49 protein-coding genes (1 of these 49 running past the window's edge) are annotated in these 57,671 nt (G+C 72.6%); 22 read left to right on the top strand and 27 right to left on the bottom strand.

The genetic code is table 11. From position 1 onward, the window contains the following. The 3 genes from V6V16_RS20045 to V6V16_RS20035 form a co-directional block, all read right to left on the bottom strand. Positions 1-70, bottom strand: the start of a protein-coding gene (locus tag V6V16_RS20045) for a bifunctional cytidylyltransferase/SDR family oxidoreductase (RefSeq protein ID WP_334564211.1). It extends 1,433 nt beyond the left edge of the window; 70 of the gene's 1,503 nt are visible here — the first part of the coding sequence; its start codon is at positions 68-70; the stop codon falls past the left edge of the window. Between the two features lie 142 nt (positions 71-212). After that, a complete protein-coding gene (locus tag V6V16_RS20040) occupies positions 213-1,031 on the bottom strand; it encodes an ABC transporter ATP-binding protein (protein ID WP_334564210.1) in 819 nt (272 codons plus the stop codon). Beyond that, a complete protein-coding gene (locus V6V16_RS20035; protein ID WP_334564207.1) occupies positions 1,024-1,920 on the bottom strand; it encodes an ABC transporter permease in 897 nt (298 codons plus the stop codon). Before V6V16_RS20035 ends, V6V16_RS20040 begins: the two co-directional genes overlap by 8 nt. Positions 1,921-2,125: 205 nt before the next feature. Here V6V16_RS20035 and V6V16_RS20030 point away from each other — a divergent pair, with 205 nt between their 5' ends. Next, positions 2,126-2,734 (top strand): TetR/AcrR family transcriptional regulator, encoded by a 609-nt coding sequence (locus tag V6V16_RS20030; protein WP_334564220.1) that lies wholly within the window; start codon positions 2,126-2,128, stop codon positions 2,732-2,734. Between the two features lie 65 nt (positions 2,735-2,799). On the opposite strand, the gene lhgO is transcribed toward V6V16_RS20030, so the two are convergent. Beyond that, positions 2,800-3,996 carry an L-2-hydroxyglutarate oxidase gene (lhgO, locus tag V6V16_RS20025; RefSeq protein WP_334564205.1) on the bottom strand — a complete coding sequence of 399 codons (1,197 nt, stop codon included), beginning with the start codon at positions 3,994-3,996 and terminating at the stop codon, positions 2,800-2,802. Between the two features lie 118 nt (positions 3,997-4,114). Between lhgO and V6V16_RS20020 the strand changes: the two genes are divergently transcribed. From V6V16_RS20020 to V6V16_RS20005, 4 genes are read left to right on the top strand one after another with little or no spacing between them, the layout of a single operon-like run. After that, positions 4,115-5,254 carry a DegT/DnrJ/EryC1/StrS family aminotransferase gene (locus tag V6V16_RS20020; protein WP_334564203.1) on the top strand — a complete coding sequence of 380 codons (1,140 nt, stop codon included), beginning with the start codon at positions 4,115-4,117 and terminating at the stop codon, positions 5,252-5,254. A gap of 25 nt (positions 5,255-5,279) precedes the next feature. Continuing rightward, a complete protein-coding gene (locus V6V16_RS20015) occupies positions 5,280-6,212 on the top strand; it encodes an NAD-dependent epimerase/dehydratase family protein (RefSeq protein WP_334564201.1) in 933 nt (310 codons plus the stop codon). Further along, on the top strand, positions 6,209-6,676 hold the full coding sequence (locus V6V16_RS20010; protein ID WP_334564199.1) for an acyltransferase: 468 nt from the start codon (positions 6,209-6,211) through the stop codon (positions 6,674-6,676). The genes V6V16_RS20015 and V6V16_RS20010 overlap by 4 nt, the downstream gene beginning before the upstream one ends. Before the next feature lie 13 nt (positions 6,677-6,689). Further along, positions 6,690-7,877: a glycosyltransferase family 4 protein gene (locus V6V16_RS20005; protein WP_334564196.1), complete on the top strand. Its 1,188-nt coding sequence runs from the start codon at positions 6,690-6,692 to the stop codon at positions 7,875-7,877. Positions 7,878-7,950: 73 nt separating this feature from the next. On the opposite strand, the gene V6V16_RS20000 is transcribed toward V6V16_RS20005, so the two are convergent. Then, complete coding sequence (locus V6V16_RS20000; protein ID WP_334564194.1) at positions 7,951-9,084, bottom strand: lysylphosphatidylglycerol synthase transmembrane domain-containing protein; 1,134 nt, start codon at positions 9,082-9,084, stop codon at positions 7,951-7,953. Between the two features lie 206 nt (positions 9,085-9,290). On the opposite strand from V6V16_RS20000, the gene V6V16_RS19995 reads away from it, so the two are divergent. From V6V16_RS19995 to V6V16_RS19980, 4 genes are all read left to right on the top strand, one after another. Then, on the top strand, positions 9,291-10,391 hold the full coding sequence (locus tag V6V16_RS19995) for a DegT/DnrJ/EryC1/StrS family aminotransferase (RefSeq protein WP_334564192.1): 1,101 nt from the start codon (positions 9,291-9,293) through the stop codon (positions 10,389-10,391). After that, a complete protein-coding gene (locus V6V16_RS19990; protein WP_334564190.1) occupies positions 10,388-11,353 on the top strand; it encodes a Gfo/Idh/MocA family protein in 966 nt (321 codons plus the stop codon). The genes V6V16_RS19995 and V6V16_RS19990 overlap by 4 nt, the downstream gene beginning before the upstream one ends. Before the next feature lie 39 nt (positions 11,354-11,392). Next, positions 11,393-13,462 carry a DUF6077 domain-containing protein gene (locus V6V16_RS19985; protein ID WP_334564188.1) on the top strand — a complete coding sequence of 690 codons (2,070 nt, stop codon included), beginning with the start codon at positions 11,393-11,395 and terminating at the stop codon, positions 13,460-13,462. Positions 13,463-13,722: 260 nt separating this feature from the next. Continuing rightward, entirely contained in the window at positions 13,723-15,480 is a 1,758-nt protein-coding gene (locus V6V16_RS19980) for a CDP-glycerol glycerophosphotransferase family protein (RefSeq protein ID WP_334564186.1), read from the top strand. A gap of 64 nt (positions 15,481-15,544) precedes the next feature. Here V6V16_RS19980 and V6V16_RS19975 read toward each other — a convergent pair whose 3' ends face one another. Next, positions 15,545-16,087 carry an acyltransferase gene (locus V6V16_RS19975; RefSeq protein ID WP_334564184.1) on the bottom strand — a complete coding sequence of 181 codons (543 nt, stop codon included), beginning with the start codon at positions 16,085-16,087 and terminating at the stop codon, positions 15,545-15,547. A gap of 164 nt (positions 16,088-16,251) precedes the next feature. After that, the gene (locus V6V16_RS19970) at positions 16,252-16,590 is read right to left on the bottom strand and encodes a DUF952 domain-containing protein (protein ID WP_334564182.1); all 339 of its coding nucleotides are present in this window, start codon (positions 16,588-16,590) and stop codon (positions 16,252-16,254) included. A gap of 107 nt (positions 16,591-16,697) precedes the next feature. Between V6V16_RS19970 and V6V16_RS19965 the strand changes: the two genes are divergently transcribed. The 3 genes from V6V16_RS19965 (at position 16,698) to V6V16_RS19955 (ending at position 19,268) form a co-directional block, all read left to right on the top strand. Then, entirely contained in the window at positions 16,698-17,009 is a 312-nt protein-coding gene (locus V6V16_RS19965) for a hypothetical protein (protein WP_334564180.1), read from the top strand. A gap of 107 nt (positions 17,010-17,116) precedes the next feature. After that, positions 17,117-17,773 carry a response regulator transcription factor gene (locus V6V16_RS19960; RefSeq protein ID WP_334564178.1) on the top strand — a complete coding sequence of 219 codons (657 nt, stop codon included), beginning with the start codon at positions 17,117-17,119 and terminating at the stop codon, positions 17,771-17,773. Positions 17,774-17,783: 10 nt separating this feature from the next. Then, a complete protein-coding gene (locus V6V16_RS19955) occupies positions 17,784-19,268 on the top strand; it encodes a sensor histidine kinase (RefSeq protein ID WP_334564176.1) in 1,485 nt (494 codons plus the stop codon). Between the two features lie 61 nt (positions 19,269-19,329). Here the strand turns inward: V6V16_RS19955 and V6V16_RS19950 are convergent, their stop codons facing one another. The 4 genes from V6V16_RS19950 to V6V16_RS19935 form a co-directional block, all read right to left on the bottom strand. After that, a complete protein-coding gene (locus V6V16_RS19950) occupies positions 19,330-20,295 on the bottom strand; it encodes a TAXI family TRAP transporter solute-binding subunit (RefSeq protein ID WP_334564175.1) in 966 nt (321 codons plus the stop codon). Positions 20,296-20,412: 117 nt separating this feature from the next. Then, on the bottom strand, positions 20,413-21,087 hold the full coding sequence (locus V6V16_RS19945; RefSeq protein WP_334564174.1) for a hypothetical protein: 675 nt from the start codon (positions 21,085-21,087) through the stop codon (positions 20,413-20,415). 101 nt (positions 21,088-21,188) lie between these two features. Continuing rightward, entirely contained in the window at positions 21,189-21,986 is a 798-nt protein-coding gene (gene yaaA, locus V6V16_RS19940) for a peroxide stress protein YaaA (RefSeq protein WP_334564172.1), read from the bottom strand. A 62-nt stretch (positions 21,987-22,048) separates the two neighbouring features. Further along, entirely contained in the window at positions 22,049-23,668 is a 1,620-nt protein-coding gene (locus V6V16_RS19935) for a hypothetical protein (RefSeq protein WP_334564170.1), read from the bottom strand. 135 nt (positions 23,669-23,803) lie between these two features. Here V6V16_RS19935 and V6V16_RS19930 point away from each other — a divergent pair, with 135 nt between their 5' ends. Both V6V16_RS19930 and V6V16_RS19925 read left to right on the top strand, forming a co-directional pair. Then, positions 23,804-24,844 carry an App1 family protein gene (locus V6V16_RS19930; RefSeq protein WP_334564169.1) on the top strand — a complete coding sequence of 347 codons (1,041 nt, stop codon included), beginning with the start codon at positions 23,804-23,806 and terminating at the stop codon, positions 24,842-24,844. A 556-nt stretch (positions 24,845-25,400) separates the two neighbouring features. Further along, entirely contained in the window at positions 25,401-27,425 is a 2,025-nt protein-coding gene (locus tag V6V16_RS19925) for a family 10 glycosylhydrolase (RefSeq protein ID WP_442934112.1), read from the top strand. 70 nt (positions 27,426-27,495) lie between these two features. On the opposite strand, the gene glgB is transcribed toward V6V16_RS19925, so the two are convergent. From glgB to V6V16_RS19910, 3 genes are all read right to left on the bottom strand, one after another. After that, positions 27,496-29,598 (bottom strand): 1,4-alpha-glucan branching protein GlgB, encoded by a 2,103-nt coding sequence (gene glgB / locus V6V16_RS19920; protein ID WP_334564168.1) that lies wholly within the window; start codon positions 29,596-29,598, stop codon positions 27,496-27,498. Beyond that, a complete protein-coding gene (locus V6V16_RS19915) occupies positions 29,586-31,682 on the bottom strand; it encodes an alpha-1,4-glucan--maltose-1-phosphate maltosyltransferase (protein WP_334564167.1) in 2,097 nt (698 codons plus the stop codon). Before V6V16_RS19915 ends, glgB begins: the two co-directional genes overlap by 13 nt. A 96-nt stretch (positions 31,683-31,778) precedes the next feature. After that, on the bottom strand, positions 31,779-32,753 hold the full coding sequence (locus tag V6V16_RS19910; RefSeq protein ID WP_334564166.1) for an ArsR/SmtB family transcription factor: 975 nt from the start codon (positions 32,751-32,753) through the stop codon (positions 31,779-31,781). A gap of 194 nt (positions 32,754-32,947) precedes the next feature. Between V6V16_RS19910 and V6V16_RS19905 the strand changes: the two genes are divergently transcribed. Next, positions 32,948-33,397 (top strand): hypothetical protein, encoded by a 450-nt coding sequence (locus V6V16_RS19905; RefSeq protein ID WP_334564165.1) that lies wholly within the window; start codon positions 32,948-32,950, stop codon positions 33,395-33,397. Between the two features lie 143 nt (positions 33,398-33,540). On the opposite strand, the gene glgA is transcribed toward V6V16_RS19905, so the two are convergent. Beyond that, positions 33,541-34,743 (bottom strand): glycogen synthase, encoded by a 1,203-nt coding sequence (gene glgA / locus V6V16_RS19900; RefSeq protein WP_334564164.1) that lies wholly within the window; start codon positions 34,741-34,743, stop codon positions 33,541-33,543. A gap of 71 nt (positions 34,744-34,814) precedes the next feature. Between glgA and glgC the strand changes: the two genes are divergently transcribed. After that, complete coding sequence (gene glgC / locus V6V16_RS19895) at positions 34,815-36,047, top strand: glucose-1-phosphate adenylyltransferase (RefSeq protein WP_334564163.1); 1,233 nt, start codon at positions 34,815-34,817, stop codon at positions 36,045-36,047. Then, complete coding sequence (gene pgm, locus V6V16_RS19890) at positions 36,044-37,690, top strand: phosphoglucomutase (alpha-D-glucose-1,6-bisphosphate-dependent) (RefSeq protein WP_334564162.1); 1,647 nt, start codon at positions 36,044-36,046, stop codon at positions 37,688-37,690. Before glgC ends, pgm begins: the two co-directional genes overlap by 4 nt. Positions 37,691-37,862: 172 nt before the next feature. On the opposite strand, the gene V6V16_RS19885 is transcribed toward pgm, so the two are convergent. Next, complete coding sequence (locus tag V6V16_RS19885) at positions 37,863-38,792, bottom strand: NAD(+)/NADH kinase (protein WP_334564161.1); 930 nt, start codon at positions 38,790-38,792, stop codon at positions 37,863-37,865. 323 nt (positions 38,793-39,115) lie between these two features. Here V6V16_RS19885 and V6V16_RS19880 point away from each other — a divergent pair, with 323 nt between their 5' ends. Both V6V16_RS19880 and V6V16_RS19875 read left to right on the top strand, forming a co-directional pair. Further along, positions 39,116-40,294, top strand: a complete 1,179-nt coding sequence (locus tag V6V16_RS19880) for a hypothetical protein (RefSeq protein WP_334564159.1) — start codon at positions 39,116-39,118, stop codon at positions 40,292-40,294. Next, a complete protein-coding gene (locus tag V6V16_RS19875) occupies positions 40,294-41,547 on the top strand; it encodes a hypothetical protein (protein WP_334564157.1) in 1,254 nt (417 codons plus the stop codon). The genes V6V16_RS19880 and V6V16_RS19875 overlap by 1 nt, the downstream gene beginning before the upstream one ends. 37 nt (positions 41,548-41,584) lie before the next feature. On the opposite strand, the gene V6V16_RS19870 is transcribed toward V6V16_RS19875, so the two are convergent. The 3 genes from V6V16_RS19870 to gmd are packed head-to-tail and all read right to left on the bottom strand — an operon-like array spanning position 41,585 to position 44,936. Continuing rightward, positions 41,585-42,727, bottom strand: coding sequence for a DegT/DnrJ/EryC1/StrS family aminotransferase (locus V6V16_RS19870; protein WP_334564156.1), 1,143 nt, complete (start codon positions 42,725-42,727; stop codon positions 41,585-41,587). Next, positions 42,724-43,926, bottom strand: a complete 1,203-nt coding sequence (locus tag V6V16_RS19865) for a glycosyltransferase (RefSeq protein ID WP_334564155.1) — start codon at positions 43,924-43,926, stop codon at positions 42,724-42,726. The genes V6V16_RS19870 and V6V16_RS19865 overlap by 4 nt, the downstream gene beginning before the upstream one ends. Continuing rightward, positions 43,923-44,936, bottom strand: a complete 1,014-nt coding sequence (gmd, locus tag V6V16_RS19860) for a GDP-mannose 4,6-dehydratase (protein WP_334564153.1) — start codon at positions 44,934-44,936, stop codon at positions 43,923-43,925. The genes V6V16_RS19865 and gmd overlap by 4 nt, the downstream gene beginning before the upstream one ends. A gap of 217 nt (positions 44,937-45,153) precedes the next feature. On the opposite strand from gmd, the gene V6V16_RS19855 reads away from it, so the two are divergent. Continuing rightward, on the top strand, positions 45,154-46,362 hold the full coding sequence (locus V6V16_RS19855) for a glycosyltransferase (RefSeq protein WP_334564151.1): 1,209 nt from the start codon (positions 45,154-45,156) through the stop codon (positions 46,360-46,362). 88 nt (positions 46,363-46,450) lie between these two features. Here V6V16_RS19855 and V6V16_RS19850 read toward each other — a convergent pair whose 3' ends face one another. From V6V16_RS19850 to V6V16_RS19840, 3 genes are read right to left on the bottom strand one after another with little or no spacing between them, the layout of a single operon-like run. Then, positions 46,451-47,353, bottom strand: coding sequence for a dTDP-4-dehydrorhamnose reductase family protein (locus V6V16_RS19850; protein ID WP_334564150.1), 903 nt, complete (start codon positions 47,351-47,353; stop codon positions 46,451-46,453). 8 nt (positions 47,354-47,361) lie between these two features. Beyond that, the gene (locus V6V16_RS19845) at positions 47,362-48,669 is read right to left on the bottom strand and encodes a glycosyltransferase family 4 protein (RefSeq protein ID WP_334564149.1); all 1,308 of its coding nucleotides are present in this window, start codon (positions 48,667-48,669) and stop codon (positions 47,362-47,364) included. A 26-nt stretch (positions 48,670-48,695) separates the two neighbouring features. Continuing rightward, positions 48,696-49,745: an SDR family NAD(P)-dependent oxidoreductase gene (locus V6V16_RS19840; RefSeq protein ID WP_334564148.1), complete on the bottom strand. Its 1,050-nt coding sequence runs from the start codon at positions 49,743-49,745 to the stop codon at positions 48,696-48,698. 232 nt (positions 49,746-49,977) lie between these two features. Between V6V16_RS19840 and wecB the strand changes: the two genes are divergently transcribed. Next, on the top strand, positions 49,978-51,102 hold the full coding sequence (gene wecB / locus V6V16_RS19835) for a non-hydrolyzing UDP-N-acetylglucosamine 2-epimerase (protein WP_334564147.1): 1,125 nt from the start codon (positions 49,978-49,980) through the stop codon (positions 51,100-51,102). A 34-nt stretch (positions 51,103-51,136) separates the two neighbouring features. On the opposite strand, the gene V6V16_RS19830 is transcribed toward wecB, so the two are convergent. The 5 genes from V6V16_RS19830 to V6V16_RS19810 all read right to left on the bottom strand — a co-directional run bounded on the left by V6V16_RS19830 (position 51,137) and on the right by V6V16_RS19810 (position 56,474). After that, on the bottom strand, positions 51,137-51,784 hold the full coding sequence (locus V6V16_RS19830) for an acetyltransferase (RefSeq protein ID WP_334564146.1): 648 nt from the start codon (positions 51,782-51,784) through the stop codon (positions 51,137-51,139). Between the two features lie 148 nt (positions 51,785-51,932). After that, positions 51,933-53,804, bottom strand: a complete 1,872-nt coding sequence (locus V6V16_RS19825; protein ID WP_334564145.1) for a polysaccharide biosynthesis protein — start codon at positions 53,802-53,804, stop codon at positions 51,933-51,935. 146 nt (positions 53,805-53,950) lie between these two features. Next, positions 53,951-54,595 carry an acetyltransferase gene (locus V6V16_RS19820; protein WP_334564143.1) on the bottom strand — a complete coding sequence of 215 codons (645 nt, stop codon included), beginning with the start codon at positions 54,593-54,595 and terminating at the stop codon, positions 53,951-53,953. Then, complete coding sequence (locus V6V16_RS19815) at positions 54,592-55,740, bottom strand: DegT/DnrJ/EryC1/StrS family aminotransferase (protein ID WP_334564142.1); 1,149 nt, start codon at positions 55,738-55,740, stop codon at positions 54,592-54,594. The genes V6V16_RS19820 and V6V16_RS19815 overlap by 4 nt, the downstream gene beginning before the upstream one ends. Then, the gene (locus V6V16_RS19810) at positions 55,737-56,474 is read right to left on the bottom strand and encodes a sugar transferase (protein WP_334564140.1); all 738 of its coding nucleotides are present in this window, start codon (positions 56,472-56,474) and stop codon (positions 55,737-55,739) included. Before V6V16_RS19810 ends, V6V16_RS19815 begins: the two co-directional genes overlap by 4 nt. Before the next feature lie 187 nt (positions 56,475-56,661). Between V6V16_RS19810 and V6V16_RS19805 the strand changes: the two genes are divergently transcribed. Beyond that, a partial coding sequence (locus V6V16_RS19805) for a DUF389 domain-containing protein (protein ID WP_334564138.1) occupies positions 56,662-57,671 on the top strand: 1,010 nt, incomplete at its 3' end.

Raw genomic sequence — 57,671 nt, 5'->3', positions numbered from 1 at the left:
TCCGCGAGGGCCGCCACGGCGCCGGGGTCTCCGGTGTGGCGTCCGGGCCAGTGGTGTGGTCCTGCGTCATTGCCGAATCCTCACTCTCGGGGTGCCTGAACAGAGGGTCGATCCGCCCGCGCGGCGGCCGGATGAACCTTAACGCGCGGACCGCGTCGCCCCAACGGGACGACGCGGCCGGCGCGGTGTCGATGCCGGCGTCGGCCGGCACTCTACTTGCCGTTGGCGAAGGCCTCGTAGGCCCGCAGCACCTCGTCGGTGGGACCGTCCATGCGCAGGACGCCCGACTCCAGCCAGATCGTCCGCTCGCAGGTGTCCCGGATCGAGGAGAGCTGGTGGCTGACGAGGAACACCGTGCCGGCGCTCTCCCGCAGCTCCCGCACCCGCTGCTCGCTGCGCTTGCGGAAGCCCTTGTCGCCGGTGGCGAGGGCCTCGTCGATCAGCAGCACGTCGTGCTTCTTGGCCGCCGCGATGGAGAAGCGCAGCCGGGCCGACATGCCGGAGGAGTAGGTGCGCATCGGCAGCGAGGCGAAGTCGCCCCGCTGGTTGATCCCGGAGAACTCGATGATCTCCGGGGTCTGCCGCTGCACCTCGGCCGGCCGCATCCCCATGGCCAGGCAGCCCAGCACCACGTTGCGCTCGCCGGAGAGGTCGTTGAGCAGGGCCGCGTTGACCCCGAGCAGCGAGGGCTGCCCCTGCGTGTAGACCGCGCCGCGGTTGACCGGCAGCAGCCCGGCGATCGCCCGCAGCATGGTCGACTTGCCCGAGCCGTTGCTGCCGATCAGCCCGATCGCCTCGCCCCGGTACGCGGTGAAGCTGACGCCCTTGACCGCGTGCACCTCCCGGATGTTCGGCGCCGAGCTGCGGCTGACGATCCGCTTGAGCGCGCCGACCGGGCCACCGCCCCCGCCCGCGCCCTTGTGCACCCGGTAGATCACGTGCGCGTCGTCCACCACCACGGTGGGGATCCGCTCCTGGATCCGGGGCAGCGTCACGGTCACGTCGTTGGACGACTCGAACTGCTCAACCACGGCCGTACTCCTGTTCGCCCCGCCAGAAGTAGATGAAACCCCCGACGCCCATCACGATCGCCCAGCCCGCCGCCGCCAGCCAGAGCTGGAGCAGGGAGGAGCTGAGCAGCGGCGCCTGCTCCAGCAGCGCCACCCGGGCCAGCTCGATGTAGACCAGGGCCGGGTTGAACTCGACCAGCCGGGAGGCCCAGGCCGGCAACTGCTCCTCGAAGAGCGCCACGCTGTAGAGCACCCCGGAGCCGTACATCCAGGTGCGCAGCACGAAGGGCATGACCTGCTTGAGGTCGGCCAGCTTCGCGCCCATCCGGGCCACCGTCATGGTGAGCCCGGCGTTGAAGACCGTCTGGAGCAGGATCGCCGGCAGCAGCAGCAGCCAGGCCGGGGTGATCGGCTCCCCGGTCGCCAGCACGATCGCGACGAGCACCACCATCGAGCCGAGCAACTGCTGGAACTGGGTGACCGTGACGGCCAGCGGCAGGCAGGCCCGGGGGAAGTGCAGCGCCCGGATCAGACCCAGGTTGCCCGTGATGGACTGGGTGCCGTTCTGCACCGCCGTCTGGGTGAAGTTGAAGATGAACAGCCCGGTGCAGAGGTAGGCGATGAAGTTCGGGATGCTGTCCTGCTTCAGCACCACGCCGAAGATGAGGTAGTAGACCGCCGCGTTGGTCAGCGGGGTGAGCACCTGCCACAGCTGCCCGAGCCGGGCGTTGCTGAACGACGCGACCAGCTTGGCGTTGGCGTACGCGGCGATGAAGTGCCGGTAGCGCCAGAGCCGCCGGGTGTACTCGCCCAGGGACGGCCGTTCGCCGGCGAACCGTAGCCCGTACCGGGCGGCCAGCTGCGCCTGGGAGAGGCCGGAGTCGGGGTCGGCCAGCGCGGTGTTGGCCATGGGATGGGCGCTCCGATCTTTCGTGACGACGGATGGGGCGCGACGATGGAACCAAGCGTGGAGCGCCGCCTCGCCGCTGCGTGGACAGTAGTCCGAAACACGTCGGGACGCAACCGTACCGTCGTTGCGCTACATTGTTCCTCGTGACAGCCGAGACGAGCTCCAGGTGACGACCGGAAAGAGGCGGGCGCCGGCCGGCGCGGCGGTGCTGCGCGACGACATCACCACGGCCATCCGCCGGGCGCTGATGCAGGAACTCGCGGCGGTCGGCTACGGCCGGCTCTCCATCGAGGCGGTGGCCCGGCGGGCCGGGGTCAGCAAGACCGCCATCTACCGGCGCTGGAACTCGAAGCTCGACCTGGTGCTGGAGATCGTCGCCGCGGCGGCGACGGGCAAGCTGCCCGCGCTGGACACCGGGACGCTCCGCGGCGACCTCGAACTGCTCTTCCAGGCCGTGGCGCACGCGCTGCGGCACCCGCTGGCCTCGCAGATCATCCCCGACCTGCTCGCCGAGGCCGCCCGCAACCCGACCATCGACCAGACGCTGCAGAAGGTGCTGCGTGCCCGGCAGCAGGAGATCGGCGGCCGGCTGATCGGCCGCGCCGTGCAGCGCGGCGAGCTGCCGCCCGGCACCGATGCCGACGCGGCCGTCGACCTGATCGTCGGCCCGCTCTACTGGCGGCTGGCGATCGCCCGGACCCCGCTCACCGACGCCTACCTCGACACGCTGGTGGAGGCGGTGGCCACCGGGCTGGGCGTGGGCGGCGGCGTGCCCCGGCCCCGCGACGCGGCGGTGCGGCCCCGACCCGCCTGACCGCTCCGGCCCCGACACCGGTGCGGCCGCGCCACCCGCGCGGTCGGCAGGCCCGCCCGGTCGGCTCAGCGCGGGGCGTCGACCGGCAGCCGGGAGACGATGTGCCGGGCGATCTCCAGCGAGCTGGTCGCGGCGGGGGAGGGCGCGTTGAGCACGTGCACCTGCCGCTCCGCCTCGACGATCAGGAAGTCGTCCACCAGGCCGCCGTCGGGCAGGATCGCCTGCGCGCGTACGCCGGCGCCCGCCCGGACGATGTCCGCCGGGGTCAGCTCCGGCACCAGCCGGGCCAGGCTGGCCGCGAACCGCTTCTTCGACAGCGACCGGCTCACCTCGGTCAGCCCGTACCGGTAGTGCCGGCGCCCCAGCGCCCACAGCCCCCGGTAGGTCAGCTCGTCCCAGACGTCGCGGGGGCTGAACCGGCCCCAGGAGTAGCCCTCCCGGGCGGTCGCCAGCACCGCGTTCGGGCCGGCGTGCACGCTGCCGTCGATCATCTTGGTGAGGTGCACCCCGAGGAACGGGAACTGCGGGTCCGGCACCGGGTAGATGAGCCCCCGCACCAGGCCCTGCCGCTGCGGCACCAGCTCGTAGTACTCGCCCCGGAACGGCACGATCCGCACCGGCGTGGGCACGCCGGCCAGCCGGGAGATCCGGTCGGCGTGCAGGCCGGCGCAGTTGATCAGGACGTCCGCGACCACCTCGCCCCTGGTGGTGCCGACCAGCACCCCGTCCGGCCGGTTCGTCACGCCGGTGACCTCGGTACCGGTGCGCAGCTCCGCCCCGCCCGCGGCGAGCAGTTCGGCGAGCTTGCGGCAGACCGCCCCGAAGTCGACGATGCCGGTCGAGGCGACGTGCAGCGCGCCGACGGCGGCCACGTGCGGCTCGTGCTCGGCCGCCTCGGCGCCATCGATCAACCGCACCGGCAGGCCGTTGGCCAGCGCGCGCTGGTGCAGGTCGTGCAGCCTCGGCAGCTCCGCGGCGTCGGTGGCCACGATCAGCTTCCCGCAGATGTCGTACGCGAGCCCGTGCCGCTCGCAGAACTCGACCATGGAGGCGCTGCCGGCCCGGCACAGGGTCGCCTTCAGGCTGCCCGGCTTGTAGTAGACGCCGGCGTGGATGACGCCCGAGTTGTGGCCCGTCTGGTGGGCCGCCCAACCGGCCTCCTTCTCCAGCACGGTGACCTGGTCTGCGGGTCGGTCGGTCATCAGACGGTGGGCCACCGCGAGCCCGACGATGCCGCCACCCACCACTACGAACCTGGTCATCTCATCTCCCCTGCCGACGCCGCGACCGATGGTAACCAAGCCCACCCGGCGTGCCCGAGTCGCGGAAGGCCCCTCCGGTTGGCCTAGACTGCTCCGGGTCCATCTCTCTGGGAGTCTCATGTCTGAGGTCATCGCGCTCGGTCAGCCCACGGTCGGCGAGGCGGAGCTCGCCGCGATCGCCGAGGTCTTCGCCTCCGGCTGGCTCGCTGGTTCCGGGCCCACCTGTCGTCGTTTCGAGGAGCGCTTCGCCGTCGTCACCGGCACCGGGCACGCGCTCGCCACCAGCAACTGCGGGTCCGCCCTGCACCTCGCGCTGCTCACCCTGGGCGTCAAGCCGGGCGACGAGGTGATCGTCGGTGACTACACCTTCCCCGCCACGGGGCACTCGGTGATGTGGACCGGCGCCAAGCCGGTCTTCGCCGACGTGCGGCCGGACACCTGGACCGTCGACCCGGCCGCCGTGGAGGCCGCCGTCACCCCCCGTACCGTCGGCATCATCGCCGTCGACGCGTTCGGGCAGCCGGCGGACTACGACGAGCTGCGGGCCGTCGCCGACCGGCACGGGCTGTTCCTGGTCGAGGACGCCGCCTGCTCCGCCGGCGCCACCTACAAGGGCCGGCCCGCCGGCAGCCTGGCCGACGTCGCCACCTTCAGCTTCCACGGCCGCAAGGGCATCACCGCCGGCGAGGGCGGCGCCTACGTCACCAACCGCGAGGACCTCGCCGCGCACGCCCGCAAGCTGCACACTTACGGGGTGGAGGGGGCGCTCACCCGCGCCGAGCTGTCGCACCTGCCGATCCCGACCTTCACCGAGCTGGGCTACAACTACCGGCTCTCGGACATCTCCGCGGCGATCATGCTCGCCCAGCTCGACCGGCTGCCGGAGCTGCTGGCCGCCAAGCGCCGCACCGCGGCCCGCTACGGCGAGCTGCTCAAGGACCACGAGCTGATCACCACCCCGTACGAGGCGCCCGACCGCGAGCACCCCTGGCAGTCGTACGTCGTCACGCTCGCCCCGTCGGTCGACCGGGGCGCGGTGGCGCTGGCGCTGCGCCAGCGCGGGGTGCAGTGCACGTTCGGCACGTACGCCTCGCACGTCCAGCCGCTCTACGGCCAGAGCGCGCCCTGCCCGGTCTCGGCGGACCTGTTCGCCCGGCACCTGGCCATCCCGATGCACGCCAACCTCACCGACGACCAGGTCGAGACCGTCGCGGCCGCGCTGATCGACGTCGTCGCCACCGCGGCCTCCGGCCGCTGATCCCCCAGGAAGGACACGCTCCGCCATGTCGAAGCAGACCGTCTTCATCACCGGAGGCGCGGGTTTCATCGGCCTGCACGTGGTGCCGATGCTGTTGGAGAAGGGCTACCGCGTCCGCATCTTCGACAACATGTTCCGCGGTGACCGGGACCGCGTCGCGGAGCTGGTGGCGACCGGCGACGTCGAGCTGATCGACCAGGACGTCCGCTACGGCGGCGCCGTGCACGCGGCCATGAAGGGCTGCGAGTACGTGATCCACCTCGCCGCGGTCTCGATCAACAAGAGCCAGGCCGACCCGTACGAGTCGATCGACATCAACATGGTCGGCAACCACAACGTCTTCGCCGCCGCCGCCGACCACGGCGTCAAGCGGCTGGTCTTCGCGTCGTCGGCCTCGGTCTACGGCGACCCGGAGAAGCTGCCGATGCACGAGGACGACCGGCTCGACCCGCTGACCCCGTACTGCATCTCCAAGCGGGCCGGCGAGGACCTGCTCGGCTTCTACCAGCGCAGCAAGGGCCTCGACTGGATCGCGCTGCGGTTCTTCAACGTCTACGGCCCGGGCCAGAAGCCGACCGCCTACTACACGTCCGTGATCAACCACTTCGTCAAGCGGTTGAAGAACGGCGAGCCGCCGGTCATCGACGGCAAGGGCGAGCAGTCGATGGACTTCATCCACGTGCACGACATCGCCCGCTCCGTGGTCGCCGCGATGGAGGCCGAGCAGGGCAACGTGCCGGTCAACATCGGCACCGGCATCGACACCTCGATCGCCACCCTCGCCGAGATCCTGATCAAGGCGGTCGGCGTGGACGTGCAGCCGCAGTTCAACCCGCGCGAGGTGCTGGTGAGCCGGCGTGCCGCCGACGTCACCAGGGCCCGCGAGGTGCTCGGCTGGGAACCCACCATCGCCGTCGAGGACGGGATGACCGACCTCATCAAGACCGAGGTCGCGTGACCCAGGCGCCGTCCGCCGGGGGCCCGTCGTCGCACGGGCTCCCGGCGAACCCGTACAACCCGCACGCGTGGGTGATCGGCGAGCCGGTCGTCGGCGCCGGCACCTGGATCGGCGCGTTCACCGTCATCGACGGCTCCGGCGGGCTGACCATCGGCGCCGGCTGCGACATCAGCTGCGGCGCGCAGATCTACACCCACTCCACCGCGCGGCGTTGCGTGTCGGGGCGTGCCTATGCTTCGGTGGACCGGGCGCCGGTGGTGATCGGCGACCGGGTGTTCATCGGAGCGAACGCGACCGTGATGATGGGCGTGAGCATCGGTGACGGCGCGGTCGTCGGCGCGGGCGCCGTGGTCACCAGGGACGTGCCACCGGGGGCGGTCGTGACGGGGGTCCCGGCCCGGGTGGTCTCCACAGTCGAGTTGGACGGCGGCGATGTCCGGTTCGTCCCCGTAGCGGAGAGCTAGGAGCACCCCTCCAGTGCGTATCGCAGTCGTCAACAACTTCTTCCCGCCGCGCGCGGGCGGAAGCTCGCACCTGTCCGAGTCGCTGGCCAAGGGCTACGCCGCCGAGGGACACGAGGTGCTGGTGCTCACGGCCGCCTACCAGGACGCCCCGGAGGTCGAGCAGCGCGACGGCCTCCGGATCGTCCGGCTGCCGGCGTGGATGCTGCCGCAGACCCGGCTGGCCGTGAGTTTCGACATCTCGTTCACCAGCCGGCCCACCCTGCTGCGGCGGGTCCGCAAGCTGCTCGACGAGTTCCGGCCGGACGCCATCCACCAGCACGGCCAGTTCTTCGACCTGACCTGGGCGACCGCGCTCTACGCGCGCAAGCGCGGCGTACCGGCGCTGCTCTCCATCCACACCCGGCTGGAGAACCCGCAGGCCCGCTACGCGAAGGTGTTCCGCGGGCTGGACGCCACCATGGTCAAGCCGTTCATGTGGCGGTCCAAGCCACGGCTCGTGGTGATGGACGTGCTCATGCAGGAGTACATCGAGTCCCGCTACCGGGGCGCGCACTCCGGCCTGGTGCCGATCCCGGTCGGCGTCGACCCGGACTGGGTGGTCGGCGGCAACGGCCAGCGGGTCCGCGAGCGGCACGACCTGGGCACCTCGCCGGTGATCCTCTCCGTCGGGCACGTGATCCCGCTGCGCGACCGCGTGGCGCTGGTCGAGGCGCTGCCCGAGGTGCTGGCCCGGGTGCCGGACGCGAAGCTGCTCGTCTGCGGTCAGATCTACTACGGGGTGTTCGCCGAGCGCGCCCGCGCGCTCGGCGTCGAGCACGCCGTCGTCACGGCCGGCAAGGTGCCCAAGAGCGAGATCCCCGACTACCTGGCCGCCGCCACCGTGGAGTCGCACGAGCAGGGGCTCGGCCTCGGCACGGCGACCCTGGAGGCGATGGCGGCGGGGGTGCCGGTGGTGGCGCCGGCGCGGGCCGACAACTTCCCCGGCATCTCGCTGCGCGACGGCGAGAACGTGCTGCTCTGCCGCCCGGGCGACGTCCGGGGCCTGGCCGAGCGACTGATCGCCGCGCTGACCGACCCGGCCCTGGCCAAGCAGATCGGGGTCAACGGCCAGGCGCTGATCCGGGAGCGGTTCAGCCTCGACCGGGTGCTGCACCGGCACCTGGAGGTGCTCACCGAGATGGTGGCCGCCCGCCGCCGCTGACCGTACGCGATGACGCCGGTGCCCCCGACCAGAACTGGTCGGGGGCACCGGCGTACGTGCGGTTGCGGCGCCCTCAGCGGGTGGTCGCCGCCGCGGGGGAGGGCTCGGTGGCGGAGCGCGGCGCGGGCACCTGCTCGGCGGCCACCGGCGCCGCGGGCGTCGCGTCGGCGGCGGGGGTCCCACCCGACCGGCGCAGCTGACGCACCCCGGACAGGGCGGCGATGCCGGCGGCGAGCAGGTCCGCCACCGTGAAGATCAGCCGGGAGGCCAGCGCGATCCCCGTCGCCGCCCCCAGGCCACCGGCGTCCGCGAGGAAGGGCGCCATGGTGGCGACCAGCACGGCCTCGCGCACACCGAGCCCGGAGGGGGAGAGGAAGGCGAACATCCCCACGGTCATCGCGATGGCGAACGAGCCGATGCTGCGCAGCAGGCCGCCGAGCCCGGGGGCGGCCTGGGCGTTGGCCAGCAGCCACAGGTGCACGCCGAACAGGGTGTAGCCGAGGGCACTCCAGCCGACCACGCGCAGCACGCCGGAGAGCGTCAGCCGGTGCTGCAGCGGCGGCCGGCGCAGCACCTTGAGCACGAGCTGGATCAGCCGGGTCAGCACCGCCGGGATCGCGCAGACCAGGGCGATCGGGAACAGCACGGCGACGATGTAGAGCGCCACCCGCACCGACTCGGCGTACTCGGCCCCGGTCTCGGCGGTCGCGTCCAGCAGCGAGGGCAGGCTGAGCAGGCCCACGCCGAGCGCGGCGACCACGCCGAGACCCAGCGCGACGAGCGTGGCCAGGAAGGCCCGCGCGCGGGGCAGGCCGGCCCGCCGGGCCAGCTCCATCTGCAGGACGTACGCCCACACGCTGCCGGGAATGTACTTGCCGAGCTGCCCGACCATGCAGATCCGCAGGGCGGCGGGGACGGACACCCGGTGTTCCAGGTCCGTCGCGGCGGCCCGCCACGCCATCGAGTTGGCGAACATCCCGGCGAGCACCGCCAGCACGGCGAGCACCACCGAGGGCCACGCGAGGTCGAGCCAGGTCTGCCGGACGTCCGGCCACTGACTGACCACGCTCCAGGTCATGCCCGCCGCGATCGCCGCGATCACCAGGACGCGTACGCCCAGCGAGAGCCATCGGGTCGGCCCCTTCGCGGCACCGGCCTCCCCGGCCGGTGCGGTCACCGTCTCGACCTGCGTCGCGGTCTCTGCCACGGCCGTCCTGCCTCTGCGTCGCCCCGGACCCCGTCGGGGTCGCCTGCACAATTCGCCGAGACTAGCGCAGCGTGGCGTTTACCACGAACCCACCCGGACGGCGAGTCGGGCGTGTGCCGACTCTCGGGGCGGCGGTCCAGATGTGCCTCGTCACTGCCGCGCTGCTACGGTCTGCAACGCTGCCCCAAACCCCAAGGAGAGCTCCTGTGATCCCGATTTCCGTCGTCAAGCTGGACGAGGCGGCCGAACGGTTGGCGGTCGAGGTGATCCGTTCGGGCGTCATCGCGCAGGGACCGATGGTGGCCCGCCTGGAGCGCGAGTTCGCCGATCTGGTCGGCGTCGAGCACGCGGTGGCCGTCAACAACGGCACGACCGCGCTCGTGGCCGCGCTCCAGGTGCTCGACCTTGAGCCGGGCGACGAGGTCGTGACCAGCCCCTTCACCTTCGTCGCGACGCTGAACGCGATCCTGGAGGCCGGCGCGACGGCCCGGTTCGCCGACATCCGCGAGGACGACTTCTGCGTCGACCCGGAGGCGCTCGCCGCCGCCGTCGGCCCGCGCACCCGGGTGCTCATGCCGGTCCACCTCTACGGCCAGCCCGCCGACATGGACGCCATCGCCCCGCTGGCGCAGCGGCACGGCCTCGGCCTGGTCGAGGACACCGCGCAGTCCCTGGGGGCGACGGTCTCCGGGCGCGGCGCCGGCAGCTTCGGGCTCGGCACCTTCTCCCTCTACGCGACGAAGAACCTCACCACCGGTGAGGGCGGCATGATCACCACCAACGACGCCGGCCTCGCCGACCGCCTGCGCGTGCTGCGCAACCAGGGCATGCGGCAGCGCTACCAGTACGAGGTGGCCGGGCACAACTACCGGCTCACCGACCTGCAGGCCGCGCTCGGCATCCCGCAGATCGCCGCGTACGGCGAGAACGTCAAGCGCCGCAAGGACAACGCCGCCCGGCTCTCCGCCGGCCTGGCCGACGTCCCGGGGCTGCGCCTGCCGGTCGAGCTGCCCGGCCGCTCGCACGTCTGGCACCAGTACACGGTGCTGGTCACCGACGAGGCCCCGGTGGGTCGGGACGAGGTGATCGCCCGGCTGACCGAGCGCGGGGTGGGCTGCGGCATCTACTACCCGAAGACGGTCTACGACTACGACTGCTACCGGGACCACCCCCGGGTCGTCGCCGACCCGGCGCCGGTGGCCGAGCGCGTCGTGCGGCAGTGCGTCTCGCTGCCGGTGCACCACCACCTCGGCGACAGTGACCTCGACCAGGTGGTCGAGGCCGTCCGGGCGGCGGTGGGCGCGTGACCGCCAAGCTGCGTTTCGCCCTGGTCGGCACCGGGGTGATGGGCTCGCTGCACGCCCGCGTGATCGCCCAGTCCGACCGGGCCGAGCTGGCCCGGGTGATCGAGCCCCGGCGCTCCGTCGGCCAGCAGATCGCCGAGCGGTACGGCGCGGCCTGGGCCCCGGACGCCGAGGACCTCTCCGACGTCGACGCCGTGGTGATCGCCGCGCCGACGGAGTTCCACCACGGCCTCGCCGGGCAGGTGCTCGCCGCGGGGAAGCCACTGCTGATCGAGAAGCCGGTCTGCGGCAGCCTCGCCGAGACCGAGGAGATCGTCGCCAGCTCCGAGAAGCGTGGCGTGCCGCTGCTGTGCGGGCTGCTGGAGCGCTTCAACCCGGCGGTGCTGACCGCCCTCGCCCTGGTCGACCGCCCGGTGCACCTGACCGCCACCCGGCACTCGCCGTACGCGCCGCGGATCCGTACCGGGGTCGCCTGGGACCTGCTCATCCACGACGTCGACCTGGCGATCCAGGCGTTCGGCGGGGAGGAGCCGGTGGCCGTACGGGGGACCTTCGGGCACTTCCACCCGGATTCGCTCAGCGAGGCCGAGGACGTGGCGGAGACCGTGCTCAGCTTCGGCAGCGGCGCGCTGGCCAACGTCTCGGCCAGCCGGATCGGGCAGCGCAAGGTCCGCACGCTGGTGATCAGCGAGGTGGACCGGCTGGTCGAGGCGGACCTGATCCGCAAGCACGTGACCATCTACCGGCACGTCTCCTCGGACGCGGCCACCCCCGACGGGCGCGGCTACCGGCAGCAGACCATCATCGAGGTGCCCGAGCTGCTCACCAACCGGGAGCCGCTCGTGGCGCAGCTCGACCACTTCCTCGACATCGTCACCGGTCGGGCCGACATGGACGTCGAGCGGCGGCGGATCCTGCCCGCGCACCGGGCGGTCGCCCGCGTCTTCGAGGACCACCAGCGCTGACCCCCACCTTTCCGTACGAGACGAGAGCAAGGACGTCCGGTGTCGAAGGTCGGAAATTCCGCCGTGGCGGAGGCTGAGTCGGACGCGGTGCGGCCGCGCGCGCCGCGGCGGGGCGCGGCCGCGTGGCTGGGCGCCCTCGTGGTGGCGGCACCCCGGGTGCTCACCGACGCGGGCGTGATCGCCTTCGCCCTCTTCACGGTGATCTACCACGTCGCGTTCCTGTTCCACCTCAGACCGTCGGTGATCTTCCTGATCTGGTTGGTCGGCTGCGTGCTGCTCGGCGGCCTCGCGGTGACGCGCGCGCTTCGCCGCCGCCGGGCCGCGACGCCGGACGAGGCGGTGCCCGGGGCGACCGGCGATCCGGAGGCCGGGCCGTCGCGCCGCTGGTTGCTGGTGGCGGTCGTGGCGGGCGCCGGTGCGGCGGTCACGGCCAGCGTCGCCCGCGGGATGCCCTGGTGGGTGCCGGCCGCGCTCGGTCTGGTCGCCTCCGTCACGGCCGCCCTGCTGGCCCGGCGACGCTGGCTGACCGGCGCCGGCGCGGACGCACCGGCCACCGGCGTCGGCCAGGCCGGCTACGCGCTGGTCATCTCGGCGCTGGTGGCGGTCTCGTCGTTCTTCATGGCCCGCAACTCCAAGGACGACGTCTTCTACGTCGGCAAGTCCGTCTGGGTGGCCGAGCGCGACGACATCCCGCTGCGGGACTTCCTCTTCACCGAGGGGGTCGCCCCGGCGCTGACCACCCAACCGCCGATCTCCTCGATCGAGGTCTTCGCCGGCGCGCTCGGGCGCTTCCTCGGCGTGCACGCCGCCTCCGCCACCTGGTACGTGCTGCTGCCCGTACTCGCGGTGCTGGCCGTGCTCGCCCTCTGGCGGCTGGTGCACCGCTGGGCCCCGCGCCGCCCGGTGCTCGCCTTCACCGTCGCCGTCGTCTACCTGTACCTGGTGGTCGGTTCGGACGCCGCGTTGGGCACTTTCCACCTGCCTCGGCTCTACGAGGGCAAGGGGATGTTCGTCTCCGCCGTCGTTCCGCTGATGTGGGTGTACCTCACCGACTGGTTCGAGTCGCGGTCGCGGTGGCGGCTCTTCCTCGTCGTGGCGCTCTCGATCGTCGCCACCGGGCTGAGTTCCACGTCGGCGATCATCCTGCCGATCCTGGTCGGGGCCGCGGGCGCGGCCATGCTCCTGGTCGGGCGGTGGCGGGAGGCGGTCCTCGCGTTCGTCGCCGCCACGGCGTACCCGCTCGCCTCGGTGGTGGTGTCGCGGATCGCGCTCGGCCCGGTCACACAGGCCGGCGGGGAGACCCAGTTCTTCGACGCCGAGGGCACCTACCGGCGGACGCTGCTGATCGGTGTGCTGGGCGTGATCGGCGGGCTCGCCCTCTGGTGCGCCCCGCTGCTGGTCCGGCGGCGGACCCCGCGGTTGCTCGCGGCGGGAGCCGCGGTGACGATGAGCGTGCTCCTGGTGCCTGGCGTGCTCGAACTGCTCGGTGACCTGAGCGGGGTGTCCGCCGTGCTGTGGCGGGTGCCCTGGATCCTCGCCCTCCCCGGGCTCATCGGCATCCTGTGCACAGCGGCGCTGCCCGGTGGCCGCCGGGTGATCAACGGCCTGGTCGGCGCGGCGACGGCGGCCGCGCTGGTGGCGTCGTTCGCGGTCTGGGGCGTGCCCATGTGGTCGACCGGGAGCTTCGTCGAGGTGCGTCCCCACCCGATCTGGAAGCTGCCCCAGCAGCGCCAGAAGATCGTCTTTTGGATGCAGGGGCTGGAGCGTCCGCCGGGGCTGTTGCTCGCGCCCTCGACGCTGATGCGGATCACGCCGATCATCACGACCCGGATGCGGGTGGTGATGCCGCGTGACGGCTACCTCATCGAGTACGACCAGAGTTCCGACTTCGTCCAGGACCGGCTGAAGCTGGCCGCGCTCGCCGACGGCCGTCCCGACCTGGCCCCCCTGGCGGAGTTGGCGGCGGCGGTGGACCGGTTGGACGTCACCACCATCTGCGTCTACTCGGGCAACCGGGCGGCGCGGGAGATCGCGGTGGAGCTCGGGTTCCAGGAGTTCGCGGCGCGGCCCGCGCCGGGGGCGGTGCGCTGCTTCCGCCAGCCCGGCTGATCCGGTGCCGCCCGCGCCGCCGCCTCCGGAGGCGGCCGGGCGGCCCGGACGGATGGCGCCGACGGTGATCACACTATCGTGCGGTTCATCACCTGCTGTACCGCTCGATACCCGAACGGCACCTTCCAACCCGCTCGCGTTAAGGTTCTGGCGAGCGGGACCGAAATGACAAATCACGCGGCCGTCGGCCACCGGCGTGCTGTGGCGACGCCGCCGCCCATCGCGTACGGCGCGTCGTCGACTCGTAGGGGAGCTAGTCCTTGTTCGGCAAGTTGATGGGACCGGCGGGAGTCGCCGCCCGCGGCGCGTTGCTGTTGGTGGCCTACCTGGTGATGCTCGCCGGTGGCGTGTTCGGCTGGATCGGCGTCTTCTCCGTCGCCGGGCTCGCCGCCCTCGCCGGTGAGTACGCCCTCGCCCGCTGGTCGCCCGCCACGCACACGCTGCTGGAGAAGGTCGGGCTGCGCGGCGACTACCGCCAGCTCGCCCGCGACCTCGCGATCGTCCTGCTGGTGGTGGCGACGGTCCGTCCCGGCGCGGCGGAGCTCAGCCTGATCCTGCTGCTGCCCTCGGCGGTGTGGCTGATCTCGGTCTTCGCCGGCGCGCTCGCCACGATGATCGAGCGCCGCAACCCCCAGTCGGCGCTGGTCCGCAACATCGAGCTGGGCCCCATGCGCGCGGCGCCCCGCCCGCCCGAGTGGGCCTCCTGGCTGGCCGGCGACCGGCTGGCCCTGGTCAACGTGGTGCTGGCGCCGGCCGCGGTCTTCGCGGCGGTGCTCGACAACCCCGCGCCGGTGCTCGGCGCCGGGGTGGTGGCGGTGCTCGCCGCCGCGCTGGTCGGCGGGCTCGTCGCGCTGACCTGGCTGCGCGGCCGGGGAATGGGCCAGAGCCCACTGCTGCCCGCGGTGCAGCGCTGGCTGGACGGATACCGCCCCGAGGTGGCCCTCTACTTCGCCGGCCCGGCCAAGGACGTCTACCAGGCGAACATGTGGCTGGCCCCGACCGAGGCGCTCGACCAGCGCGCGGTGGTGCTGCTGCGCAGCAAGGAGGCGTTCCTCGAACTCGCCGACACCCGGCTGCCGGTGATCTGCGTGCCGGCCGGGGTCGACTTCATGAACCTGGAACTCGGCAGCGTGCGGGCGGCGCTCTACGCGGCGAACGTCGGGGCGAACATCCACATGCTGCGCGAGCCGGGCACGAAGCACGTCTTCGTCGGGCACGGCGACAGCGACAAGCAGGCCAGCGTCAACCCCTACAGCAAGGTGTACGACGAGGTGTGGGTCGCCGGCCTCGCCGGCCGCGAACGGTACGCCCGCGCCGGGGTCGGCGTGCTCGACTCCGACATCGTCCAGATCGGCCGCCCGCAGCTCGCGGGCGTGCACACCTTCGGCGCGGAGTCGGTGGACCGGCCGTTCACCGTGCTCTACGCGCCCACCTGGGAGGGGTGGCTGGACGACGACCCGTACCACACCTCGCTGGTGCTGATGGGGGAGCGGATCGTGCGGGGCCTGCTGGCCACCGTGCCCGCCGTCCGGCTCATCTACAAGCCGCACCCGCTGACCGGCTCGCGCGCCAAGGAGGCCAGGGCGGTGCACGAGCGGATCGTGGAGCGGATCCGCGCCGCCGGTGGCGACCCCGACGCGAGCTCGCTGGACGGTACGCGGCACCTCGTGGTCACCGGCCGCACGCCGGCCCTGTTCGACTGCTTCAACCAGACCGACCTGCTGATCAGCGACGTGTCCAGTGTGGTCTCCGACTTCGTGCAGAGCCAGCGGCCGTACGTGGTGGCCAACCCGGGCGGCCTGCCGGAGGACGAGTTCCGCCGGGACTACCCCACCTCGCGCGGCGCGTACCTGCTCTCCCGGGACTGCGGCGAGCTGAAGAAGATCGTGGCGGTGACCCGGGCCGGCGACGACCCGATGACCGACGCCCGGCGGGAGCTGAAGACCTACCTGCTCGGCCCGGCCGAGGAGAACCCGATGGAGCGGTTCCGGGAGGAGATCGGGCGGCTCTGCCGCTGAGCGGACCGAACGCGACGGCGGTGGACGGGGGAGCGCCCGTCCACCGCCGTCGTGCGTCGAGGGGTCAGCCCCGCCGCGGCGGGCTGTCCACGTCGCGGGAGACGACCTCGCCGCGCTCGTCGACCCAGCCCTTGGGCCGCGCCGGGTTGCCCGCCACGAGCTGGTACGGCGCGACGTCCCTGGTCACCACGGAACCCGCCGCGATCATCGCGTACTCGCCCACCTCGATGCCGCAGACCAGGGTCGCGTTCGCGCCGATCGAGGCACCCCGGCGGACCACGGTCGGGGTGATCTTCCAGTCGGGGTTCTGGGCGCGGGGCCGGAAGTCGTTGGTGAAGACCGCGCACGGGCCGACGAACACCTCGTCCTCCAGGGTCACGCCCTGGTAGACGGAGACGTTGTTCTGGATCTTCACCAGGTCGCCGACGATGACGCCGGCGTCGACGTAGACGTTGCGGCCGATGACGCAGCCGGCACCCACCTGCGCGGACGACCGGATGTGGGCCAGGTGCCAGACCTTCGTGCCGTCGCCGACCCGGGCACCCTCCTCGACGTCGGCCGTCGGGTGGACGAAGACCGAGGGGGACGGGGAACTGCTGTCAGTCATCCTTCAACTCGCTTGGGTCGCAGGGCGCGCCGGGCGCCGTCGGTGACCCGCGTCCGGCGTACGCCGCGAGCGGCGGCCGCCGCGCGGATCCGGGCTGCCGCGCCGGCCCCGGGCACGGAGAGTGGGGCCGGGGCGCGCGGACTCGGCGTAGCATAGCGACCGGCTCAGCCCAGCAGCGCCGCCACCGCGTCGGCGACCGGCGCGTCCGCCGGCAGCGCCTCGGCGGCCACCACCGCCGGCACCGGCAGCGGCCCGTAGAGGTGCGGAAAGAGCGCCCCGCCGCGCGAGGGCTCCCAGCGCAGCGCGTCGCCCAGCCGTGCCGGGTCGACGGTGAGCAGGGTGAGCCCGGTGGCCCCGGTGAAGACCCGCCGGGCCGTCTCGACCACCTGGTCGGGCCCGGAGAGGTGGATGAACCCCGACTGCACGTCCATGGCGGTGCCGGCGAAGTGCCCGGCGGCGCGGGCGTCGTCCCACTCGACGGTCGTCAGCAGCTTGTAGATCACCCCGGCAGCCTACGCACGCCCGGCCCCGGTTTTCCGTCGTACCGGCCCGCCCGCCTCCCCCGGCCCGGCATGCTCGACGGTGGGCGCGGTCGCGGGAGGGCGGGACGATGGAGAGCTACGACGACGACTGGACCGACGGTCAGCGGGCGCTGTACGACGAGTGCCACCGGGCCGGCGGCGAGTGGGCCGGCGACCCGGACACCCCGACCGAGGAGGTGCAGCACGTGATCGACCTCGGCCAGGCCGACGACGACAGCCGCGCGGACGCCGAGACCGACTATCCGCCCCTGGTCGACGCGGTCACCGCGGCCACCGGCGAGAACCTCACCAGCGTGCCGGCGAGCCACCACGACCCCGGCTTCCGGGGCTTCGTCGACGGCGTCCGGGACGCCACGGCCGACGAGGTCTTCGGCCTCTGAGCCCGGTCGCCCGGGCGCCCGGGACGGGGCGGCCCGGGACCGGCCTCCCGCAGCGGGGCGGCTTCTGCCACCATTCGGGGCGACACGCCGACGAATGGGGGTCCCGGGTGCGCATCCTGCTGGTCGAGGACGACCGTCGGGTGGCCGCCGCGCTCTCCTCCGCCCTGACCCGGCGGGGGTACGAGGTGGAGCACGCCGCGACCGTCGCCGCCGCTCTCTCGGCCGCCCCCTGCGACCTGGTGCTGCTCGACCTGACCCTGCCCGACGGGGACGGCACCGACCTGTGCCGGGAGCTGCGACGGCGCAGCAGCCAGCTCGGCATCATCGCGGTGACCGCCCGGGGCGAGGAACGCGACCGGGTGCTCGGCCTGCGGCTGGGCGCGGACGACTACGTGGTCAAGCCCTTCTCCATGACCGAGCTCCAGGCCCGCATCGAGGCCGTGCTGCGTCGCGCGGCGCACGCCGCCCCGGAGCGCAACCACATCGAGGCCGGCCCCGTACGCATCGACGTGGCGGCCCGGACGGTCACCGTCGACGGCCGGCCGGTCGCGCTGACCCGCAAGGAGTTCGACGTCCTGCTCTCCCTGGCCCGGCAGCCGGGCGTGGCGGTGGCCCGGGAGCGGATCCTGCTCGACGCCTGGGGCAGCACCTGGGGCGACGGGCACACGGTCGAGGTGCACGTCGGGTCGCTGCGCGGCAAGCTGGGCGACCCCCGCCTGGTGGAGACCGTCCGCGGGGTCGGCTACCGGCTGCGCGGCGAGTGAGGGGGACGCCGTGCGACGTCGGCTGGTGATCAGCTACCTGCTGCTGATGGTGCTGGTGCTGATCGCGCTGGAGACCCCGCTGGCGGCCACCCTCGCCGCCTGGGAGACCGACCGGGTGCGCGCCGACCGGCTCGCCGACGCCACCCGGTTCGCCTCGCTGGCCGGCCCGGCCCTGCGCGGCGGCACCCCCGGCCCGCTCGACAACGAGCTGCGCAGCTACGACGCCCTGTACGGCATCGGCGCGGCGGTCGTCGACCGGGACCGTCGAACGGTGGCGGCCTCGGCGAGCTGGCGGCCGGCACCGCGGATCCGCGAGGCGCTGGACACGGCGCTCTCCGGCCAGCAGGCCAGCGGGCCGGACTCGGTCTGGCCCTGGGTCGACGGGCCGATCGTGGTGGCGGTGCCGATCAACGACGGCGGCGAGGTGCTCGGGGCGGTGGTCATCGCCACCCCGGCCGACGCGGTCCGGCGTGCCGTGACCGGCTGGTGGCTGGCGCTGGCCGGGACGGGCCTGCTCGTCGTACTGGCCTGCGTGCTGACCGCCTTCGGGTTGGCCGGCTGGGTGCTGCGCCCGGTCACCGAGCTGGACGCGGTCACCCACGAGATCGCCGAGGGCGACCGGGGCGCCCGGGTGCAACACCGGCTCGGCCCGCCGGAGCTGCGCCGCCTGGCGACCAGCTTCAACCACATGGCCGACGTGGTCTCCGACGTCATGGACCGGCAGCGCGCGTTCGTCGCGCACGCCAGCCACCAGCTGCGCAACCCGCTGACGGCGCTGCGGTTGCGGGTCGAGGAGCTGGGGCCTAGCCTGACCGACGCGGACGGGCGGGCCGAGCACCGGCTGGCCCTGGAGGAGACCGACCGGCTGGCCCTGGTGCTGGACGCGCTGCTGACCCTCGCCCGCGCCGAACGGCGGGAGAACCAGCGGGTCACCGTGGACGCCGCGGCCGTCGCCGCGTCCCGGGTCGCCGCGTGGGAGCCGCTCGCCCGGCACCGCCGCATCGCCCTGCTGCTCGCGGCGGAGGACGCCCCGGCGTACGCGCGCACCGTGCCGACCGCCATCGATCAGGCGCTCGACGCGCTGATCGACAACGCGGTCAAGTTCAGCGACGCCGGCGGCGAGGTGACGGTGCGCGTCCGGCGGCAGGACGGTGGTGTCGCGCTGGAGGTCCGGGACACCGGCCCGGGGATGACGGCGAGCCAGCTCGGCCAGGCGACCGAACGGTTCTGGCGGGCGCCGGAGGTGCAGAACGTCGACGGCGCTGGGCTGGGCCTCACCATCGTCGCCGTGCTGGTCGACGCGTCGGACGGGCGGCTCACGATGCGCCGGGGCGAGCCCCGCGGGCTGGTCGCCGGGCTCTGGTTCCCCGCTCCCGCCGCTCCCGCCGCCCCGGGCGACGGTGGCGCTCCCGCGTCCTCCCCGCGGGAGCCCGCCGCCCCGACCGCCACCGGCCCCACGTCGGCCCGTCGGCCCGCGCGGGCGGCCGAGCGCTGAGCTGCCCGGCGGGCGGGGCCGAGCGGCGCGGTCGGCGCGGGTGAGGACTCGGTGGGCGGCGTCAGGGCTTGGCGGCGCGGTACCAGTCGGCGGCGCCGGGGTGCAGCGGCAGCGGGGCGGTGGCGATGGCCGAGCGGGGGCTCATCCGGCCCGCGGCCGGGTGCGCGGCGGCCAGCTCCTGGCGGCGCTCCATCAGCAGCCGGGTCACCTCCCGGATCAGCGGCGTCGGCAGGTCGGCCCGGACGATCAGGAAGTTCGGGTTGGCCACCGTCGTCACCGGGTCCGTGCCGTACACGGAGCGGGGGATGTCGCGGGAGACGTAGACCTCGGGGTTGCTCTCCCGCAGCGGCCCGGTCCACTCGCCGAGGTCGACGATCCGGGTGGCGCTGTCCCCGGCGAGCTGTTCCACCGCGCGCACGGGCAGCCCGCCGGAGAAGAAGAACGCGTCGATCTTGCCCGCCCGCAGCGCCGCGACGGAGTCGTCGAGGCCGAGCCGCTCCTGGCGCACCCGCTCCCCGCCCAGGCGCGCCACCTCCAGCAGCCGGACGGCGGTGATCTCGGTGCCGGACCCGGGGGCGCCCACCGACACCCGCCGCCCGCGCAGGTCGGCCAGCGTACGCACGGGGCCGCCGGCGGTGGTGACCAGGTGCAGCAGGTCGTCGTAGACCCGGGCGACCGCGACCACGGACGGGTGCGCCGCCGGCGCCGCCGGCAGCACGTCGGCCTGGGTGAAGCCCAGCTCCGCCTCGCCGGCACCGACGAGCCGGACGTTCTCCGCCGAGGCGGCGGTGACCACCACGCTGGCCCGCACGTCCGGCAGCTCCCGGTTGAGGATCGCGGCCAGGGACTGCCCGAAAGCGTGGTAGACCGCCGTCGGGCTGCCCGTCGCGATCCGGATCCGCACCGGCGGATCGGGGGAGTCCTGGCAGCCGGCGACGCCGGGCAGCGTCGCCACCAGCAACAGCGCCAGCAGCGCCGGCGGGCGGGCGGGGCGCGGGCGGAGACGGCGGAACCGGGTGCGACTCACGGGCTGCACTCTGCGCCGCGCGGGCCGGCGCCGCAACCCGCGGCCACCGGTCGGACCCGCCACCGGCGGAGCGGGGGTGCGGGTCAGGCCGGCGCGGCCGGGGCGTTCATCCGGCGGTCACCGCCGGCCGGGCACCTGGGCGGGGCCCAGCGCGGTGCTGTGCAGGATCCGCTGGCGGTCCGGGCCGTCGGCGACGCAGACCAGGAAGCAGCCGGTGCCGGGGCGCAGCAGCGCCGGTACGTCCAGCAGGGCGGCCCCGCGCACCAGGACGGCGGCCAGCTCCCGGTCGGTGATGCGCACGCCGAGGATGTGCCGGCGGACGTGCCGTCCCCCGGCGAGCAGCGCGGCCCGCCAGGCGGCGGCGGCGAGCCGGGGCCGCCACGCCCGCCGTACGGTCGACGCCCCGGGGACCGGCCCGCCCAGCAGCTCGCGCCGGCCCTGCCGCCAACCCGCGTCCAGCGTCCTCGCGTACGCCGATCGGTGCGGGGGCGGCACGGAGAGCCGGTGCAGCTCGTACCGGCGGCGCAGCCCGCCGACGGTCATCTCGTGCTCGTTCGGGACGTCCAGCCGGGCGAGCAGCTGCCGCATCCGCAGCGCCGCCTCCTCGCGGTTGAACTCCACCGCCGCGGAGCGGTGCTCGGGCGTGGTCCGGCGGGTGCCGGTGACGGCCGGCGGGGGCGTGCAGCGCAGCAGGCAGGCGGCCTCGAACGCGTCGGCGAGAGTCGACCAGTCCAGCGGCGGCGGGGTCGAGGGCGGGCGCGGCCGGTCGAGCAGGATCTGTTCGTAAGCCAACTCAGGCACTCCTTGTCGGCGTGGGGGTTTCTCTACCGTGGTCCGTCGACGCCGACGGGGAAACCGATCCGCCCCAGCCTTGAGGAAATCTTGCGGCTGCCTCACAGCTCCGTGACGACCACGTCGACCTGGCGTGCCCGGCCGGGCACGGCGGGCTGCTCCAGCACCGGGTACTTCAGGTCGCGCAGTGCGCTCAGCAGCCCGTCGACGGTGCGCGGCCGGGCGCCGGCGGTCAGCAGGTCGCGGACCAGCCGCCCCTTGGTCGCCTTGTTGAAGTGGCTCACCACCGACCGGACGGGCACGCCGTCGACCTCGCGCTCGTGCAGCACCCGGACGGTCACCGTGCGGTCGGCCACCCCGCCCCGGGGCGCCCAGGTGGCCGCGTACGCGCCGGAGCGCAGGTCGAGCACCGGCCCGTCGCCGGCCGCGGCGGCCATCGCCGGGGCGAGCGCCCGACGCCAGTACGCCGACAGGGCGCCGATCCCCGGCAGCCGCGCCCCGATCGGGCACCGGTAGGGAGGAATGCGGTCGTCGAGGCGTACCGCGCCCCAGAGCCCCGAGCTGACCAGCACCGACCGGCGGGCCGCCCGCTGCGCGGTCGCCGGCAGCGAGGCGAGGTCGAGCGCCTCGTAGAGCACGCCGGTGTAGACGCGCGCGGCGGGCGCGGTGGCCGCCGCCCGCAGCCGGGCGTTGCGGCGCAGCTCGCCGCGCTGACCCGCGCTGAGCCCCAGCGCCGCCCGGGCCGCCTCCTCGTCGCCGCCGGCGCTGAGCGCCACCAGTGCGGTCAGCACCTCCTCCCGGGGACCGGTCAGCTCCGGCAGGGAGAGTCGGGTGAGATCCAGCCGCCTCCCGGTGCCGGCGTCGGCCTTCCCCTCGGAGGGCGGCAGCAGGATCAGCATCGGTGGGCTCCTCGACTCGGCACGGCGTCCGCGCGCCGGTCCGCCCAGCGTACGGGCCGCTCCTACCGCCACGGCCGCACCGGCGTCTCCGGGTGGTACACGCGATACCCGCCGACGTCGGCGACCCGCGCGGCCTCGGCCCGGTCGCCCAGTAGCGCGCGCAGCCGCCTCTCCGCCGCCGAGCCCGCCTCCAGCACGTACCCCGGCCGGTCGGCCCGCCCCACCTGCCGCCAGTACGCCGGGTAGCGGTTCTGCCCGGGCGTCAGGTCGCCGTCCAGCACCGCGCAGACCACCGTCTCGTCGGTGTTGAAGATCAGCCGGTTGCAGGTCCAGTAGTCCCCGTACACCTCGCGGGGGCCGCCCTTGCGGAGCGTGTCGGCCAGCTCGCGCGCCTGCCGCTCCTCGCTCCGCGACGCCGCGCTGCCGGCGGTGGCGAACAGCACGGTGACCACCAGCGTGGTCGCGGCCAGCGCGGCGAGCACGGCGGTGGCCAGCGCGCCGGCCAGCCGGCCGAGCGCCCCGACCGTGCCCCGCCAGCAGGCGACCGCCGCCAGCCAGAGCGGCCAGAGCACCGCCGGCAGGGAGAGCTGGAGCACCGAGAGGTAACGGGCGTTGTCCAGCGGGCTGGTGGCGGCGAGAGGGCTGCGCACGTACGACAGCAGGGTCAACGCCGCGCCGGCCACCAGCGCGAGGTGCACGACCGGGCCGACCCGCCGGTCGCGCGGCGCTCCCGCGGCCCGGCGGTACGCGACCACGGCGACCGCGGCGGCGACCGCCAGCAGCACCGGGTAGAGCAACCCGAACCACCCCTGCCACCGGGCACAGCCATCGACCGGGCAGAGGCCGGCGGCCAGCGGCACCCCCTCCAGCAGCCCGCCGTCCAACCGCCGCGACCACGGCGGCGCCGGCCCGGCCTTGGTGCTGATCTCCCGGAACACCGACAGCGAGTCCTCGCCGGGCGGGGCGACCAGGTTGTCCCGGAGCATCGGCGCGATCCCGACGGCGAACCCGGCCAGCAGCAGCGCCCCGGCCGCGCCGACCAGCTCCCGGCGGAGCACCCAGAGCAGCACCAGCGCGACCACCACCAGGTAGGGCAGGATCAGCCAGTCCGACCAGACGGACACCCCCGCGAGCAGGCCGAAGAGCCCGACGGCCAGCCGGCGGTGCCGCACCGTCCCCCGCGCCAGTCCCACCGCGACGAGCAGCATCAGCAGCACCGCGGCCTTGACCTCCGGACGGCCGCCGACCACGGTCAGCTGGTCCCGGACCACCCGTTCCCCGCCGAGAGCCAGCAGCGCGACGACCCCGGTGGCGAACCAGGGCGAGCCGATCCGCCGCGTCAGCCGGTGGATCAGCCACAGGAAGAGGGCGTAGAGCAGCAGCATCGGCAGGCGCAGCAGCGGCCAGCTCGGCCCCGCCACCGCGATCAGCGGCGCGGCCAGGTACGACTCCAGCATCCCCATGTAGCGCTGGCCGTAGAGGAAGACGGGGAACTCGCGGCCCTGCGCGATGTGCAGCGCGGCCAGTCCGAAGGTCGCCTCGTCGCTGTTGGAGACGGGCACGGTGTGCAGCGTCAGGGCCAGCCGGTAGCCCACCCCGACGAGCCCGGACAGCAGCGCGACGAGCGCCGGCCGGTCGAGCTGCGGGCGCCATCGCCCACGTCCGCGTACTGGTTGCGACACGACCAACGCCCCCGTCGTCGTCCCGACCGGAGTTTCGCACGCCGCCGGGGCCGGGCGGGGCGGATCGGCGTACCCGGCGGCGGGGAAGATCGCCTCGCGTGGCCGACGCGGCCGGGTTGTGGCAGGGTTGCTGGCGTGCCACCCACTCCCGCCGGCCAGTTGGCCGTACCGCACCTGCACCGGGCCGCGCGGATCGAGGATGCCGTGCACTCGCTGGTCGAGCGCCGGCTGCGGCGCACCGGCTGGCGGACGAACGTCGTCGCGTACACCGGCTACGGCGGGTCCGGCTGGGTGCGGGTGATGTGCCGGGTGCTGCTGGGGCGCCCGGACACCCGCCAGCAGGGCCGGCTGGAGAAGGTACGCGGGTGGCGCAGCTTCACCACGCTGCCGGCCAAGCACGTCACCGTGACCATCGAGGCCGGCGGGGTACGGCAGGAGGCGCGGGCCGACCGCAGCGGGTTCGTCGACGCCGTCGTGGAGGCGGACCTGCCGCCCGGCTGGGGTTCGGTGCGGATCAGCCTGCCGGACGCCGAGCCGGTCGAGGCGCCGGTACGCATCCTCGACCCGGAGGTGCGCTTCGGCATCCTCTCCGACATCGACGACACGGTCATGGTTACCGCGCTGCCCCGTCCGCTGCTCGCCGCCTGGAACACGTTCGTCCTCGACGAGCACGCCCGCAACGCCGTGCCCGGCATGGCGGTGCTCTACGAGCGGCTGGTCACCGCGCATCCCGGCGCCCCGGTCTTCTACCTCTCCACCGGCGCGTGGAACGTGGCGCCGACGCTGACCAGGTTCCTGTCCCGGCACCTCTACCCGGCCGGGCCGCTGCTGCTGACCGACTGGGGGCCGACCGCCGACCGTTGGTTCCGCAGCGGCCGCGAGCACAAGCGGGTCACCCTGGCCCGGCTGGCCAAGGAGTTCCCCGAGGTGAAGTGGCTGCTGGTCGGCGACGACGGGCAGCACGACCCGGAGATCTACCGGGAGTTCGCCGCCGCCCACCCGGAGAACGTGGCGGGAGTGGCGATCCGCCGGCTCTCGCCCACCCAGGCGGTGCTGGCCGGCAGCCTGCCGGCCCCGGCCGGCGAGTCGTCCGCGGGGCCGGTGGGACAGAAGTGGCTCTCCGCGCCCGACGGCGCCGGTCTGTGGAAGCTGCTACGCGACGTCGGACTGGTCTGACCCGCCGCCCGACGTTGGTTGCGGCGGCACCCGGTCCCACGGACGCGACCGTCACCGCGCTGGCGGCGGCGCGCCAACGGCGCCGTCGGTTCCGCCGAAGGCAGGAGTGCACGGTGGTCGTCCGTCCAACCGGTGACGGCCGCCAGTCACGGAGGGTTGTCGGCCCCGCTTCCTGGCCACCCCCGCTCCGCCCCCTTTGCTCTGCAGCCACGGACGCACCAGCAACGCAACGTGTCCGGTGCGCCCGTGGCTGCAGAGCAAAGGGGGGCGCGCGGACACTGGGGCCGGACGGCCCGGTCGGGGTAAAGTGCCTGGTCGGCAGGGTCTGCCAGCAGTGCGGGTGCGAAATCGGCTGCTCCTCGGCAGCAGACGGCAACTGCGCAGAGTCACATGGGTGATCCGGCCCCAGCGTGACCGAACGTGATCGGTGCGCGGGTGCCGGGAGTCGGCGCGCGGCCGGGTCGAGCTGATCGTCGCCGCGGGGCGACGTGGGCCCGCGGGCGGAAAGTTGTGAAGGATACTTGCGCAACGGCTCGGCAACATTGAACATCTTTTCGTGCGCAGAGACTATGGTCGATACCTTTCCGGGCTGGCGCTGGTAGCGGCGCTGGCGCTCGGCGCGGCCGCCCCCACGGGCGCCCCCGTCTCCCGTCCCATCACGCCGGAGACCGTGCCGGTCGCCGCCCAGGCGGCCTGCGTGACCGACCCGGCCACCCCGAAGCGGCAGCTGCGCGCCATGTGGGTCGCCAGCGTGGCCAACATCGACTGGCCCAGCCGCACCGGGCTCACCCCTGCCGCCCAGCAGGCCGAGTACCGGGGCTGGCTCGACCTGGCCAGGCAGCGACGGATGAACGCCGTCGTCGTGCAGATCCGCCCCGCGGCCGACGCGTTCTGGCCGTCGACCTACGAGCCCTGGTCGCAGTGGCTCACCGGCACCCAGGGCGGCAACCCCGGCTACGACCCGCTGGCCTTCATGGTGGCCGAGGCGCACGCCCGCAACCTGGAGTTCCACGCCTGGTTCAACCCGTACCGGGTGGCCAACCACACCGACCTCAGCAAGCTGGCGGCCAGCCACCCGGCCCGCCGGAACCCCGGCTGGATCGTCACCTACGGCGGCCACCTCTACTACAACCCCGGCATCCCCGCCGTCCGCGCCTTCGTCCAGGACGCCATGATGGACGCCGTCCGTCGCTACGACATCGACGCGGTGCACTGGGACGACTACTTCTACCCGTACCCGGTCAGCGGCGTCGCCTTCCCGGACGAGGCCACCTACGCCCAGTACGGTGCCGGCTTCGGCAACATCGGCGACTGGCGGCGCAACAACGTCAACCTGCTGGTCCGGGAGATGCGTGACAAGATCCGGGCGGCCAAGCCGTGGGTGAAGCTGGGCGTCAGCCCTTTCGGCATCTGGCGCAACGCCGGCACCGACCCGCTCGGCTCGCGCACCACCGGCCTCCAGTCGTACGACGCGATCTACGCCGACACCCGCCGCTGGGTGCGGCAGGGCTGGGTCGACTACATCGCCCCGCAGATCTACTGGCACATCGGCCACCCGGCGGCCGACTACGCGGAGCTGGTCCGCTGGTGGTCCGAGACCGTGACCGGTACCGACGTGCAACTGCTCGTCGGGCAGGCCACCTACCGCGCCGGCGCGACGGGACAGGACGCCGCCTGGCAGGACCCGGCCGAGCTGACCGACCACCTGACGCTGAACCGCAGCCACCCGAGGATCGTCGGCGACATCCACTTCAGCGCGAAGGACGTCCGGGCCGACCGGATCGGCGCCGTCTCCCGGGTGGCGACCGACCACTACCGCCGGCCGGCACTGGCGCCCGCCGGGGTGGGCGGCGCCGCGCCCGCCGCGCCGAACCTCACCTCGGCCGTGCGCGGCACCGGCGGCGTGACGCTGAACTGGCGGCGCGGCGCCACCGGCAGCACGGCCGCGTACGCGGTCTACCGGCTGCCCGGCGACGGCGCGGTCGACGCCTGCGACCTGGCCGACGCCCGGCACCTGCTCGGCACGGTCCGCGCGTCGGGCACCACCGGGACGTTCACCGACGCCACCGCGGCGGCCGGCTCGACGTACCGCTACCTGGTGACCGCGCTCGACCGGTTGCACCACGAGAGCCCCGCCAGCAACGCGCGGGTGGTCGCCGGCAGCGGCGGCACGTTCAGCGTGATCGTGGACAACGCCACGGCCGGCGGCTTCACGGCCGCCGCCACCTGGGGCACGTCGTCGTACCTCCCGGCGCGCTACGGCGCCAACTACCGGTTCGCCAATCCGGAGGCGGTCAGCGACCCGGCCTGGTTCAGCGCGACGCTGCCCGCCGCCGGCTCGTACCGCGTCGAGGTCTGGTACCCGGCCGACCCCGGCTACAACAGCGCCACGCCGCACCTGGTGGCGACGGCGAACGGGAACGTGACCGTCCCCGTCGACCAGCGCGGCGGCGGCGGCCAGTGGCGGGTGCTGGGCACCTACGAACTCGCCGCCGGGACGCGCCAGGTCGTCGGGGTCAGCCGCTGGACCAGCACGCAGGGGTACGTCGTCGCCGACGCGGTGCGGATCACCCGGCTCTGAGCGGAGCCGTCCGGGGTGCGTCTCGGCGCCCCGGACGGCCCACCGCCGATTCTCCCGTCACCCGTCCGTCTCAGTCGCGGCGCAGCCAGAGCACCCCGAGCGGCGGCACCCGCAGCGCGGCCGAGGCGGGCAGCCCGTGCCAGGGCACGTCCTCGGCGTGCACGGCGCCCAGGTTGCCCACCCCGGAGCCGCCGTAGTGGTGCGCGTCGGTGTTGAGCACCTCCGCCCAGGTGCCGCCGGCCGGCAGCCCGACCCGGTAGCCCTCCAGCGGCAGGGCGGAGAAGTTGGCCACGCAGACCAGCGTCGCGCCGTCGGGGGCGATCCGGACGAACGAGACCGTGTTGTTGGCGACGTCGTCTCCGGCGATCCAGCGGAAGCCGGCCGGCTCGGTGTCCTGCGCCCAGAGCGCCGGGGTGTCCCGGTAGACGCGGTTCAGGTCGGCGACGAGGCGCTGCACCCCGGCCCGGGCCGGGTCGTGCAACAGGTACCAGTCGAGCCCCCGCTCCTCGCTCCACTCCCGGTCGTCGGCCAGCTCGCAGCCCATGAAGAGCAGCTGCTTGCCCGGGTGCGCCCACATGTACGCCAGCAGGGCGCGGACGTTGGCCAGCCGCTGCCAGGTGTCGCCGGGCATCTTGCCCGCCAGCGAGCCCTTGCCGTGCACCACCTCGTCGTGGCTGATCGGCAGCACGTAGTTCTCGCTCCAGGCGTACGCCAGGGAGAACGTGAGCTGGTGGTGGTGGTGCTGCCGGTGGACCGGGTCCTTCGAGGTGTAGAGCAGGGTGTCGTGCATCCAGCCCATGTTCCACTTGAACCCGAAGCCGAGCCCGCCGGCGTCGGTGGAGCGGGTGACCCCCGGCCAGGCGGTCGACTCCTCGGCGATCAGCACCACCCCGGCGTGGTGCTTGTAGACCGTCGCGTTCACCTCCTGCATGAGCGCGATGGCCTCCAGGTTCTCCCGGCCGCCGTGCCGGTTGGGCAGCCACTGCCCCTCCTGCCGGGAGTAGTCCAGGTAGAGCATCGAGGCCACCGCGTCCACCCGCAGGCCGTCGACGTGGAACTGCTCGCACCAGTAGAGCGCGTTGGCGACCAGGAAGTTGCGCACCTCCGGGCGGCCGAAGTCGAAGACGTACGTGCCCCAGTCGGGGTGCTCGCCCCGGCGCGGGTCGGGGTGCTCGTAGAGTGCCGTGCCGTCGAAGCGGGCCAGGGCCCACTCGTCCTTGGGGAAGTGCGCCGGCACCCAGTCGAGGATCACGCCGATCCCGGCGGCGTGCAGGGCGTCCACGAGGTGGCGGAACTCGTCGGGGTCGCCGAAGCGGGACGTCGGGGCGTAGTAGCCGGTGACCTGGTAGCCCCACGAACCGCCGAACGGGTGCTCCATCACCGGCAGCAGCTCCACGTGGGTGAAGCCCAGCTCCGTGACGTACTCGGTCAGCTGCTCGGCCAGTTCCCGGTAGCCCAGGCCCGGGCGCCACGAGCCGAGGTGCACCTCGTAGACGCTCATCGGCTCCTGGTGCGGCTGCCGCCGGGCCCGCCGCCGCAGCCAGTCGGCGTCGCCCCACTCGTACGTGCAGTGGTGCACCACCGAGGCGGTGGCCGGCGGCACCTCCGCGTACGCCGCCATGGGGTCGGCCTTGTCCCGCCACCGCCCGTCGGCGCACAGGATGCGGTACTTGTAGCGGGCGCCCGTCCCGACGCCCGGGACGAACAGCTCCCACACCCCGCTGCCGCCGAGGGAGCGCATCGGCCAGCCGTCGTCCGGCGCCCAGCCGGTGAAGTCGCCGACCACCCGGACCCCGCGCGCGTTGGGCGCCCAGACGGCGAACGCCACGCCCTCGTCGAAGACCCGGGCGCCGAGCGCCTCCCAGAGCCGCTCGTGCCGGCCCTCGCCGATCAGGTGCAGGTCCAGCTCACCCACGGTGGGCGGGTAGCGGTACGGGTCGTCCTGGAGCCGGCCGTCGACCTCGACGCGGTAGTCGAGCACCTCCCCGGGCAACGTCGTCTCGAACACCCCGGCGTCGTGCACCCGCCGCATCCGGTGCCGTTCGCCGTCGACCACGACGGCGACGTCGGCGGCGCCCCGGCGCAGCGTCCGGACGACCGTCCGCCCGTCGGCCGGGTGCGCGCCGAGGACGGCGTGCGGGTCGTGCGTGGCGCCGGCGATCAGCTTGTCCATCGGGCGTCGTCCTTCTGGGCGGGAGCGGTGGGGGCGGTGCCGCCCGTGAGGTCGTCGGGAACGTCGGCGACGGTCAGGTCCGGCGCCCCGCCGGCCGGCGCCGGGCCGGCGGCGTCGGGGGTCGCCCGGCGCACGGTCAGCACGTGCGCGGGTTGCAGGTACGGGTCGAGGCGCACCGCGTTGCGTTGCCCCCAGTCGTAGCTGGCGCCGGTCAGCTCGTCGCGCACGGTGAACCGGTCGTGCCAGTCGAGGCCGAGCGCGGGCATGTCCAGCGTGGTGTTGCCCCACTGCACGGCCCGCGGGTCGAACGAGCAGACCACGACGACCGTGTTGCCCGTGTCCGGGTCGTGCTTGGACCAGCAGAGCAGGCTCGGGTTGTCGATCTCGTGGAAGACCAGGTTGCGCAGCTGGTGCAGGGCCGGGTTCTCCCGGCGCACCCGGTTCAGCACGGTGACGAACGGGGCCAGTGAGCGGCCCTGCGCCTGCGCGCCGGCCCAGTCCCGGGGGCGCAGCTCGTACTTCTCGTTGTCCAGGTACTCCTCGGCGCCGGGGCGGGCGGTGTGCTCGAAGAGCTCGTAGCCGGCGTACATGCCCCAGGAGGGGGAGAGCAGCGCGGCCAGCACCGCCCGGATCTTGAACATCGGCGGGCCGCCGTGCTGCAACGACTCGTGCAGGATGTCGGGCGTGTTGGGCCAGAAGTTCGGCCGCATGTAGTCGGCCGCCGCCACCAGCTCCTCGCAGTACGCCCGCATCTCGGCCGCCGACGTGCGCCACGTGAAGTACGTGTACGACTGGGTGAAGCCGACCTTGCCCAGCCCGTGCATGATGGCCGGGCGGGTGAACGCCTCGGCGAGGAAGAGCACGTCGGGGTCGACCCGCTTCACCTCGGCGATCAGCCAGTGCCAGAAGTCGAACGGCTTGGTGTGCGGGTTGTCCACCCGGAAGATCCGGATGCCCTCGCCGACCCAGTGCAGCACCACCCGCAGCACCTCGGCCCGGATGCCCGCCGGGTCGTTGTCGAAGTTCAGCGGGTAGATGTCCTGGTACTTCTTCGGCGGGTTCTCCGCGTACGCGATGGTGCCGTCGGCCCGGGTGGTGAACCACTCCGGGTGCTCGGTCACCCAGGGGTGGTCCGGCGCGCACTGCAACGCCAGGTCCATCGCCACCTCCAGGCCCTGCTCGGCGGCGGCGGCCACGAAGTCCCGGAAGTCCTCCGGCGTACCCAGGTCGGGGTGGATCGCGTCGTGGCCGCCCTCCGCGGCGCCGATGGCCCACGGCGAGCCCACGTCGTCCGGCCCGGCGGTGAGCGAGTTGTTGCGGCCCTTGCGGTTGACCCGCCCGATCGGGTGGATCGGCGGCAGGTAGAGCACGTCGAAGCCCATCGCCGCGACGCCCGGCAGGCGCTCGACGGCGGTGGCGAAGGTGCCGGAGCGGGCCGGCGCGTCGACGGTGGCCGGGATCGCCCCCTCCGAGCGGGGGAAGAACTCGTACCAGGCCGAGAAGAGCGCCCGCCGGCGGTCCACCCAGAGGCGGTGCTCGTCGCCGGTGGTGACCAGCTCGCGGACCGGGTGCTCCCAGAGCAGCTCGGCCAGCTCCAACGCCGGGGCGACCCGCCGGGGCAGCTCCAGCCGTTCGTCGTCCAGCGCGGCCACCGCCGCCTCGACCCGCTTGCGGTCCGCGGCCGGCACCAGCTCGACCGCGGCGGTCAGCACGCGTACGCCCTCGGCGAGGTCGTTGGCCAGCTCCTGCGGCCCCTGCCCGGCGGCGATCTTCTTGGTGACCGCGTTCTGCCAGGTCAGGTACGGGTCCTGGAACGCCTCGACGGCGAAGACCCACTCGCCGACCGCGTCGGGGCGGATCACGGCGTGCCAGCGGTCCTGCCCGGGCTCGCCGGGACGCATCCGGGTGAACGGGCGGGCCCGCCCGTCGGGGCCGAGCCACACCACGTTGCAGCCCAGCGCGTCGTGCCCCTCCCGGTAGGCGCGCGCCGACACCGGCACCGGCTCGTCGAGCACCGCCTTGGCCGGGTAGCGACCGCAGGAGACGACCGGGGAGACGTCTTCGATCGGGAACCGTCCAGTCACCGGTTCAACCTACTGCGCGAGATCCTTTCGTGCTCGGCCAAGCGCCTGTCCCGCCCCTCGAGGCCGCTGCGTACGCCGGGCGTCGTCTCCGCTCGCTCAGGCGCCGTCGACCAGCGGACCCGCCCGCTCGGTACGTTGGTACAACACGTGCCGGCCGTCCTGGTGCCGGCTGACCAGCTCGGCGCGGCGCAGGGCGCTCAGGTGGTAGGAGACCGTGCTGGCCGCCACCCCGTGCCGGGTGGCCAGTTCCGCGGTCGACCGGGCGACCCCTAGGTCGGTCAGCAGAGTCGCGCGCATGGTGCCGATCACCCCGGGAAGCCCGGCGGGACCGCGGCGGTCGGCGGTGCCGAGGCCGCCCGCCGGGTAGTACAGCGTCGCCTGATCCGCGTGATCGACCTGGAACATGAGGGTCGGCCAGGTAAACGCGGTGGCGGCCAGCACGAAGTCATGATCGGACAGGTCGACCAGGTGGTCGTGGCGTGTGTCGATGACCAGCGAGTCGCGGACCCAGTGCACCGCCGGATGGAGCCCGTCGAACACCCGGCCGATGCCGTGCCGGGCCGACACCCTCGACCGTGCGGCGATGTCCCGGTCCAGCACCGTCTGCAACGACGGCCAGTCGTCCTGAAGTGTCTCGCGCCAGAATTCCGCCAGGCCGGCGGCGAGCCGTCGGGGAAGACGGCCCGACTCGGCGAGCCGGCGGAGCCGGGTGGGGAGCGGGCGGCCAGCGTGCGCCTCGACGGTGCCGAGGACCTGGGCGTCGACGTCGTGCTGCCCGGTCGACTCGATCTCGGCGAGCTGGGCGTCCAGGATCTTGTTCGAGGGTCCGGGCCGTGGCTTCGGCGTCAACAGGTCCGGCATGTAGGAGGCGCTGGTCGCGGTCAGCAGGTCGACCAGGAGTTTCACGTCGGGATGCCGGAGGGCGCCCCGGGCACCGGGGCCGGGGGCGCCGAACACCGGATGCCGCCGGGCGGTCGCGGCCAGCTTCAGCCACTCCACCGCCTCGATGGCCGGCGAGACCGACAGCCGGGTCCGGCTCAACGTCTGCACGCCGAACGTCAGACGGATCATGCTGCGACTATACGTCGAACGCGTTCGATTCGAGCCGGCTCGAATTCCTTCGAATCCGTTGGGCTCGCGCCCCATGGTGGACGTGTCCGGTGGAATCGCCGCCGGCCTTTCCCGCAAGGAGGACGCTGATGCTGGTGGCTGCATGGCACCGAGCGCGGAGTCGGCCTGCTGGATCACCAAGGAGGAAAATGCCCATGCGGAACACCGTCAAGCGGCTGCTCGCCGTCGGAGTGATGTCCGCGCTGATGGCGCTGTTCGCTGTTCCCCAGCCAGCGATGGCCGCCGCCTTCACCGGGGTCATCGACGAAGCCGGCGGCGGGATGAGCGTCAGCTGGTCGGGCTACTGGGAAAGCAGTGTTCGCATGAGCCGAATCAGCCTCGTGGTCTGCGACAGTGCCCCCAACAACACCAACGAGGCGACCGCGGCGTTCAGGGTGAGGCTGAGGAATCCGAGCACCGGAGTGATCACCACGGTGACGGCGCCGGCGAGGCTGAAGGTCCTGCAGGGCTACGACTGTGCCACCGCGAGCGGCTGGGAGCTGGGTTACTCGCAGCAGATCGTCTCGGTGACCCTGTGGTTCTGGGGAGACCAGTACCCCACGCAGATCTGGGGCTATCAGCCTGCGGCGAACCCCTACGCCTGATCCTCGGTGCGCCGCCGAGGCGACTGGCACCCTGAGCCCTCGCGGCGGTCGCGCTTACCGACGGGGGACGTCGGGAACGCCGCAGCCCTCGATCGTTCCGCGAGCCGGACGATCGAGGGCGCGGCGCGGCCCGATGCGCCTCTCTACTTCAGCAGCGAGTGGTACAGCTCCACGGTCTGCTGGGCGATCGCGTCCCAGGAGAAGCGCTCCACGGCCCGCCGCCGACCAGCCGACCCGAAGGAGGCGGTACGCGCCGGGTCGGCCAGCAGTTCGTTCAACGCCGCCGCCAGGTCGGCCACGAAACGGTTCGGGTCCAGGGGCCGACCGGAGCCGTCGGTGGCCTGCGCGATCGGCACCAGCAGCCCCGTCTCGCCGTCGGCGACCACCTCCGGGATGCCGCCGGTGGCGGTGGCGACCACGGCGGTCTCGCAGGCCATCGCCTCCAGGTTCACAATGCCCATCGGCTCGTAGACGGAGGGGCAGACGAAGACCGTGGCGTGGGTGAGCACCTGGATCACCTCGTGCTTGGGCAGCATCTCGGCCACCCAGACCACGCCCGAGCGGTTCGCGCGCAGCTCGGCGACCAGGCCCTCCACCTCGGCGGCGATCTCGGGGGTGTCCGGCGCGCCGGCGAGCAGCACCAACTGGGTGTCCGCCGGCAGGTCGCGCGCCGCGCGCAGCAGGTAGGGCAGGCCCTTCTGCCGGGTGATCCTTCCCACGTAGACCACGCTGGGGCGGGCCGGGTCGACGCCGAGCCGCCGCAGCACGTCCGTGCCGTGGTCCGGGGCGTACTGGGCGGTGTCGATGCCGTTGTGCACCACCCGGACCCGGTCCGGGTCGACCGCCGGGTAGGCGGTCAGCACGTCGCGCCGCATCCCCTCGCTGACCGCGATCACCGCGTCGGCCGCCTCGAACGCCGTGCGTTCGCACCAGGAGGAGAGCGCGTAGCCGCCGCCGAGCTGCTCGGCCTTCCACGGTCGCAGCGGCTCCAGGCTGTGCGCGGTCACCACGTGCGGCACGCCGTGCAGCAGCTTCGCGGTGTGCCCGGCGAGGTTGGCGTACCAGGTGTGCGAGTGCACCACGTCGGTGCCGGCGCACGCGGCGGCCATCTCCAGGTCCACGCCCATCGTCCGCAGCGCGGCGTTCGCGCCGGTCAGGCCCGCGGGTTCGGCGTACGCGGTGACACCCCGCTCGGTGCGCGGCGCGCCGAAGCAGTGCACCCGTACGTTGGCGAGCCGGCGCAGCTCACGGGCCAGGTACTCCACGTGCACGCCGGCGCCGCCGTACACCTCCGGCGGGTACTCCCGGGTCAGCAGATCGACGCGAAGGGGCGCGGGTTCCGTCATCCCCCGCACCCTAGTGCAGAAGTGTGCCCGTACGAGTGGTGAAGTCCCACGGGGATGGATAGCGTCTGGACATGGCTGCCAAGGTGCTCGCGATCGTCCTGGCCGGCGGAGAGGGCAAGCGCCTGATGCCGCTCACCACGGACCGTGCCAAGCCGGCCGTCCCGTTCGGCGGGATGTACCGCATGGTCGACTTCGTCCTGTCCAATCTGGCGAACGCCGGCTATCTGAAGATCGTCGTGCTGACCCAGTACAAGTCGCACTCGCTGGACCGGCACATCACCAAGACGTGGCGGATGTCGACCCTGCTCGGCAACTACGTCACCCCCGTGCCGGCGCAGCAGCGGCGCGGCCCGTGGTGGTTCGCCGGCTCGGCCGACGCGATCTACCAGAGCTTCAACCTGATCAACGACGAGCAGCCCGACCACGTGATCGTCTTCGGCGCCGACCACATCTACCGGATGGACCCCCGGCAGATGGTGGAGGACCACATCGCCTCCGGCGCCGGGGTGACCGTGGCCGGCATCCGGCAGCCGCTGTCGATGGCCGACCAGTTCGGCGTCATCGAGGTCGGCGAGGACGGCCGGCGGATCCGGGCGTTCCGGGAGAAGCCCACCGACGCGGTGGGCCTGCCCGACGCCCCCGACCAGATCTACGCCTCGATGGGCAACTACGTGTTCAGCACCAGGGCGCTGTGCGAGGCGGTCGAGCGCGACGCGGAGGACAAGTCCAGCAAGCACGACATGGGCGGCAGCATCATCCCGATGCTCGTCGAGCGCGGCGAGGCCAACGTCTACGACTTCCGCGACAACGAGGTGCCGGGCAGCACCGACCGGGACCGTGGCTACTGGCGCGACGTGGGGACGCTCGACTCCTTCTACGACGCCCACATGGACCTGATCAACGTGCACCCGGTGTTCAACCTCTACAACTTCGAGTGGCCCATCTACACGGCGCAGCCGCCGTACCCGCCGGCGAAGTTCGTCCACCAGTGGGGCGAGCGGGTCGGCCGCGCGGTCGCCTCGATGGTCTCGCCCGGTGCGGTGATCTCCGGCGGCCTGGTGGAGAACTCGATCGTCTCGCCCAAGGTGAAGGTGCACTCCTGGGCGCACGTGGACGGCGCGGTGCTGATGGAGGGCGTCGACGTCGGCCGGCACGCCGTGGTGCGCCGGGCCATCCTCGACAAGAACGTGGTCGTGCCGGAGGGCGCCGAGATCGGCGTCGACCTGGAGCGGGACCGGCAGCGCTACACGGTCTCGGAGAACGGCATCGTGGTGATCGGCAAGGGACAGAAGGTGGAACCGTGAGCAGTCATCCCCGGGCCGGCAAGCCCGCCCAGCCCGCCGACCTGGTCGACGTGCCGCGGCTGGTGACCGCCTACTACACCGAGCACCCCGATCCGCAGGACCCGGCGCAGCAGGTCTCCTTCGGCACGTCGGGGCACCGGGGGTCGAGCCTGCGCAACGCGTTCAACTCCGACCACATCCTGGCGGTCACCCAGGCGCTCTGCGACTACCGGCGGGAGCGGGGGCTGGACGGCCCGCTCTTCCTCGGCCGCGACACCCACGCGCTCTCCGCCCCGGCGGCGGTGGACGCGCTGGAGGTGCTCGCCGCCAACGAGGTCACCGTGCTGCTGGACAGCCGCGACGGCTACACGCCCACCCCGGCGGTGTCGCACGCGATCCTCACCCACAACCGGGGGCGTACCGGCGGGCTCGCCGACGGCATCGTGATCACCCCGTCGCACAACCCGCCCGACGACGGCGGCTTCAAGTACAACCCCACCCACGGCGGTCCGGCCGACACCGACGCGACGAGGTGGATCCAGGACCGCGCCAACGCCATCCTCGCCGACGGCCTGAAGGAGGTCCGGCGGATCCCGTACGCCCGGGCCCGCGCCGCCGACACCACCGGGTCGTACGACTTCCTCGCCCACTACGTCGACGACCTGCCGACGGCGATCGACCTCGACGCCGTCCGCGACGCCGGGGTGCGCATCGGCGCGGACCCGCTCGGCGGGGCGAGCGTGGACTACTGGGGTGAGATCGCCGAGCGGCACCGGCTGGACCTGACCGTGATCAACCCGACGGTCGACCCGACCTGGCGGTTCATGACGCTGGACGGCGACGGCAAGATCCGGATGGACTGCTCCTCGCCGAACGCGATGGCCTCCCTGATCGCCGCCCGCGCCGACCACCAGGTCTCCACCGGCAACGACGCCGACGCCGACCGGCACGGCATCGTCACCCCCGACGGCGGCCTGATGAACCCCAACCACTACCTCGCCGTGGCGATCGCCCACCTGTTCCGCACCCGGACGCGGTGGGGCCCGACTGCCGCCGTCGGCAAGACCCTGGTCTCCTCCTCGATGATCGACCGGGTCGCCGCCGACCTGGGTCGCCCGCTGCTGGAGGTGCCGGTCGGCTTCAAGTGGTTCGTGCCCGGGCTGCTCGACGGCGCGGTGGGCTTCGGCGGGGAGGAGAGCGCCGGGGCGTCGTTCCTGCGCCGCGACGGGAGCACCTGGACCACCGACAAGGACGGCATCCTGCTCTGCCTGCTCGCCGGCGAGATCATCGCGACCACCGGCCGCACCCCCAGCCAGCACTGGACGGAGCTCGCCGAGCGCTTCGGCGCCCCCGCGTACGCCCGGATCGACGCCCCCGCCACCCGGGAGCAGAAGGCCGTGCTCGGCAAGCTCTCGCCGGAGCAGGTGACCGCCACCGAGCTGGCCGGCGAACCGATCACCGCGACCCTCACCACCGCACCGGGCAACGACGCGCCGATCGGCGGGCTCAAGGTGACCACCGAGTCCGGCTGGTTCGCCGCCCGGCCGTCGGGCACCGAGGACGTCTACAAGATCTACGCCGAGTCCTTCCAGGGCCCGGAACACCTGGCCCGGATCCAGCAGGAGGCGAAGGACCTGGTCTCGGAGGTACTCGAGCGGGCCTGAGCACCTGCCCGCCTCTCCGGCGGAGCCGACACGTGGCGTGCGGCGCCCTGGCGAGCTGACGTCGTAGACGACTCGGCCCGACCCGGCCTGGCAGGCCCAGGGCGTCGGCGGGGGCGAGTCGGCGCAGCCCGCGTGGCGATGCCGGGGCGGGCATGGGGCGCATGCGGGCGGGTCAGCGCGGTGGCGGCAGCTCGCGGCGGTTGAGTCTTTCCCGCAGGCCCTCCGGCAGCAGCTCGCGAAGCTGTTCGGGAAGCAGCGGCAGGTCCAGCAGGCTCAGCTTCAGCTGGTTGCGTTCCTGATAGCGCCGCGGATCCAGGCGTACGACCAGGCCGGCGTCGTGCCGGTAGCGGATCTCCACGACGCCCTCCGTCGCGGCGTCCCGGATCACCAGGCCGTCCACCTCCACGGCGACCGGGCCGGAGTCCTCGCGCAGTTGCAGGCGGACCGTCTCGTGGGGGGAGAGCACCAGCGCACGGGAGATGCCGGCCATCGGGGCGGACGGGGTCACCACCACCGCCTCGGTGGCCGGCGAGACGAGCGGGCCGCCGGCGGCATAGCTGTAGGCGGTCGAGCCCGTCGGGGTGCTGACCACCAGCGCGTCGCAGCGGTAGTACCCGTACCGCTGCCCGTCGACCGCGAGGGAGGCGCTGACGAAGCCGGAGCCGGGCTGCCGGATCAGCGCGATGTCGTTGAACGCGACGAGGTCGTCGCCGCAGACGTCGCAGGCCAGGCAGCTGTGGCTCTCCACCGTGAAGTCGCGCGCCACCAGCCGGTCCAGGGCCGTCGGAAGCTCCGGCGGCTCCACCTCCACGAGGAAGCCGAGCTTGCCGACGTGCACGCCGAGCACCGGCTTCGGGTCGTGGACCGCCGACCGCAGGGCGCCGAGCATCGTCCCGTCCCCGCCGATGGCGATCAGCGCGTCGGACCGGACGGCCACCTCGCCCATGGGCAGCGGCTCGACCGAGTCCGGCACGCGATGCCGGTCCTCGGCGCGTACGGCCAGCGAGATGTGGTGCCGGGCGGCCCAGATCACGATCGTGTCGACCACCGCTGAGACGTCCCGGGTGGGGTGCAGCACCAGCCCGAGCCGGCTCCGGTCCATGCCTACAGCTCACCACATCCGGTTCGCCCGTCCGGGTGTTTCTCTTCCGACGCCCTCCGTCGGGTGATTCGCGCACGATGCCCGACGTGTGCGTTTCTCCGCCCCGCCGACGTCGTTGCTCCCAGGGTGAAGAACAGGAAGCTGGGTCCCGGGCGATGACTAATCGTGGAGGGCTGCTCGTCGCAACGGTCCCCGCCCGGGACGCCGTCCAGGGGGCGGCGGTGAGGACTGCCGGTGGTACTGGTGGTACCGGCCGGCACAGGGCTGCGGACAGGATTCCCGGTCCGTTGCCCCGACTGCTCCGGTGCTACCCGGTCAGCCTGGTGGTCCTCGCGCCCTTTGTGCTGCTCATCGTTCCGATGGCGGTGGTCAACGGAAATCCCGAAGTGGGTTTCATCGTGCGCCTGGTCGCGCTGGCGCTGCTCGGCAGCGCCGTCGTGGAGACGTTCGGTCTGCTCCTCGGTCGCCCCACCGACGAATGGCGACATCCGTTCAGGCCGGCCGGAGCGCGGGATCGGTCGCTCTACGTCGCTGCGCGCCTCGTCGCGGTGACCGGCATCGTCGCCAGCCTGGTAGGGGCGTACGTGGGTCGGGGGACGATCGTCGCCCAGGTGAGCGGCGAGCTGCCCACCTCGCCGGTGGCTGCGATGACCGCGCTGTTCGCGGGGTGGGGCGCCTTCGCCTTCGCCCTGCTGGTCGTCAGTCACCTTCGCGGCCAGGTCTCCGCGAGGAGGCTGCACGGGTGGCTGGCCCTTCTGGTCCTGGCTCAGGTCGTCGTCGTCGCCATGACCGCCATCTCGGCGCCGCTGCTCGGGTTCCTGTCCTTCCTCGGCGCCGCCGGCCTGATATGCGGGATCTTTCGCATCCGGTACCTCCTGGTGGTTGTCGCGGTGGTCTTTCTCGTGTGGCCGACGGTGTTCGAGTACCGCAACGCGATTCGCGCTGATCGTGGGGTGGCGGTGTCCGAGCAGGTGACGGCCACGGACCGGCTGCGTCTCGACCTCCAACTGGCTGCCGTCGCACCGCTCGACGTGCCGGCGGACGTGGTTCGGCCCGGCCTCGTCGACTACGTGCGGTACGGCTTGGTGCCGCGCGCCCTGGACGAGGAGCGTCCTCCCATTTCCACCGGCCAGGAGATCAACCAGTACCTCGGCGGAGGGGCCACCTCGGCCTACACGTTCCTGTCGATGGGGAACGTCTACTTCTTCCACGGCCCGCTCGGCGTCGTGGCCTTCTACGCCGGCTGGGCGGCCGTGGTCATGGCGCTTCTCAGGATGCGAGGCGGGCCAGGCCCCGTACGCCTCAGTCTGTTGTGCTTCGTCCTGGCGGGTCCGCTGCTGTGGTCCAGCACCTACCCGGACTCGTCGATCAGCGTGATCCAGCAGACCGTGTCGGCGGTGCCGGTTCTCCTGCTGCTGAGAGCGACCAGACGGCGCCCCCATCGCCGTTCCTCGGCCGTGAGCCTTGCCGGCACCGCGAGTACGGCCAGACCCGTGCGGTGATGCTGGCCGTTCATTCCCGTCGGCTGGGGGCGCTCGCCGGGCGCCTCGGTCGGGGACGAGCCTCCCGCGCGTTGACGGTCGGCGGGCTCTCCAGCGCCGGCAACTTCCTGGTGGCCATCTCGGTCACACGTCTGGAGACGGTCGACGGGGTCGGTCGCTTCGCGGTCGCCTTCTCGTTCTACGTTCTCGCATCCGGGTTGACCCGGGCGGCGGTGACCGACTCGGTGTTGGCCGCCGGCCTCGGCACGGCCCCCGCCCGGGAAGCGTCCCGGCGGGTGGCGGCGGTGGGAGCGGCGGCGGCCGTCGCCGTGGTCGCCGGCGGACTGGCGTTCGACTCGCCCTACCTGCTGATCGCCGGCACGGCGCTGCCGGGTCTGGTGTTGTACGACTACCTGAAGGCGGTGAGCCTCGGCGTGGGCTCGCCGGGGCTGGCCTTCCGGATGGAGGTCTGCTGGCTTGGGCTCACCGTCGCCACCGTGGCGCTCGGTCTGTGGGGCGTGGTCGGTCCGGTGGTGGTCTTCGCCGGTTGGTCGGCGGGAGGGGCCCTCCTGGGATATGCCACGGCCTGGCGCTGTCGTTACCCGGCGCGGCCGGGGTGGGGAGCGGACCGTGCCGAGTCCCGCCGCGCGGCGGCCTTCGGCACGCAGTTCCTCATCACCACCGGCTCCGCCCAACTCGCTCTCACGGCCGTGGCGGGCATGGCGGGCACGGCCGTGGTGGGCGCGTTGAGTGCGGGGCGTACGGTCCTCGGCCCGATGAATCTCGTCGTGGCGACCGCATCGGCGCTCATTCTTCCGTACCTGTCCAGGGAACGAACTGCCCCCGCTGCGGCACGGAGACGGGCGGCCGTCCGGCTCGGCGTGCTGGTGACCACCGGTGTGGTGCCGTTGGCGCTGGCGGTCGCGCTGCTGCCCGATCGAGTGGGCACGATGCTGTTGGGCGGCAACTGGGATGTCGCCCGGTCACTCCTGCCTCTGCTCGTGTTGGAGAGCCTGCTGGCGGTGCCCGCCGCAGTCGGCTTCGCCGGGCTGCGGATAGAGGGCGCCACCAGCCGGACGGTGGTCGCGGGCACCGTCCTGGGGGTGCTGCGGGTACCGGTGGTTGTCGCCGGCGCCGTGTTCCTGGGCGCGACCGGAGCAGCCTGCGCCCTGGTGGTGATGGCGCTGCTCAGCGCGCTCGCCTGGTGCCACGCCTACCACCTGCTGCTGCGACGTCAGGGCAGGGCGCGAGAACTGACGGCGCAGCCCGCCTGACCCCGGGTGGGCCGGCGGGCCGCGCGTCGTGCGACGTTCAGGCGGTGGGGGTGCCCGACGACTCCAGGAGGTCCACAGCGGCCCGGATCCGTTCCACGATCGCCTTCATGTCCGTGTCGCTCAGACCGGCGTAGGTCGGCAGGTTGATGCCACGTCGTGCGAGGTCGCTGCTGACCGGGCAGTGCGCGTGCGGATCGAAATGGGCGGGCAACTCGCAGATCGGCACGAAGAACGGCCTGGTCTCGACGCCCAACCGGTCCAGGATTCGCGCCAGCTCGTCGCGCGGTGACGTCGCTCCTTCGGCGCCGACCAGGAAGGATGCCATCCAGGGCGCCCGCCGGACGCCCGTCGCGACGGGTTGTGGCCGCAGTAGCGGTACGTCCGCGAGTTCATGCTCGTACGCCGCGATCACCCGGTCCCGCCGGGCGATGATCTCCTCCGCCCGGTCGAGTTGGGCGCAGAGCAACGCTGCGGCCAGGTTCGTCATCCGGTAGTTGTAACCCACGACCGGGAACCAGTACCGGCGCTGGGGGTCCATGCCCTGACTGCGCAGCAGACGCATCTGGTCCGCGAGCGCCGCGTCGGAGGTGGTCACGCATCCTCCCTCGCCGGAAGTGACCACCTTGTTGCCGAAGAACGAGAAGGTGCTGGCGTCTGCCTGCGATCCCGTCGGCCGGCCGTGCAGGGTGGCGCCGAAGGACTCCGCCGCGTCGGCAACCAGGAGCAGGCCGTGCCGGTCGCACAGCTCGCGCAGGGCGGGATAGTCCGCGGGGTGACCGTAGACGTCCACGGCGATCACAGCCCTGGTGCGTGGGCCGATCGCGGCTCGTACCGAATCCGGATCGATGCACCAGGTCTGCGGCAGAACATCGACGACGACGGGACGAGCCCCGCAGTACGCGACCGCGTTGGCGGTGGCGACGTAGGTGAGGGCCGGGACCACCACCTCGTCGCCCGGCCCGATACCGGCTGCGGCCAGGACCAGGTGCAGAGCGACGGTTCCGTTGCTGGTCGCCACCGCGGTGGCGGTGCCGCACCGCTCGGCGAGCTGCTCCTCGACGCGGCGCAGGTAGGGTCCCTGTGAGGAGATCCAGCCGCTGCGCAGCGCGTCGAGCAGGTAGTGCTCCTCCAACTCGGACAGACAGGGCCGGGCCACCGGGAAGCGTTCGTCGACGTTCATCGTGACTCCCCTGAGGTCAAGGTGGTGGCGAATGCCGAGCGCGGGATGGGACCTGGCCGGCCGGCTGCCACCCATTCGAGCACCGCGGCGTAGTCGCGACTCGTGTCCGCCCAGGTTCGCCCCGCGAGCCGCGCGTCCGCTCGGCGGGATGCCTGGACGAAGTGGTCACGGTCGCGCGTGACCCGGCGGACCGCCGCAGCCAGCGACGCGGCGTCCCTGCTCTCGAACACCGCGGCGTCCGCCCCGGTGAACTCGAGCTGGGCCAACAAGGGTGGCGAGTCTGCGCAGGCCACGGGAAGACCCCAGCTGAACGCCTCCAGCATGGCACCGCTCGCCGCCTCCCACAGCGAGGGGACCACGACCGCCGAGGCCCGGGCGTACAGCTCGTGGAGTTGGTCGAGGCTGACGAATCCCGGAAACGACACCCGGCCCCTGAGGTCGGGCTGGGCCGCCCGGGCGAGCAGCCGGCTGGCCTCGGGCTCGACCAGAGGGCCGGGACAGACCAGCCGAAACTCCGGAAGGAGCGCCATCGCCTCCAGCAGGGTCGCGTGGTTCTTGTGCGCCGCCGTCGAAGACGGGTAGATCAGAAGCCCGGGCTCGGGCTTGACCGCCCACCTCCGGGGCGCGGGCTGGAAGGTGGGCGGCGGGATGAGAGCGATCCGATCCGCAGCCTCCGGGAACGTCGCCAGCACCTCTCGGTACGGGTGCGGCCAGGACACGACGACGGCGGAGGCCCGGGCTACGTTCTCCCGTACCACCGCCTCGAACCCGGGGGAGCGGAACGCCGGGTGCAGGTGCCGCAGGTCGTGCACCACGACGACCGACGAGCGAGCCCGGGCCGGGGCGCAGTGGAACGGGAAGAGCACGACGTCGGCGTCCTCGTGGCGCGAGCGTGCGCGCTGGCGTACGGCGTTGACCGTCCGCCGGACGGCGAGCGATTGGCGTAGCCGTTCCGGCGTCAGGCGCCGCAGCGCCTGTCCGTAGCGGTTGTCGGACCGTAGCGGCATGTCGACCTCCGTCCAGGAGATCCGGTCCCGTGACACGCGTTCCCGCCAGTCGTCGAGCGTGTCCCGCAGGATGTCCACCCGGATCTCGTGGACCGAGGCGTCGGCCAGCCCCTCCAGCAGGCCATAGGTGAAGGCCTCGACCCCGGCGGCGTGACCGGGACGGATGGCGGAGGCGTCGACGGCGAGCCTCACCGGTCGACCCGCACGAGCCGACCCATGCGTTCGTCCTCGAGCATCTGGCGGTCCGCGTCCACCATCACCCGGACGAGGTCCGCGAAGAGCGTCTTGGGCGCCCAGCCCAAGGCCCGGCGCGCCTTGGCGTAGTCACCGATGAGGGCGTCGACCTCGGCGGGGCGGAAGTACGCCGGATCCGTGACCACGAACTGACGCCAGTCCAACCCGACGTGGCTGAAGGCGGCCTCCACGAACTCCCGCACGGTGTGGCCCTCACCCGTCGCCACCACGTAGTCGTCGGGTCGGTCCTGCTGGAGGGACAGCCACATCGCCTCGACGTACTCCGGCGCGTATCCCCAGTCCCGGACGGCGTTGAGGTTTCCCAGGTAGAGCTTGTCCTGGATGCCGGCCTCGATGCGGGCAACCGCCCTCGTGATCTTCCGGGTCACGAAGTTCTCGCCCCGGCGAGGACTCTCGTGGTTGAACAGAATCCCGTTGGTGCAGTACATCCCCCAGGACTCGCGGTAGTTCACCGCGGACCAGTACGCGTACACCTTGGCGCACGCGTACGGGCTGCGCGGGTGGAAGGGGGTGTCCTCCCGTTGGGGCGGCGGTGTGGAGCCGAACATCTCCGAGGAGGACGCCTGGTAGAAACGGGCTCCGACATCGGCTGCCCGGGTGGCCTCCAGCATCCGCAACGCGCCGAGTCCTGTGACGTCCGCCGTGTAGCCCGGGATGTCGAAGGACACCCGGACGTGGCTCTGGGCGCCGAGGTTGTAGACCTCGTTGGGGCGGATGTCCCGAATGAGGTGCGTCAGGGACGCGGGGTCCGAGAGGTCGCTGTAGTGGAGGAACAGGCGGGCGTCACCGTGCCGGGGGTGGACGTCGATGCGATCGATCCGCTCGGTGTTGAAGCTCGAAGAGCGTCGCTTGATTCCGTGCACGGTGTAGCCCTTGTTGAGCAGTAGCTCTGACAGATAACTGCCGTCCTGCCCGGTGATCCCAGAAATGAGCGCTACTCGCGACATGTGTCCCTCTCGTGGTGAGGCGTGCCGGGCCTCGGATTCCCGAAGCGTTCCGCAGGCGCGAACGGGCCAAGCTTCAATTCCTTATACCGGACCACTGGTCGATGTTCGTCGGTTTCACGTATTTGTAGCCGGCGCTCATATTTGATACCCACCGCGACCCGTGCTGACCCCGGTCGTTGAACTTGACGGTTCAATCCGTTCAATTCGAGGAGCTTCCGTGGCCTGCGAGGCCGATTCTGACGTCACCCGGCCGGACGCCTTCCGTGTGCTGGTCACCGCGGACTACTTCGAACCGGGCTATCGCGCAGGCGGGCCGGTCCGGTCGTTGTCGTCGATGCTCGACACGGTCGGTCCCGGCATCGACACCACCCTGGTGACCCGCGATCGCGATCTCGGCGCCTCGCGGCCGTACCTGGGGCTCTCCGGACGGTGGGTCCGCCGAGGCCGCTGCTCGGTCTTCTATCTCGGGGCGCGGAATCCGCGCCAGTGGCGGGATTTGTGGCGAGGGGTGCGGGCCAGGCGGTTCGACCTGCTGTACGTCAACAGCGTCTGGTCCTCCTACTCGATCGTCTCCGTCCTGGCGGCACGACTGGGCGTGCTCCGCGTCGATCGGATTCTCGTCGCGCCCAGGGGCGAACTCGGCGCCGGCGCGCTCGCCCTGAGGCGGAACCGGAAGCGTCTCTTCCTTCTCGGCTGGCGTCGGCTGCTCGGCGGGTCAAGGGTGTTCTGGCACGCCACCACACCGCTGGAGGCGGCCGACATCCGACGGGTCTTCCCGGCGGCCGGGCAGCCGTTCATCGCCGGAGCCACGGGACCCGCGGCGGACGATCCGCCAGCCGCGCCCGCGTCCACCGGACCCGCGCGGCTGGTCTTCATCGGCCGGGTGTCCCCGATGAAGAACCTGGACCTCGTACTCGCGGCCCTGTCCCGCGTCCGAGGTCCGGTGGAGTTCGACGTTTACGGCCCGATCGAGGACACGGGCTACTGGCAGCGTTGCCTGGCCCTGATGGAGGCCCTGCCGGGGGATGTCCGGGCAACCTACCGGGGGGCGCTGCGGCCGGAAGCGGTCAGGGACACGTTCTCCCGGTACGACGCTTTCGTCCTGCCCACCAGGGGCGAGAACTTCGGACATGTGATCGCCGAGAGTCTCTCGGTCGCGTGCCCGGTGATCTGTTCGGACCGTACGCCGTGGTCGGAGGTCCTCGAGGCCGGAGGAGGGGCAGTGCTGCCCGAGCTGACGGTCGACGCACTGGCGACGAAGATCGAGGACATCGTCGGAGGCTCCGCCCAGCAGCGGCACGCCGCGCGGGTGGCGGCCGGTGCGGCATACCGGGACTGGCGTGAGCGGACCGCCGCCCGGGTGGGCGTCCTCGACGTGGCTCGGACGGCGTTCCGTGTCCGCCAGGAGGCGAGTGCGGCTCGGTGACCGCACCGCCGTTCCCCTCTCCCGCCGGAGAGATCGGCACGGCGGACCTCGGCGTCCGTTCCGAGCGGACGGACGCCGAGGTGGCCGCTCACGGCGTGGTCTGGAGGGCGGGACGTCCCGCGACCGGCAGGCCCGAGGCGAGTGCGGCGGAGCGCATCCTCGCGATCATCTCCGGCCATTCCGGTGGCTGGTAGCCGGTCCTTGCCCGGAAGGCCGCAGCCGACAGCGACCTGTCGCACAGGACCTCGTCCGACGGCTCGATCCGTCCCTGCCACCGGTACACGTCGCCGATGATGCCCAGCAGTTCGTACTTGGAGATCGGGGTGGAGGCGACGTGGTAAAGACCGGTCAGCTCCGCGCGGGGGAGGACGACGGAGCGCAGCAGCGATGCGAACTCGGTGGTGGTCAGGCCGCTGTAGATGGCCTTCGTGTAGCCGTTCACCACGCCTCGCTGGGAGAGGAACCAGTCCACCAGGGAACGGGCGCTGCCGAGCTCGTGACCGATGATGGAGGTGCGCAGGGTCAGCGCGGTTCCCGTGGTCGTCTCGCCGAGCAGCTTGGACCGACCGTACAGGTCGTACGGGTCGGGGATGTCCGCTTCGGTGTAGCCGCCGTGGCGGCCGGAGAAGACGCAGTCGGTGCTGATCTGTATCAGGCGAGCACCGCTCTCGGCGCACTCCCGGGCCAACTGGTGCGGGAAGAGCGCGTTGACGGTGATCGTGTTGACGGCATCCTCGACCTCGGGCCGTTGCTTGATCACACCGACGCAGTTGATCACCACGTCCGGGCGCAGGACGCTCAGGATCCTCCGGACGGCGCTGCGGTCGCTGACGTCCACCCGGGGAGTGATCTGCCGTGCGAGCGCCTCGGGAAAATTGGCCTGCGCCGGGACGGCACCGCGGGCGCACCCGTAGACGTCCAACTCGGCCGTATCGCCGAGTTCCCGCACGAGGGTGTGGCCGAGCATGCCGGTCACTCCGATGATCAACACACGCTGCCTCATCGTGCGCCCGCCGCCCGGGCACGCCGACCCCGTCGCCGGTTCGCCGCGCCCCGCAGGAGATCGGCGAGAGTCCCCGCGTTGGCCGCTTCCCCGAGATGGGTCAGGTAGTACTCGCGACCCGCGTCCCCCATCGCCCGTAGCCGCGGCCGCGGCACCGCCGCGGCGCGCCGGATGGCGTGGGCCAGTTCCGACGAGTCACCCGGCGGTGAGCTGAAGCCGGCGCCCGCCTCGTGCACGACGCGCGCGGCGTCGCCCGGTGCGCAGGTGAGGATGGGCTGGGCGCAGGCGAGGATCGACTGGACCTTGCTGGGCAGGGTCACGCGGAAGAGTTCCTGATCGGCGAGGGAAACCAACTGGAGATCGGCGGTCGCCATCACGGCCGGCATTCTCTCCGCCTCCACCGGCTCGACGAAGTGAACCGAGCGTAGGTCCAGGCTTGCCGCGAGAGCCTGCAAGGAGGACTTCTCGATCCCGTCCCCCACCAGAACGAGGTGTACGTCCGGCCGGTCTCGTAGCTCGTGCATCGCCCGGACGGCGACGTCCAGGTTCTGGGCCGCGCCGTGGTTCCCGGCGTACATCAGGATGAACTCGTCCGTCAGACCGAGGCGGGCCCGCAGGTCGTGGTCGGGCTCGCTGGGACGCATCACCTTCTCGTCGGTCCAGTTGTAGACGACCGACACCTTCTCCGGCGGCACACCGCGGGCGACGAGTGTGTCCCGCATGCCGGGCGACGTCGCTGTCACGTGGTCCGCCCAGTGGTACGTCTGGTTCGTGAGCCAGGTGAGCGGAGGCTCGGCGACACGACGCTTCGTCCCCTCGGCGAGGAAGCCGGTGGCGAAGACCGAATCGGGCCAGACGTCCATCACCATCAGCACGTAGGGAAGCCCCCAGCGCAGGCGCGCGACCATGGCGGCGGTCGCGGTGGTCGGCGGGGTCGAGTACACGAGGGAGACGTCGGCGGCCCGCAGCACCGACGATCCGAGGACCGCCGAGGACACCGCATAGCTCGCGTAGTTGGCCACGCGGCGCAGGGCCGATTGGTCGTGGCTCGGATAGAGCGGAGTGCGCAACACCCGCATGCCGTGGTGGACCTCGTGGCGGCGTTGCCACGCCGAGTACCCCTCGTAGACCACACCGGCGGGATAGTTGGGGACTCCGGTCAGTACGTCGACCCGTAGGTTCCGCTGCGCGAGGGAGCGGGCGATCCACACCGGTGTGGTGGTCGGCTCCGGAGCGAACCACTGACTGACGAACGCGACACGGGGTAGCTGGCCCGTCTGGGGGCTGATCCGTCCGTCGTCCACGGGACGGTCGGCGGCGCCTGCCGAGGTCACGCCCGTCCCGCCGCGGTGAGAGACGGCATCGAGGCGAGGTGCTGCCGTACCTCCGGGAGGGTCAGCAGCAGCGACATGACCTCCGGTACCGCCAGCCTCGTGGTGTTGTCCGAGGTGTAGTCGGCACGGTGGTCGCTGACGGTGTCGCCCTCCTCGAAGTAGAGCGAGTAGTTGAGGTCGCGGCTGTCGATCGGAACGCGCAGGAAGTTCCCGAAGTCCTGCGAGCGGGCCAGTTCCTCGTGGCTCGCCAGCGTCTCCGACATCTTCTCGCCGTGGCGCAGACCCAGCACCTCGAACTTGGCGGGCACCTCGAACAGGTTGCAGAGCGCCGTCGCCAGGTCGCCGATCGTGCACGCGTCGGCCTTCCGGATGAAGACGTCCCCCGGCTCACCGTGGTGGAAAGCGTGCTCCACGAGCTCGACGGAGTCTGCCAGCGACATCAGGAAGCGGGTCATGGTGGGCTCCGTGACGGTCAGCGGCACGCCGTTCCTGATCTGTTCGATGAACAGGGGAATGACCGAGCCCCGTGAACACATGACGTTGCCGTAGCGGACCGAGCAGACCCGGGTGCGCGCTCCGGGGTTGTTGCGGACGTGGGCCTGCGCCACCTTCTCCATCAGGGCCTTGGTCATTCCCATCGCGTTGATCGGGTAGACCGCCTTGTCGGTGCTCAGGAAGACGACCGCGGCGACGTCGTTACGCTCGCTGGCGTCCACCACGTTCGAGCTGCCCAGCACGTTGGTGCGCACGGCCTCCAGCGGGAAGAACTCACAGGACGGCACCTGCTTCAGCGCGGCGGCGTGGAACACGTACTCGACACCGCGGGTAGCCTTGGAAACCGAGTCGAGGTCGCGGACGTCGCCGACGTAGAAGCGGACCCGGTCGTCACGCAACCGGACCCGCATGGCCTCCTGCTTGGCCTCGTCCCGGCTGAGCACGCGAACCTGCGCGGCGCCGGCGTCGAGTAGCCTCGCCACCATCGTCTGGCCGAACGATCCAGTCCCACCGGTGATCAGAACGCGTCGGTCCACAAGTGAGGACGCCACATTTCCTCCTGTCGGTTCCGTTGGAATGCGGGAGCTAGGGGACGACGATCGAGTGTGACGATAGCCTCGTGAGTGGACTTCGGGAGCTGATTCACAAAAGCCCTCCAAGTTGCGTAATCGTGCGAGATCCAAGCCGATAGCCGTCACTTTTTCGACAGCGGCTCGTTCCCCCGTCGGGGACGGCGGCACGCGCGTCGCGCAGGAGCCCCTTCCTTCTATCGAAGGGCGTCGAATGACACGGGTAATGACGGTTGTCGGGACTCGGCCGGAGATCATCCGACTGGCTCGGGTGATCGACCGACTCGACAGAACGGTCGACCACACCCTCGTACACACGGGGCAGAATTGGGATCCGGCCCTGTCCGACGTCTTCTTCACCGAGATGCAGGTGCGCCGGCCCGACCGCTTTCTCCAGGTCGACACCACCACCCTCGGGCGTGTCCTGGGCGCCGTTCTGGTGGGGGTCGAGGATGCGATCAAGGAGACGCGACCCGACGCGCTGCTCGTGCTCGGCGACACGAACAGCGCGATCGCCGCGCTGATGGCCAGGCGGATGCGGGTTCCCGTCTATCACATGGAGGCGGGGAACCGCTGTTTCGACCTCAACGTGCCGGAGGAGACCAACCGCCGGTTGGTCGACCATGTGGCGGACTTCAACCTGGTCTACTCCGAGCATGCCCGGCGTAACCTGCTCGCTGAGGGTCTGCATCCACGGCGCATTCTGCACACCGGTTCACCGATGCGGGAGGTGCTCGACCACTACCGGGACGACATCGCCCGATCCACCGTACTGCGCCAACTCGAATTCGAACCCGGGCAGTATTTCGTGGTCAGCGCCCACCGCGAGGAGAACGTCGACCAGCCGAACCGGCTCCACCGCCTGCTCGACTGCCTGCGCGCCGTACGGGACGAGTGGCGACTGCCGTTGTTGGTGTCCACCCATCCGCGTACCCGCAAACGGCTGGAAGGACTGGCGGTGGACGACGCCAACCTGGACGGGATCGCCTTCCACGAGCCGTTCGGCTTCTTCGACTACGTGGCGCTGCAACGGCACGCCCGCTGCACGCTGTCGGACAGTGGCACGGTGAGCGAGGAGTCGGCGATTCTCGGTTTCCCGGCCGTCACTCTTCGCGACGCCATGGAACGTCCGGAGGCGCTGGAGATCGGCGGGATCATCATGACCGGCCTCGATCCGCAGGGGGTGGTGGAGGCGGTGCGGGTGACGATCGACCAAGCCACTTCCGGCGTGGTGCCGTGCCCTGCCGACTATCTGGTCCCCGACACCTCGCGCCGGGTCGTCGACTTCATCCTCTCCACGGTACGCAGACACCACGACTGGGCGGGCATCCGCCGGTGAGCAGGTGGCAGGACCCGTATGGTCCCACCGGCGTTCATCGGGCGGGAACGCCCTTCACCACCACGGCCTCAGGCACGTCGCGGACCACGCAGGCGCCGGCACCGACCGTGGCGTCGCGACCCACGGTGATTCCCTGCAGCACCGCGGCCGTCGTACCCACCATGACCCCCGCCTCCAGCCGGCAGTAGCCGGAGACCGCCGCGAGCGGATTCACGGAAACGTGGTCGCCCAGCACGCAGTCGTGTCCCACGGTGCAGTTCTGGTTGAGGTGCACGTGCCGGCCCAGGGTCACGTTCGTCGTCACCCGGGCACCGCCAAGCGCCACCAGACCTTCTCCGAAGACGCAGTCCGGGCCGATCTCGGCGGCCGGATGCACGATCGTCGCGGCAGCGTGCCCGTATGACCGGATCCTCAGGTCGATCTCGCGTCGCCTGCGCGGATCCCCGACGCCCAGCGCGACGTGCGTGGTGACGGGCTGGTCCGCGAGCGACCGCGACGACCCGAGGAACGGCACGTCCAGCCGCTGGACCAGCTTGAGACTCGACTCGGTGGGATAGTCGTCGACGAAGCCGAGGACGCGCCAGCGGACGCCCTCCGCCGCCCGGTCGTTGATAGCGCGGATGACGCCGAAGATCTCCCGACCCATTCCTCCCGTGCCCACTATCACCACGTCGATCGCCACTGTGCGCTCCTTCGCCACGGGTGTCCCTTCCATCAGGTGTGAGCCGTGCGTCGATCAGAGCCGACGGTCAGGTCGGCGACGCCGGCAGCGGCCGGCGTACCGACTTTCGGGCCCTTCCCCGCGCCGGGCGTCGCGAAGGGCCCGCGGGTCAGCGGGAGAGCGGTATCTGGACGGGACCGTCGGACACCGGCCCGACCGGGTGGTCGCAGAGCAGGGCGAGCTGCGCGACCACCTTCTCCGGATCGTCGTACGGGTCGAGGCCGCTGACCTCCATCGGGTTGAGGGCGGGCACCGTCACGTGCGAGACGAGCGGGTGCAGCGGACGCGTGTCGGACTCGCCCGTGCCGAACAGGTCCTCGTGCAGTTTCTCGCCTGGGCGCAGCCCCGTGTAGACGATCGGCACGCCGCTGTCCGCCTGCTCGGCCATCTGCCGGGCCAGGTCCGCGATGCGGACCGGCTCGCCCATGTCCAGCACCAGCGCCTCGCCGTCGCGGCCGATCTCGGCGGCCTGCAGGACCAGGTGCACCGCCTCCTGCACGGTCATCAGGTAGCGGGTCACCTCCGGATGGGTGACGGTGAGCGGGCGGCCCAGCTCGATCTGCCGCTGGAACGCGGTCACCACCGAGCCACGGCTGCTCAGCACGTTGCCGAAGCGGACGCTGAGGAACGTGCCGGGAAAACGGGAGGCGGCGTGCGCCGTCAACCGCTCGGTGATCCGCTTCGAGTAGCCGAGCACGCTGATCGGGTCGGCCGCCTTGTCGGTGGAGATGTTGACGAACCGGGCCACGTCGCCGCACGCGTCCAGCACGGAGAGGGTGCCCCAGACGTTCGTCATGACCGCCTCGCCGGGATGCCGCTGGAGCAGCGTGAGGTGCTTCAGCGCGGCGGCGTGGAAGATGACCTCCGGCCGGCGCTCGCGGACGATCCGCCGGATGCGCTCGTCGTCGCGCAGGTCGGCGAGGATCAGCTCGGGACCGTCCAGCAGGGCCCGGCCGGCCAGCGACATCTGGAGGCCGTGCAGGGCCGACTCGTCGCGGTCGAGCATCATCAGCTCGCCGGGGTCGGCCTTCAACAGCTGCCGGCACAGCTCCGAGCCGATCGACCCGCCGGCGCCGGTGACCAGGATCCGCCGACCGGTGAGTTCGTTGGAGCTCAACTGCATGTCGGCCACCACCTGCCGGCGGCCGAGCAGGTCGTCGATCTGCACGTCGCGGACGTCGGTGACGGTGATCCGGTGGTCGACGAGGTCGCGCACCGGGGGCAGCACCTTGAACGCCGCCCCGGTCGGCAGGGTGGCCTCCCGGATCTGGCGGATCAGCGTGGCGTCGGCGTTGGCGACGGAGAAGATCACGGTGGTGGCGCCGGTGCGCCGGACGGCCTCCGCCACGTCCGCCCGGCCGCCGAGCACCCGTACCCCGCCGATGCGCAGGTCCCGCTTGTCGGGGTCGTCGTCGAGGGCGCCCACCGGCCGGTACCGTCCCCGCGGGTCGCCGAGCATGGCCCGGAGCAGTCCCTGCCCGGCGTCGCCGAGCCCGAAGAGCAGCACCGGGTCGGAGGACCGGACGTCCGGGCGCATGGCGATGTCGCGCCGGTGCCGGTAGGTGAACCGCGCGGCGAGCATGAGCAGCAGCGCCAGGGCGCCCCCGACCAGCGGCGTGCTCGCCGGCACCGGTCGCACTCCGGCCGGCAGCAGCCCGACGAGCATGATCGCGGCCGTGGTGGCCGTCGTGCCCGCGACCCCCTGCACCTCCTGGAGGCTGCCCAGCGGGTGGCGTCCGGAGTAGATCCGGCGCACCGCCGCGACGACCACGTGCACGAGGGCGGCGAGGGCGCCGCAGCCGGCGGCGCGAGCGAACTGGTCGGCTGTCAGCTCCAGCTCGTACCGGAACCAGACGGCGGCGACGAGCCCGCCGATCCAGGCGGTGCTGTCGGTGGCGAGGAATCCGATGGTGCGGCGGCGGGCCCTGGCCCGGTGCGACCCCTGCCCACCGGGCCGGGTGGTCTCTGTTTCCGGCGGCATCTGTGCTCCCTGTCCGTCTCCGACCGCTCCCGCCGAGGGGCGGTAGGAGCTTTGGGCTCCTTTAGTTGATACACGGCCGAACGCGATGTTTGGACGTTTTCGGATTTGCTGCCCGAATCCTGGCCGAGGGACCGAGGGCCCGTCGGTCAACGGGCGGGTACTCCCTTGACGACGACCCCGTCCGGCACGTCCCGCACGACGCAGGCGCCCGCCCCGACGGTGCTGTCCCGCCCCACCCGCAGGCCCTGCAGGACGGCCGCCGTCGTGCCGACCAGCACCCCCTCCGCCAACCGGCAGTCGCCGGAGACGGCGGCGAGCGGGTTGACCGACACGAAGTCGGCGAGAACGCAGTCGTGCCCGACGGTGGCGTTCTGGTTGAGGTGTACGTGCCGACCCAGCGTGACGTTGGTGGTGACGCGGGCCCCGGCGAAGGCGACCAGGCCCGGGCCGTGCACCGCGTCCGGCCCCACCGTCGCCGCCGGATGCACGAGGCTCGCCGCCGGCGTGCCGTACGCGTCGACGCGCCCGGCGACGGCCCGGCGGACTCGCGGGTCGCCGATCCCGATCACGTGGTGGGTCTCCGCGGGCGCGTCCCGCAGCCAGCCGACCCCGCCGAGGAAGGGCACGTCGAGCCGCCGCACCCGTTTCAGGTTCTGCTCCGACGGCCGGTCGTCGAGGAACCCGAGGAGGCGCCAGCGCGGCCGTCCGGCGGCGGCGTCCATCGCCCGGGCGATCGTGAGGATCTCCCGGCCGTGCCCGCCGCACCCGACGACCACCAGGGGGATCGTCACGCCGTCGCCGCTCCCGCCCGGCTCGCCAGGAACTCGTCGACGGCGGTGAGGACGGCGCCGACCTGCCGCTCGTTGAGGGCGCTGCCGCTGGGCAGGGCCAACCCGTCGGCGAAGAGCCGCTCCGCCGCCCCCGTGACCAGGCACTCCGCGTCGGCGTACGCCGGTTGCAGGTGCATCGGCTTCCACAGCGGACGGGTCTCGATGTCCCTTCCGGCCAGATGGGCGGCCAGGTCGGCGGCCCGCCAGCCGGAGCGCCGCGGATCCACCGCGATGGTCGTCAGCCAGCAGTTGGAGCCGCCGTCCTCCGCGCCGAGCAGCCGCACACCGGGCACCGGGGCGAAGAGCTTGGCGTAGAGGTCGCGCAGGTGCCGGCGTCGGGCGATCATCCCGTCGAGCCGGACGAGCTGGGCCCGGCCCAGTGCGGCGAGCAGGTTGCTCAGCCGGTAGTTGTAGCCCGTCTCGCGGTGTTCGTAGTGCGGCGTCGGCTCCCGGGCCTGGGTCGACAGGAACCGCGCCCGGGCCAGCAGCGCGGTGTCGTCGGAGACGAGCATCCCGCCGCCCGAGGTGGTCATGATCTTGTTGCCGTTGAAGGAGAGGACTCCCGCTCGGCCGAAGGAGCCGGCCGGCCGGCCCCGGTGGGTGGCGCCGAGGGCCTCCGCGGCGTCCTCCACGACCGGTACGCCCGCCGCGGCGCAGACCGGGGTCAGCGCGGTGTAGTCGGCGCAGCTGCCGAAGAGGTCGACCGGTACGACCGCGCCGACGCGCTCCCCCCGCGCGGTGAGGGTCCGGAGCGAATCGGCGACGAGGCCGACGTCGACGTTGCCGGAGTGCGGGTCGCAGTCGACGAAGACCGGCCGGGCGCCGGTGTACCGCACCGCGTTCGCGGTGGCCACGAAGGTCAGCGTCGGCACGATGACCGCGTCCCCGGGCCCGACCCCCACGCCCAGCAGCGCCAGGTGCAGCGCGGCCGTGCCCGAGCTCACCGCCACCGCCGCGCTGGTGCCCGCCCGCGCGGCGACCTCGCGCTCGAAGGCGTCGAGATCCGGCCCGACGGGTGCCACCCAGCCGGACCGCAGGGCCGCGACCAGGTACGACTCCTCCAGTGGCCCGACGTCGGGCGGGGAGAGGTGGATGGTCCGGCTCATCGGCTGCCTCCGGCGGGGATCGTCAGGTCGCTCTCCGGCCGTGGCCCGGCGACGGGCGCGAGCGACGGCGTGCCGAGGAACTCGGGCGCGGTGGCCGAGCCCGCCGCGGAGATCCCCTCGCGGCGCAGCACGGTGCGCACGGTCGCGGCGAGGATCGACAGGTCCAGCCACAGGCTGCGGTGGTCGACGTACCAGACGTCCAGGTCGAGCTTCTCCTCCCAGCCCAGGCTGTTGCGTCCGCGCACCTGGGCCAGCCCGGTGACGCCCGGCCTGACCTCGTGGCGGCGGGCCTGGGTGGGCGAGTAGCGGGGCAGGTACTCGGTGAGCAGGGGACGGGGGCCGACCAGGCTCATGTCGCCGCGCAGCACGTTCCACAGCGTCGGCAGCTCGTCCAGGCTGGTGGCCCGCAGGAACCGCCCGAGCGGTGTGAGCCGGTCGCCGTCCCGCACCCGCCCGCGCCGCGGATCGGGCGGGAGCATGGTGCGGAACTTGACCAGCTCGAACACCTGGCCGTGCCGTCCCGCGCGCCGCTGCCGGAACAGCACCGGCCGGCCGAGCCCCGCCGCCACCAGCGCCGCCACCACGAGGATCAGGGGGGTGACCAGTACGAGCAGCAGCGCCGCCGCCGCCACGTCCAGCGCCCGCTTGAGGGCCTCCCGGGCCCGGTCCGCGAGGTCCGCCGGCGTGTCCACGCAACCAGCCAAGGTCTCGACCTCCAGGGAGAGAGTCAGCACAGGCGACAAACACGTTCTAGCAGGGATCAACCTCTTTCCGAGGCGTAATCGCGACATGCGACGCCGATCCCGACAGGTCAACCGCGCAACGGCCCGTCAGGACGCGGCCCGGTGACGAAGACCTCCCCCTCGACCCGCCCGCTTCGGCAGTAGAGTGCTCGACGGTCGCCGACGCGGGGGAGGGGCGTTGCTGCATCTCAGGGTCATCGCGCCGCCGGACCAGTCCTCGGCCGTGGCCGACCTGCTGGCCGCCGACCCGGGAGTGACCCACCTGGCGGTGCTGCCCGGCGCCGCGCGTCGGCCCCAGGGCGACCTCATCCTCTGCGACGTGGTCCGGGAGAGCGCCGACACCGTGCTGCACGGCCTGCGGCAGCTCGGCGTGGAGGAACGCGGCGCCATCTCGGCCGACGACGTCGAGCTGGCCATCTCCCGGGCGGCCGACCGGGCTGCCGCCAGGGCTCCGGGCAGCGGGGCGGACGCGGTGGTCTGGGACGAGATCGCCGCCAAGACCGGCGAGCAGACGGAACTCTCCGCCACCTACCTGGTGCTGATCACGGTCGCCACCATGCTCGCCGGCGTCGGCGTCCTGCTCGACCAGCCCATTCTCATCGTCGGCGCGATGGTCGTCGGGCCCGAGTTCGGCCCGCTGGCGGCGCTCTGCGTGGCGCTGCTACGCCGCAACCTGCCGGTCATCGGCCGGTCGGTGCAGGCCCTGGTGGTCGGCTTCCTCGCCGCCATGGTGGTCACCGTCCTCAGCACCTGGGCGCTGGACGCCGCCGGGCTGGTGGAGCGCGCGATGCTGGAGACCGAACGCCCGCTGACCGACTTCATCTGGCGGCCGGACGCGCTCTCCTGGGTGGTCGGTTTGCTCGCCGGGGTCGCCGGCATGCTCTCCCTGACCTCGAAGAAGTCCGGCAGCCTGGTCGGGGTGCTGATCTCGGTGACCACGGTGCCGGCGGCGGCGAACGTGGCGGTCGCCCTCGCCTACGGGGTCTGGCACGAGGCGTCCGGCTCGGCGCTCCAGCTGGTGATCAACCTCTGCGCGATCGTGCTCGCCGGTCTGGCCACCCTGTTGGTGCAGCAGTCCTGGTGGGGGCGCCTGGGCCGGCCGCGCAAGGCCCGCGGGGCGGGCCCGTCGGGCGGCCCGGGCCGGCCCGGCGGGGCGCGCTGGGAGCCACGGGCCGGCGACGCCGCCCG

The organism is Micromonospora sp. CPCC 205561, assembly GCF_036906775.1.
Lineage (GTDB): Bacteria > Actinomycetota > Actinomycetes > Mycobacteriales > Micromonosporaceae > Micromonospora.
This window is presented reverse-complemented; position numbering and strand designations above follow the sequence as displayed.

Excerpts from the sequence above, each read along its gene's own strand:
- V6V16_RS19825 (WP_334564145.1), bottom strand. The coding sequence starts at position 53,804 with ATGCCGCCGGAAACAGAGACCACCCGGCCCGGTGGGCAGGGGTCGCAC.
- lhgO (WP_334564205.1), bottom strand. The coding sequence starts at position 3,996 with ATGACCAGGTTCGTAGTGGTGGGTGGCGGCATCGTCGGGCTCGCGGTG.
- V6V16_RS19870 (WP_334564156.1), bottom strand. The coding sequence starts at position 42,727 with ATGAACGTCGACGAACGCTTCCCGGTGGCCCGGCCCTGTCTGTCCGAG.
- V6V16_RS20015 (WP_334564201.1), top strand. The coding sequence starts at position 5,280 with ATGTCGAAGCAGACCGTCTTCATCACCGGAGGCGCGGGTTTCATCGGC.
- yaaA (WP_334564172.1), bottom strand. The coding sequence starts at position 21,986 with ATGCTGATCCTGCTGCCGCCCTCCGAGGGGAAGGCCGACGCCGGCACC.
- V6V16_RS19975 (WP_334564184.1), bottom strand. The coding sequence starts at position 16,087 with ATGACTGACAGCAGTTCCCCGTCCCCCTCGGTCTTCGTCCACCCGACG.
- V6V16_RS19885 (WP_334564161.1), bottom strand. The coding sequence starts at position 38,792 with ATGGACCGGAGCCGGCTCGGGCTGGTGCTGCACCCCACCCGGGACGTC.
- V6V16_RS19965 (WP_334564180.1), top strand. The coding sequence starts at position 16,698 with ATGGAGAGCTACGACGACGACTGGACCGACGGTCAGCGGGCGCTGTAC.
- V6V16_RS20020 (WP_334564203.1), top strand. The coding sequence starts at position 4,115 with ATGTCTGAGGTCATCGCGCTCGGTCAGCCCACGGTCGGCGAGGCGGAG.
- glgA (WP_334564164.1), bottom strand. The coding sequence starts at position 34,743 with ATGACGGAACCCGCGCCCCTTCGCGTCGATCTGCTGACCCGGGAGTAC.
- glgC (WP_334564163.1), top strand. The coding sequence starts at position 34,815 with ATGGCTGCCAAGGTGCTCGCGATCGTCCTGGCCGGCGGAGAGGGCAAG.
- V6V16_RS20035 (WP_334564207.1), bottom strand. The coding sequence starts at position 1,920 with ATGGCCAACACCGCGCTGGCCGACCCCGACTCCGGCCTCTCCCAGGCG.
- V6V16_RS19910 (WP_334564166.1), bottom strand. The coding sequence starts at position 32,753 with ATGATCCGTCTGACGTTCGGCGTGCAGACGTTGAGCCGGACCCGGCTG.
- gmd (WP_334564153.1), bottom strand. The coding sequence starts at position 44,936 with ATGTCGCGAGTAGCGCTCATTTCTGGGATCACCGGGCAGGACGGCAGT.
- glgB (WP_334564168.1), bottom strand. The coding sequence starts at position 29,598 with ATGGACAAGCTGATCGCCGGCGCCACGCACGACCCGCACGCCGTCCTC.
- wecB (WP_334564147.1), top strand. The coding sequence starts at position 49,978 with ATGACACGGGTAATGACGGTTGTCGGGACTCGGCCGGAGATCATCCGA.
- V6V16_RS19815 (WP_334564142.1), bottom strand. The coding sequence starts at position 55,740 with ATGAGCCGGACCATCCACCTCTCCCCGCCCGACGTCGGGCCACTGGAG.
- V6V16_RS19875 (WP_334564157.1), top strand. The coding sequence starts at position 40,294 with ATGCTGGCCGTTCATTCCCGTCGGCTGGGGGCGCTCGCCGGGCGCCTC.
- V6V16_RS19905 (WP_334564165.1), top strand. The coding sequence starts at position 32,948 with ATGCGGAACACCGTCAAGCGGCTGCTCGCCGTCGGAGTGATGTCCGCG.